52 protein-coding genes (2 of these 52 cut by a window edge) are annotated in these 57023 nt (G+C 64.4%); 38 read left to right on the top strand and 14 right to left on the bottom strand.

The annotated features are described in order from the left end of the window. The 11 genes from ASR47_RS19500 to ASR47_RS19450 all read left to right on the top strand — a co-directional run. Positions 1-3230 carry the 3' portion of a nitrate reductase subunit alpha gene (locus tag ASR47_RS19500; RefSeq protein WP_065309445.1) on the top strand. It extends 478 nt beyond the left edge of the window, so the window shows 3230 of its 3708 coding nt (coding positions 479-3708); its start codon lies off the left edge, out of view; it ends in the stop codon at positions 3228-3230. Continuing rightward, the gene (gene narH / locus ASR47_RS19495; protein WP_065309444.1) at positions 3227-4783 is read left to right on the top strand and encodes a nitrate reductase subunit beta; all 1557 of its coding nucleotides are present in this window, start codon (positions 3227-3229) and stop codon (positions 4781-4783) included. Before ASR47_RS19500 ends, narH begins: the two co-directional genes overlap by 4 nt. Continuing rightward, positions 4776-5465 carry a nitrate reductase molybdenum cofactor assembly chaperone gene (narJ, locus tag ASR47_RS19490; RefSeq protein WP_065309443.1) on the top strand — a complete coding sequence of 230 codons (690 nt, stop codon included), beginning with the start codon at positions 4776-4778 and terminating at the stop codon, positions 5463-5465. Before narH ends, narJ begins: the two co-directional genes overlap by 8 nt. An 11-nt stretch (positions 5466-5476) precedes the next feature. Then, a complete protein-coding gene (narI, locus tag ASR47_RS19485; protein WP_065309442.1) occupies positions 5477-6160 on the top strand; it encodes a respiratory nitrate reductase subunit gamma in 684 nt (227 codons plus the stop codon). A gap of 19 nt (positions 6161-6179) precedes the next feature. Next, positions 6180-6926: a peptidylprolyl isomerase gene (locus ASR47_RS19480; RefSeq protein ID WP_065309441.1), complete on the top strand. Its 747-nt coding sequence runs from the start codon at positions 6180-6182 to the stop codon at positions 6924-6926. A gap of 70 nt (positions 6927-6996) precedes the next feature. Beyond that, entirely contained in the window at positions 6997-8001 is a 1005-nt protein-coding gene (moaA, locus tag ASR47_RS19475; RefSeq protein ID WP_245714415.1) for a GTP 3',8-cyclase MoaA, read from the top strand. Positions 8002-8027: 26 nt separating this feature from the next. After that, positions 8028-9929, top strand: a complete 1902-nt coding sequence (locus ASR47_RS19470; protein WP_065309439.1) for a type IV pili methyl-accepting chemotaxis transducer N-terminal domain-containing protein — start codon at positions 8028-8030, stop codon at positions 9927-9929. A 19-nt stretch (positions 9930-9948) separates the two neighbouring features. Further along, a complete protein-coding gene (locus tag ASR47_RS19465) occupies positions 9949-10611 on the top strand; it encodes a response regulator (protein ID WP_065309438.1) in 663 nt (220 codons plus the stop codon). A 43-nt stretch (positions 10612-10654) separates the two neighbouring features. Continuing rightward, positions 10655-11053, top strand: coding sequence for a GFA family protein (locus ASR47_RS19460; RefSeq protein ID WP_065309437.1), 399 nt, complete (start codon positions 10655-10657; stop codon positions 11051-11053). 13 nt (positions 11054-11066) lie between these two features. Beyond that, positions 11067-11639 carry a hypothetical protein gene (locus ASR47_RS19455; RefSeq protein WP_150127877.1) on the top strand — a complete coding sequence of 191 codons (573 nt, stop codon included), beginning with the start codon at positions 11067-11069 and terminating at the stop codon, positions 11637-11639. Beyond that, positions 11636-11965: a carboxymuconolactone decarboxylase family protein gene (locus tag ASR47_RS19450; RefSeq protein ID WP_217270594.1), complete on the top strand. Its 330-nt coding sequence runs from the start codon at positions 11636-11638 to the stop codon at positions 11963-11965. Before ASR47_RS19455 ends, ASR47_RS19450 begins: the two co-directional genes overlap by 4 nt. Here ASR47_RS19450 and ASR47_RS19445 read toward each other — a convergent pair whose 3' ends face one another. Next, a complete protein-coding gene (locus ASR47_RS19445; protein ID WP_082989048.1) occupies positions 11966-12421 on the bottom strand; it encodes a GNAT family N-acetyltransferase in 456 nt (151 codons plus the stop codon). A 229-nt stretch (positions 12422-12650) separates the two neighbouring features. Between ASR47_RS19445 and ASR47_RS19440 the strand changes: the two genes are divergently transcribed. The 8 genes from ASR47_RS19440 (at position 12651) to ASR47_RS19405 (ending at position 24136) form a co-directional block, all read left to right on the top strand. Then, the gene (locus ASR47_RS19440) at positions 12651-13862 is read left to right on the top strand and encodes an NnrS family protein (RefSeq protein WP_065309434.1); all 1212 of its coding nucleotides are present in this window, start codon (positions 12651-12653) and stop codon (positions 13860-13862) included. A gap of 87 nt (positions 13863-13949) precedes the next feature. Beyond that, entirely contained in the window at positions 13950-16412 is a 2463-nt protein-coding gene (locus ASR47_RS19435) for a membrane-bound PQQ-dependent dehydrogenase, glucose/quinate/shikimate family (RefSeq protein WP_065309433.1), read from the top strand. A 325-nt stretch (positions 16413-16737) separates the two neighbouring features. Then, the gene (locus tag ASR47_RS19430) at positions 16738-18846 is read left to right on the top strand and encodes a TonB-dependent siderophore receptor (RefSeq protein ID WP_065309432.1); all 2109 of its coding nucleotides are present in this window, start codon (positions 16738-16740) and stop codon (positions 18844-18846) included. A gap of 62 nt (positions 18847-18908) precedes the next feature. Continuing rightward, positions 18909-19304, top strand: a complete 396-nt coding sequence (locus ASR47_RS19425; protein WP_065309431.1) for a DUF2946 domain-containing protein — start codon at positions 18909-18911, stop codon at positions 19302-19304. An 87-nt stretch (positions 19305-19391) separates the two neighbouring features. Beyond that, positions 19392-21479: a TonB-dependent receptor gene (locus ASR47_RS19420; RefSeq protein WP_065309430.1), complete on the top strand. Its 2088-nt coding sequence runs from the start codon at positions 19392-19394 to the stop codon at positions 21477-21479. A gap of 75 nt (positions 21480-21554) precedes the next feature. After that, positions 21555-22886, top strand: coding sequence for a D-serine ammonia-lyase (dsdA, locus tag ASR47_RS19415; RefSeq protein WP_065309429.1), 1332 nt, complete (start codon positions 21555-21557; stop codon positions 22884-22886). 41 nt (positions 22887-22927) lie between these two features. Beyond that, the gene (locus ASR47_RS19410) at positions 22928-23740 is read left to right on the top strand and encodes a ferritin-like domain-containing protein (RefSeq protein WP_065309428.1); all 813 of its coding nucleotides are present in this window, start codon (positions 22928-22930) and stop codon (positions 23738-23740) included. Positions 23741-23890: 150 nt separating this feature from the next. Next, positions 23891-24136, top strand: coding sequence for a hypothetical protein (locus tag ASR47_RS19405; protein ID WP_065309427.1), 246 nt, complete (start codon positions 23891-23893; stop codon positions 24134-24136). Here ASR47_RS19405 and ASR47_RS19400 read toward each other — a convergent pair. Continuing rightward, positions 24120-25250 carry a DNA topoisomerase IB gene (locus ASR47_RS19400; protein WP_245714414.1) on the bottom strand — a complete coding sequence of 377 codons (1131 nt, stop codon included), beginning with the start codon at positions 25248-25250 and terminating at the stop codon, positions 24120-24122. The two genes, ASR47_RS19405 and ASR47_RS19400, sit on opposite strands and share 17 nt — an antisense overlap. A gap of 86 nt (positions 25251-25336) precedes the next feature. On the opposite strand from ASR47_RS19400, the gene ASR47_RS19395 reads away from it, so the two are divergent. Next, positions 25337-25723 carry a YkvA family protein gene (locus ASR47_RS19395; RefSeq protein WP_065309581.1) on the top strand — a complete coding sequence of 129 codons (387 nt, stop codon included), beginning with the start codon at positions 25337-25339 and terminating at the stop codon, positions 25721-25723. A 2-nt stretch (positions 25724-25725) separates the two neighbouring features. On the opposite strand, the gene ASR47_RS27530 is transcribed toward ASR47_RS19395, so the two are convergent. The 4 genes from ASR47_RS27530 to ASR47_RS19380 form a co-directional block, all read right to left on the bottom strand. Further along, entirely contained in the window at positions 25726-25887 is a 162-nt protein-coding gene (locus ASR47_RS27530; RefSeq protein WP_171898995.1) for a hypothetical protein, read from the bottom strand. A gap of 97 nt (positions 25888-25984) precedes the next feature. Beyond that, a complete protein-coding gene (locus ASR47_RS19390) occupies positions 25985-27163 on the bottom strand; it encodes a serine hydrolase domain-containing protein (RefSeq protein ID WP_065309425.1) in 1179 nt (392 codons plus the stop codon). 129 nt (positions 27164-27292) lie between these two features. Further along, the gene (locus ASR47_RS19385) at positions 27293-28588 is read right to left on the bottom strand and encodes a cation:proton antiporter (protein ID WP_065309424.1); all 1296 of its coding nucleotides are present in this window, start codon (positions 28586-28588) and stop codon (positions 27293-27295) included. Between the two features lie 45 nt (positions 28589-28633). Then, on the bottom strand, positions 28634-29785 hold the full coding sequence (locus ASR47_RS19380) for a mechanosensitive ion channel family protein (protein WP_065309423.1): 1152 nt from the start codon (positions 29783-29785) through the stop codon (positions 28634-28636). Between the two features lie 260 nt (positions 29786-30045). Here ASR47_RS19380 and ASR47_RS19375 point away from each other — a divergent pair, with 260 nt between their 5' ends. Genes ASR47_RS19375 through ASR47_RS19365 form a run of 3 tightly spaced genes read left to right on the top strand, consistent with a single transcriptional unit; the run spans position 30046 to position 34965 of the window. Continuing rightward, the gene (locus tag ASR47_RS19375; RefSeq protein ID WP_150127876.1) at positions 30046-32322 is read left to right on the top strand and encodes an alpha,alpha-trehalose-phosphate synthase (UDP-forming); all 2277 of its coding nucleotides are present in this window, start codon (positions 30046-30048) and stop codon (positions 32320-32322) included. Further along, entirely contained in the window at positions 32322-33128 is an 807-nt protein-coding gene (otsB, locus tag ASR47_RS19370; RefSeq protein ID WP_082989047.1) for a trehalose-phosphatase, read from the top strand. Before ASR47_RS19375 ends, otsB begins: the two co-directional genes overlap by 1 nt. Next, positions 33112-34965, top strand: coding sequence for a glycoside hydrolase family 15 protein (locus tag ASR47_RS19365; RefSeq protein WP_065309421.1), 1854 nt, complete (start codon positions 33112-33114; stop codon positions 34963-34965). Before otsB ends, ASR47_RS19365 begins: the two co-directional genes overlap by 17 nt. A gap of 43 nt (positions 34966-35008) precedes the next feature. On the opposite strand, the gene ASR47_RS19360 is transcribed toward ASR47_RS19365, so the two are convergent. The 3 genes from ASR47_RS19360 to ASR47_RS19350 all read right to left on the bottom strand — a co-directional run bounded on the left by ASR47_RS19360 (position 35009) and on the right by ASR47_RS19350 (position 38485). Beyond that, a complete protein-coding gene (locus ASR47_RS19360; RefSeq protein WP_065309420.1) occupies positions 35009-35524 on the bottom strand; it encodes a hypothetical protein in 516 nt (171 codons plus the stop codon). A gap of 164 nt (positions 35525-35688) precedes the next feature. Beyond that, complete coding sequence (locus tag ASR47_RS28220) at positions 35689-37239, bottom strand: methyl-accepting chemotaxis protein (RefSeq protein WP_065309419.1); 1551 nt, start codon at positions 37237-37239, stop codon at positions 35689-35691. 322 nt (positions 37240-37561) lie between these two features. After that, a complete protein-coding gene (locus ASR47_RS19350) occupies positions 37562-38485 on the bottom strand; it encodes a LysR family transcriptional regulator (protein WP_065309418.1) in 924 nt (307 codons plus the stop codon). A gap of 120 nt (positions 38486-38605) precedes the next feature. On the opposite strand from ASR47_RS19350, the gene mdcA reads away from it, so the two are divergent. The 9 genes from mdcA to mdcH are packed head-to-tail and all read left to right on the top strand — an operon-like array spanning position 38606 to position 45884. Beyond that, complete coding sequence (gene mdcA / locus ASR47_RS19345; RefSeq protein WP_065309417.1) at positions 38606-40288, top strand: malonate decarboxylase subunit alpha; 1683 nt, start codon at positions 38606-38608, stop codon at positions 40286-40288. Between the two features lie 17 nt (positions 40289-40305). After that, entirely contained in the window at positions 40306-41154 is an 849-nt protein-coding gene (locus ASR47_RS19340; protein ID WP_245714413.1) for a triphosphoribosyl-dephospho-CoA synthase, read from the top strand. Further along, positions 41141-41449, top strand: a complete 309-nt coding sequence (locus tag ASR47_RS19335) for a malonate decarboxylase subunit delta (RefSeq protein ID WP_065309415.1) — start codon at positions 41141-41143, stop codon at positions 41447-41449. The genes ASR47_RS19340 and ASR47_RS19335 overlap by 14 nt, the downstream gene beginning before the upstream one ends. Beyond that, positions 41446-42309: a biotin-independent malonate decarboxylase subunit beta gene (locus tag ASR47_RS19330; RefSeq protein WP_065309414.1), complete on the top strand. Its 864-nt coding sequence runs from the start codon at positions 41446-41448 to the stop codon at positions 42307-42309. Before ASR47_RS19335 ends, ASR47_RS19330 begins: the two co-directional genes overlap by 4 nt. Beyond that, the gene (mdcE, locus tag ASR47_RS19325; protein WP_065309413.1) at positions 42306-43118 is read left to right on the top strand and encodes a biotin-independent malonate decarboxylase subunit gamma; all 813 of its coding nucleotides are present in this window, start codon (positions 42306-42308) and stop codon (positions 43116-43118) included. The genes ASR47_RS19330 and mdcE overlap by 4 nt, the downstream gene beginning before the upstream one ends. A 55-nt stretch (positions 43119-43173) precedes the next feature. Then, positions 43174-43587 (top strand): malonate transporter subunit MadL, encoded by a 414-nt coding sequence (gene madL, locus ASR47_RS19320; RefSeq protein WP_065309412.1) that lies wholly within the window; start codon positions 43174-43176, stop codon positions 43585-43587. Further along, positions 43580-44344, top strand: a complete 765-nt coding sequence (gene madM / locus ASR47_RS19315) for a malonate transporter subunit MadM (protein WP_065309411.1) — start codon at positions 43580-43582, stop codon at positions 44342-44344. The genes madL and madM overlap by 8 nt, the downstream gene beginning before the upstream one ends. Then, entirely contained in the window at positions 44344-44943 is a 600-nt protein-coding gene (locus ASR47_RS19310) for a malonate decarboxylase holo-ACP synthase (protein ID WP_065309410.1), read from the top strand. The genes madM and ASR47_RS19310 overlap by 1 nt, the downstream gene beginning before the upstream one ends. Continuing rightward, positions 44940-45884 carry a malonate decarboxylase subunit epsilon gene (mdcH, locus tag ASR47_RS19305; RefSeq protein ID WP_065309409.1) on the top strand — a complete coding sequence of 315 codons (945 nt, stop codon included), beginning with the start codon at positions 44940-44942 and terminating at the stop codon, positions 45882-45884. The genes ASR47_RS19310 and mdcH overlap by 4 nt, the downstream gene beginning before the upstream one ends. Here mdcH and ASR47_RS19300 read toward each other — a convergent pair. Both ASR47_RS19300 and ASR47_RS19295 read right to left on the bottom strand, forming a co-directional pair. Further along, positions 45881-48211, bottom strand: a complete 2331-nt coding sequence (locus ASR47_RS19300) for a TonB-dependent receptor (RefSeq protein WP_065309408.1) — start codon at positions 48209-48211, stop codon at positions 45881-45883. The genes mdcH and ASR47_RS19300 overlap by 4 nt on opposite strands. Before the next feature lie 173 nt (positions 48212-48384). Continuing rightward, the gene (locus ASR47_RS19295; protein ID WP_065309407.1) at positions 48385-49644 is read right to left on the bottom strand and encodes a PepSY-associated TM helix domain-containing protein; all 1260 of its coding nucleotides are present in this window, start codon (positions 49642-49644) and stop codon (positions 48385-48387) included. 201 nt (positions 49645-49845) lie between these two features. On the opposite strand from ASR47_RS19295, the gene ASR47_RS19290 reads away from it, so the two are divergent. Genes ASR47_RS19290 through ASR47_RS28270 form a run of 5 tightly spaced genes read left to right on the top strand, consistent with a single transcriptional unit; the run spans position 49846 to position 54207 of the window. Beyond that, the gene (locus ASR47_RS19290; protein ID WP_065309406.1) at positions 49846-50676 is read left to right on the top strand and encodes an alpha/beta fold hydrolase; all 831 of its coding nucleotides are present in this window, start codon (positions 49846-49848) and stop codon (positions 50674-50676) included. Between the two features lie 14 nt (positions 50677-50690). Continuing rightward, positions 50691-52235 (top strand): hybrid sensor histidine kinase/response regulator, encoded by a 1545-nt coding sequence (locus ASR47_RS19285; RefSeq protein WP_065309405.1) that lies wholly within the window; start codon positions 50691-50693, stop codon positions 52233-52235. Positions 52236-52250: 15 nt separating this feature from the next. Next, complete coding sequence (locus tag ASR47_RS19280; RefSeq protein WP_065309404.1) at positions 52251-53162, top strand: cupin-like domain-containing protein; 912 nt, start codon at positions 52251-52253, stop codon at positions 53160-53162. Positions 53163-53197: 35 nt separating this feature from the next. Then, entirely contained in the window at positions 53198-53776 is a 579-nt protein-coding gene (locus tag ASR47_RS28275; RefSeq protein WP_342670553.1) for an alpha/beta fold hydrolase, read from the top strand. Beyond that, positions 53734-54207: an alpha/beta fold hydrolase gene (locus ASR47_RS28270; RefSeq protein WP_342670552.1), complete on the top strand. Its 474-nt coding sequence runs from the start codon at positions 53734-53736 to the stop codon at positions 54205-54207. Before ASR47_RS28275 ends, ASR47_RS28270 begins: the two co-directional genes overlap by 43 nt. A 194-nt stretch (positions 54208-54401) precedes the next feature. On the opposite strand, the gene ASR47_RS19270 is transcribed toward ASR47_RS28270, so the two are convergent. Beyond that, positions 54402-55619: an MFS transporter gene (locus tag ASR47_RS19270; RefSeq protein ID WP_082989045.1), complete on the bottom strand. Its 1218-nt coding sequence runs from the start codon at positions 55617-55619 to the stop codon at positions 54402-54404. Positions 55620-55923: 304 nt separating this feature from the next. Between ASR47_RS19270 and ASR47_RS19265 the strand changes: the two genes are divergently transcribed. Continuing rightward, on the top strand, positions 55924-56382 hold the full coding sequence (locus ASR47_RS19265; protein ID WP_065309403.1) for a DUF421 domain-containing protein: 459 nt from the start codon (positions 55924-55926) through the stop codon (positions 56380-56382). Positions 56383-56416: 34 nt separating this feature from the next. Here the strand turns inward: ASR47_RS19265 and ASR47_RS19260 are convergent, their stop codons facing one another. Both ASR47_RS19260 and ASR47_RS19255 read right to left on the bottom strand, forming a co-directional pair. Beyond that, complete coding sequence (locus ASR47_RS19260) at positions 56417-56902, bottom strand: DUF6328 family protein (RefSeq protein ID WP_065309402.1); 486 nt, start codon at positions 56900-56902, stop codon at positions 56417-56419. A 74-nt stretch (positions 56903-56976) separates the two neighbouring features. Next, on the bottom strand, positions 56977-57023 hold the 3' portion of the coding sequence (locus ASR47_RS19255) for a hypothetical protein (RefSeq protein ID WP_065309401.1). Its footprint extends 685 nt past the window's final position; the window shows 47 of its 732 coding nt (coding positions 686-732); the start codon falls outside the window, past its right edge — the gene reads right to left on this strand; its stop codon occupies positions 56977-56979.

The raw sequence follows: 57023 nt of genomic DNA, 5'->3' as shown, positions 1-57023 counted from the left end.
CCACGTGGGACGAATCGAACGAGATGATCGCCGCCGCCAACGCGCTGACGATCAAGAAATACGGCCCGGACCGCATCGTGGGATTTTCGCCGATCCCCGCCATGTCGATGGTCAGCTACGCGGCCGGCACGCGCTACCTGTCCCTGATCGGCGGCGTGGCGCTGAGCTTTTACGACTGGTACTGCGACTTGCCGCCGGCCAGCCCGCAAGTGTGGGGCGAACAGACCGACGTGCCCGAATCGGCCGACTGGTACAACTCGACCTTTTTGATGGTATGGGGCTCGAACGTGCCGATGACGCGCACCCCCGACGCCCACTTCTATACGGAAGTGCGCTACAAGGGCACGAAAACCGTGGCTGTTTCTTCCGATTTCGGCGAAATGGCCAAGTTCGGCGATATCTGGCTGGCGCCCAAGCAGGGCACCGACGCCGCGCTGGCGATGGCCATGGGCCACGTGATTCTCAACGAATACCATAAAGTCCATCAATCGGCCTACTTCAAGGAGTACGCCAAGCAGTACACCGACTTCCCGATGCTGGTGCTGCTCAAAGAGCAGAACGGCACGCTGGCGCCCGAATACTTCCTGCGCGCCTCGCACCTGGCCAACAATCTGGACGAAGCCAACAACCCTGACTGGAAAACCCTGGTCATCGACGAAGCGTCCGGCCGCATCGTGGCGCCGGCCGGCTCGATCGGTTTTCGCTGGGGCGAAGCGGGCAAGTGGAACCTGGAGATGAAAGAGGGCGGCAATAACGCGCCGGTCGATCCGCAGCTGTCCCTGTTGGGCAAGAGCGACGAAGTGGTTGCCGTCGGTTTCCCTTACTTTGGCGGCAAAGACAGCTCCGACATGTTGATGCGCAATGTGCCGGCCAAGCGCCTGGTGCTGGCCGACGGCAGCAGCGTGCTGGTGGCCACCGTGTTCGACCTGACCCTGGCCAACTATGGCGTCGACCGTGGCTTAGGTGGCGGCAATGTCGCCACCAGCTATGACGACGACGTGCCATACACGCCGGCCTGGCAGGTCAAGCACACGGGCGTGAAAGCGGCGGACGTGATCACCGTGGCGCGCCAGTTCGCCGAAAACGCCGACCAGACGCGCGGCAAGAGCATGGTCATCGTCGGCGCGGCGCTGAACCACTGGTACCACATGGACATGACGTATCGCGGCATTATCAACATGCTGATGATGTGCGGCTGCGTGGGCCAGTCCGGTGGCGGCTGGGCCCATTACGTGGGCCAGGAAAAACTGCGTCCGCAAACCGGCTGGACGCCGCTGGCGTTCGCCCAGGACTGGAACCGCCCGATGCGCCAGATGAACGGCACCTCGTTCTTCTATGCGCACACCAGCCAGTGGCGCCATGAAAAGCTGCATACCGAGGAAATCGCCTCGCCATTGGCCGGCCCCGACGTGGCGCCGATGACCCTGCTGGACTACAACGCCAAGGCCGAACGCATGGGCTGGCTGCCGTCCGCGCCGCAGCTGCAGACCAATCCGCTGGAAGTGACGCGCGCCGCCAAAGCCGCCGGCGTCAATCCGGTCGATTATGCGGTTGCCCAGATCAAGGACAAGCAGCTGGAATTCTCGTGTGACGACCCGGACAATCCGGCCAACTTCCCGCGCAATATGTTTGTCTGGCGCTCCAATATCCTGGGCAGCTCGGGCAAGGGCCACGAGTACTTCCTGAAGTATTTGCTGGGCACGCAGAACGCCCTGATGAGCGACGAGAACAACTGCATCAAGCCGCGCGACGTGAAAGTGCGCCCCGCCGCCGAAGGCAAGCTCGATCTGCTGGTGGTGCTGGACTTCCGCATGTCGACCACCTGCCTGTACGGCGACATCGTGCTGCCGACCGCCACCTGGTATGAAAAGGACGACCTGAACACGTCCGACATGCACCCGTTCATCCACCCGCTGTCGGAAGCCGTGCAGCCGCTGTGGCAATCGAAGTCGGACTGGGATATCTACAAGGGCATCGCCAAAAAATTCGAGGAAATCGGCGGCGAATATCTCGGCACCCAGCAGGATATCGTGCTCACGCCCCTGATGCACGACACCCCCGGCGAGCTGGGCCAGCCGTTCGACCCGAAAGACTGGCGCGCCGGCGAGTGCGAGCCTGTCCCCGGCAAGACCATGCCCAACTTTACCGTCATCGAGCGCGATTACACCAAGATTTACCAGAAGTTCACCTCGATTGGCCCGCTGCTGGAAAATATCGGCAACGGCGGCAAGGGCATCAGCTGGCAGACCGGCCATGAAGTGGACGTGTTGCGCGGCATCAACCGCACCGTGCTGGCCGAAGGTGTGGCGCACGGCCAGCCGCGGCTGGACACGGCCATCGATGCGGCCGAAATGATCCTCTCGCTGGCGCCGGAAACCAACGGCCACGTGGCCGTGAAAGCCTGGGCCGCGCTGTCCAAAATCACGGGGCGCGACCATACCCATTTGGCGCTGCCGCGCGAACACGACACCATCCGCTTCCGTGATGTGCAGGCGCAGCCGCGCAAGATCATCTCGTCGCCGACGTGGTCGGGCCTGGAGTCGGAAGAAGTCAGCTACAACGCCTGCTATACCAATGTGCATGAACTGATCCCATGGCGCACGTTGACGGGCCGCCAGCAGTTTTACCAGGATCACCGCTGGATGCGTGATTTTGGCGAGGGCCTGTGCGTCTACAAGCCCGCCATCAACACCAAGACCACCACGCAGATGCTGGGCGCGAGCCCGAACGGCAACAAGGAACTGGCGCTGAACTTTATTACACCACACCAGAAATGGGGCATCCATTCGACCTATTCGGACAATCTGCGCATGCTGACCTTGTCGCGCGGCGGCCCGCACGTGTGGCTGTCCGAGATCGACGCCAGGAACGCCGGCATCGTCGACAACGACTGGATCGAAGTATTCAACGTCAATGGCACCCTGACGGCGCGCGCCGTCGTCAGCCAGCGCGTACCCGAAGGCATGACGATGATGTACCACGCACAGGAAAAGATCATCAATGTGCCGGGGTCGGAACAGTCTGGCAAGCGCGGCGGCATCCACAACTCGGTGACGCGCGCCGTAACCAAGCCGACCCACATGATCGGCGGCTACGCACAGCTGTCGTGGGGCTTCAACTACTACGGCACGGTGGGCTCGAACCGCGATGAATTCGTGTTGGTCCGCAAGATGAACAAGATCGACTGGCTCGAAGGCCCGTTGAAAGAAGAACAAGGGAGCATGGCATGAAAATCAGAGCGCAAATCGGCATGGTGCTGAACCTTGACAAGTGCATCGGCTGCCACACCTGCTCGGTCACTTGCAAGAACGTGTGGACCAGCCGCGATGGCGTGGAATACGCATGGTTCAACAACGTGGAAACCAAGCCCGGCATCGGCTATCCGAAACAGTGGGAAAACCAGGACAAGTGGAACGGCGGCTGGCGCCGCACGGACGCCGGCAAGATTGAGCCGCGCCAGGGCAGCCGCCTGAAAATCCTGGCCAATATCTTCGCCAACCCGAACCTGCCGCAGATCGACGAGTACTACGAGCCGTTCACGTATGACTACGAGCGGCTGCAGAACGCGCCGCTGTCCGAAACGCCACCGACGGCGCGGCCCATCTCGGTGTTGACCGGGAAAAAGATGGACAAGATCGAGTGGGGCCCGAACTGGGAGGATGACCTGGGCGGCGAGTTTGCCCAGCGCAGCCAGGATGCGCTGTTCGACAATATGCAAAAAGAGATGTACGGCACGTTCGAGAACACCTTCATGATGTACCTGCCGCGCCTGTGCGAGCATTGCCTGAACCCGACTTGCGTCGCGTCGTGCCCATCGGGCTCGGTCTACAAGCGCGAGGACGACGGCATCGTGCTGATCGACCAGGACAAGTGCCGTGGCTGGCGCATGTGCATCTCCGGTTGCCCGTACAAGAAGATTTACTACAATTGGTCGTCCGGCAAGGCTGAAAAATGCACCTTCTGCTTCCCGCGCATCGAAGCGGGCCAGCCTACCGTGTGCTCGGAAACCTGTGTCGGCCGCATCCGCTACCTGGGCGTGCTGCTGTACGACGCCGACAAGATCGAGGCCGCCGCCTCGGTGGCCGACCCGCGCGACCTGTATCCGTCGCAATTGGGCCTGTTCCTCGACCCGCATGACCCGGCCGTGATCGAAGAGGCGCGCCGCCAGGGCATTCCTGACTCGTGGCTGGAATCGGCCAAGCGCTCGCCCGTCTACAAGATGGCCGTCGAGTGGAAGGTGGCGTTCCCGCTGCATCCGGAATACCGTACCTTGCCGATGGTGTGGTACATCCCGCCGCTGTCGCCGATCCAGGCCGCCGCCGAATCGGGCAAGCTGGGCAAGAACGGCATCCTGCCGGACACCGCCAGCCTGCGCATTCCGGTGCAATACCTGGCCAACCTGCTGACGGCCGGCGACCAGCCACCGGTGATCCGCGCCCTCGACCGCATGCTGGCCATGCGCGCCTACATGCGCAGCAAGCATGTGGCGCCGGTGCCCGACCTGGAGGTATTGAAGCAGGTGGGCCTGGATGCGGCCACGGTGGAAGACATGTACCACATCATGGCGATCGCCAATTACGAAGACCGTTTCGTGATCCCGAGCAGCCACAAGGAAATGGCCGAAGACAGCTTCAACGAGAAGGGCAGCTGCGGCTTCAGCTTCGGCAACGGCTGCTCGGACGGCAGCAGCGACGCCAGCCTGTTCGGCAAGCGCAAGCACGGTTCGGAGATTTTCATGGCGATGCCGAAGTCAAGGAAAAAAAAGGAGAGCCTCGATGTCTGATTCTTTGAACACCATGCGCGGCTACCAGGTGCTGTCGGCCTTGCTGCTGTACCCGGAGCCGGAACTGCAGCAGGAGCTGCCGGCGATCGAGGGCCTGCTGATGGAGACCCTGCCGGCCTGGCATGCCGCCTTGCAGCCGCTGCTGGCGCACTTGCAGGCCACCGCGCTGATCGACCTGCAGCAGCAGTATGTGATGACGTTCGACCGCAATCCGTCGCAGTCGCTGCACCTGTTCGAGCATATTCATGGCGAATCGCGCGACCGCGGCCAGGCCATGGTCGACCTGCTGGCCGAATACAGCCGCCACGGCCTGCAGATGGTCGGCGACGACCTGCCCGATTACGTGCCGCTGTTCCTGGAGTTTTTGTCGCAGCAGGACCCAAGCGAGGCCGAGCGCCTGCTGGGCGACGCCATCCATGTGCTGGCCTATATCGGCCGCAAGCTGCGCGCCAATGGCAGCAGCTACGCCTGCGTGTTCGACCTGCTGCAGACCTTGACGCCGGTGCAGGCCGAGGAACTGAGCGAGCCGCCGGTACGCGACATGGACGAAGCGCTGGAAACCTTCGGCCCCGGCGCGGACGGCATCGAGCCGCTGCTCAAGCCTGGTGGCATGGCGGGTGCGGGTCTGGGTGGAACCCAGCCGGTCAATTTCTATCCCAAGGCGGCAGCACCGCATCATTGAAGGAGAAGGTCATGAACTACCTGCATCAATTTGTATTCGGGATTTATCCCTATATCGCGCTGGCCATCTTCCTGCTCGGCAGCCTGGTGCGCTTCGACCGCGAGCAGTACACCTGGAAGTCGGAGTCGAGCCAGGTCCTCAACACCGGCATGCTGCGCCTGGGCAGCCCGCTGTTCCACGTCGGCATACTGGGCCTGTTCTTCGGCCATGCGGCAGGCCTGCTGACGCCCGTCTGGGTGTGGGACGCGCTGGGCGTCACGCACGGCGTCAAGCAGACCGTGGCCATGGTGGCCGGCGGCGTGATGGGCACCCTGTGTCTGGTCGGCATCCTGATGCTGCTGGCGCGCCGCTTCGGCAATGACCGCGTGGCCGCCCGCACCACCTTCAAGGACAAGCTGGTGCTGCTGTGGATCCTGTTGACCCTGCTGCTGGGACTGTCGTCGATCTTTGTCTCGGCCTCGCACATGGACGGCCACATGATGGTGCTGTTGATGACCTGGGCCCAGCACGTGGTTACCTTCCGCGGCGACGCCGCCGGCTTTATCGCCGACGCGCCGTGGATCTTCAAGCTGCACCTGTTCATGGGCATGTCGCTGTTCGTCATCTTCCCGTTCACCCGCCTGGTGCATGTGTGGAGCGGCTTTGGCGCGGTCGGCTATCTTGGCCGCACCTGGCAGTTGGTACGCCGCCGTTAATCTTGAAAGGGGAAATATCATGGGTATCTCGGTCAATGGCGTCGATATCGACGACAAGGAAGTGGAACAGGAACTGGCGCATCACCAGGACGCCGGCAATCCCTTGAAACAGGCGGTGCACGAACTGGTGCTGCGCCGGCTGCTGGTCGACGAAGCGCAGCGCCTGGGCTTGTGCGCCGGCAGCGACGACGAACTGGTCGAAGCGCTGTTTGCGCAGGAGGTCAAGGTGCCGGTGGCCGACGATGCCGCCTGCCGCACTTTTTACGCGCAGCGCCCGCAGCTGTTCCGCAGCGGCGCGCTGGTGGAGGCGCGCCATATCCTGTTCCAGGTCACGCCGGAGGCGCCGCTGGACCTGCTGCGCACCACGGCGCAGGCGGTGTTGGATGCCTTGAAAGCGGCGCCCGAGCGTTTTGCCGAGCTGGCGGGCCAGTATTCGAACTGCCCGTCGGGCGCCCTGGGCGGCAGCCTGGGCCAGCTGTCGCCGGGCCAGAGCGTGCCGGAATTCGACGCACTGGTGTTCCGGCTGGACGAGGGCGAGCTGGCCGGGCGCTTGCTGGAAACGCGCTTTGGCTACCACATCGTGCAGGTGCTGCGCCGCATCGAAGGCCAGCCGATTGCCTACGAAGCGGTGCAGGCGCAGATCGCCGACCGGCTGTCGCGCGCGGCGTGGCAGCGCGCCGTGCACCAGTATCTGCACCTGCTGGTGGGGCGCGCCACCATCGCCGGCGTGGAGCTCGAAGGCACGGACACGCCACTGGTGCAATAGACCAGAGTAACTAGGCTGCCGGCCCGTCTGGTGTACAGCCAGGCGCGGCCCGAAGCCTTACAATCAGATCATGAAACAGGAGTACGCGATGGTCAGTTCCACCTTGCTTGACCGGTTTGGCCGGTCCATCGACTATCTACGCTTGTCGGTGACCGATCGCTGCGACTTGCGCTGCAGTTATTGCATGCCCAAGGGATTTCGCGGTTTCGAGGAACCGAAAGACTGGCTGACCTTCGACGAAATCGAGCGCCTGCTGGGCATTTTCGTGCGCCTGGGCACGCGCCGGGTGCGCCTGACGGGTGGCGAGCCGCTGTTGCGGCGCAACCTTCCTGAACTGGCGGGACGGTTGTCGTTGTTGCCGGGCCTGCAGGACCTGTCGCTGTCGACCAACGCCACGCAGCTGGGCCGCCATGCGGTGGCGCTGCGCGCGGCGGGAGTCTCGCGCATCAACGTCAGCCTCGATTCGCTCGACCGCGCCTGCATGCAGACCATCACCGGCCGCGACAGCCTGCAACCGATACTCGATGGCCTGATGGCCGGCAAGGCCGCCGGTTTTGATCCGATCAAGATCAATATGGTGGCCATGCGCGGCGTCAACGATGACCAGATCGAGGCCATGGCGGCGTTTTGCATCGAGCAGCATTTCATGCTGCGCCTGATCGAGGCGATGCCGATGGGCAGCACCGGTCGCAACGCGCAGTACATGCCCTTGAACGGCGTGCGCGATCGGTTGACTGAAAAATTCGGCCTGGTGCCGCAAGCCGCGGAACTGGGCGGCGGGCCGGCGCGCTACCTGTCGACGCCGGACGGGCAGGCCAGCATCGGCTTCATCACGCCGATGTCGCAGCATTTTTGCGCCACCTGCAACCGCGTGCGCCTGTCCGTCGACGGCACCCTGTATTTGTGCCTGGGCCAGGAAGAAAAATTCGCCTTCGGCCCCATGCTGCGCGGCGGGGCCAGCGACACGGAGCTGGAAGCGGCCATCCGCCAGGCCATCGAGCTGAAGCCGCAGCAGCATGATTTCAATACGCAGCCCGATAAAATCATCCGCTTCATGGCGCAAACGGGTGGGTGAATGGGGCGGCACAGACCAGGACCAGCATGAGCTTCAATCAAATGATCTCCTCGTGGCAAAAACTCTCGACCAAGATCGTTGGCGCCCTGCTGGGCATGCTGGCGCTGGCGCTGACGGCGATCGCTTGTACTTTATTCCTGTCCTGGCAGCTCGAAGGCAGTTCGGCCGCCATCAATGAAACGGGCCGGCTGCGCATGCAGACCTACCGCCTGACCCTGCTGGTCGGCAGCGAAAGCCGCTCCGGCGTGCTGCCGCAAGTGCTGCTGGTCGACGAGATGCTGGCCAAGATCGGCCGTGGCGATCCGCAGCGGCCCTTGTTCCTGCCGCCGTCGGCCGCCATCAAGACCGAATTCGAACGTATCGTGCAGGCGTGGCGGCGCGAGCTGCGCCCGGCCGCGCTGGGGGTCGCTTCCGCCGCGCAGGCGCGCGCCTTCGAGCAGGAGGCGCAGGGTTTTGCCGGCCAGGTCGATCAACTGGTGCGCCTGATCGAGCGTGACAGCGAGCAGCGCACCTTCTGGCTGCGCGGCTCGCAGCTGATCCTGGTCGGCATGGCCATTATCGGCACGGTCAGCATGATCTACCTGATGTTCATGCTGATCATCGAACCGGTCACGCGGCTGCGCCTTGGCATGCAGCGCATGAAGGAGCGCGACTTCAGCGTGCGCCTGGCGGTCGACAGCAATGACGAATTCGGCCAGCTGGCCAGTGGCTTCAACCAGATGGCCGACCGCTTGCAGGCGCTGTACGGCAACCTGGAGGAGGGCGTGCGCAGCAAGACCGCCACCCTTGAATACCGCAACCGCGAACTGGCCTTGCTGTACGAAAGCGCCGCCTTTCTGCAGCGCCCGCAGCCGCTGGAAGCTATCTGCGGCGGCTTCATGGAGCGCATCGTCGCCTATTTTGAAGCCGACGGCTCCACCGTGCGCGTGCTCGACGCCGAGCGCGGCAACCTGCACATGGTGGTGCATACGGGCTTGTCGGAAGAGCTGGTGGCGTCCGAGCACTGCCTGAAAGTGGGCGACTGCCTGTGCGGCACGGCGGTGCAGGAAAAGGTCGCCAAGGTGCACGACATGCGCCGCATCGACCGCGCGCATGAACTGAAATGCCATCGCGAGGGTTTTGCCACGGTTTCCGTGTTCCAGATCCACGCGCATGAACAGCACCTGGGCTTTTTCAACCTGCATTTCCGCCATGCGCGCGTGTTTTCCGCGCGCGAACTGGCGCTGCTCGAAACCCTGGGCCAGCTGCTGGGCATCGCGCTGGAAAACCTGCGCCTGGCCGCGCGCGAGCGCGAGATGGCCGTGTCGGAAGAGCGCAACCTGGTGGCGCAGGGCCTGCACGACAGCATCGCGCAAAGCCTCAATTTCCTGAACCTGCAGGTGCAGATGCTGGACGATTCGGTGCGCAAGGCACGCTACGACCAGGTACAGGACATCGTGCCGGCGCTGCAGGCCGGCATCAAGGAAAGCTACGATGACGTGCGCGAGCTGCTGCTGAACTTTCGCAGCCGGCTGATGGAGGACGACCTGATCGGCTCCCTGCGCGCGGCGCTCGACAAATTCCGCCGCCAGACCGGCATCGATGCCGAGCTGCTGGCCGACGTCGACGGCGCGCCGTTTCCGCGCGAACAGCAATTGCAGCTATTATTCATCGTGCAGGAAGCGCTGTCGAACATCCGCAAGCACGCCCAGGCCAGCCATGTCGAAGTACGGCTGGCCGACGACCAGGATTTCACGCTGACCGTCAGCGACAACGGCGTCGGTTTTGACGCCGCCGCCGTGCTGGAAAAAGGCGAAAGCCATGTTGGCCTGCACATTATGCGCGAACGCGCGCAGCGCATCGGCGCCAGCTTTGACGTCCATGCCTCGCCCGGGCGCGGCACTACGATAGAATTGCACCTGGCGCGCGAACAGCGCCGCGCCGCCTGAACACGGAAAGAATGACACCATGACTACTGCCGACAAACCGATTACCGTCATGCTGGTCGATGACCACGCCCTGTTCCGCAGCGGCATACGCTCGCTGCTGCAGCGCCACGACGATTTTTCCGTGGTGGGCGAGGCGGCCGACGGCGTCGAAGGCATCAAGCGCGCCATCCAGCTGCAGCCCGACGTGGTGCTGCTGGACCTGAACATGGCCGGCATGTCGGGCGTGGAGGCGCTGCAGCTGATGCAGCACGACTGTCCCGACACGGCCATCGTGATGCTGACGGTATCGGAAGACGCCGAGGACCTGGCCACCGCCCTGCGCGCCGGCGCCTGCGGCTACCTGATCAAGAATATCGACGCCGACTACCTGGTGCGCGCGATCCGCCGCGCCGCCGCCGGCGAAGTGGTGATCGCCGAGGCGATGACGGGCAAGCTGGTGGCCCAGCTGCAGGCCGGCACGCGGCGCGAGGAGCCGGCATCGGAACTGGACAAGCTGACCCCGCGCGAAAAGGAGATCATCGACTGCCTGTCTCGCGGCGAAAGCAACAAGGGTATCGCCCGCACCCTGGACCTGGCGGAAAGCACGGTCAAGATCCATGTGCAGAACGTGCTGAAAAAACTCAATCTGACCAGCCGCGTGCAGGCGGCCGTCTATGCCGTCGAGCATCGACAGGGGAAGTGATCCGCAACTACAGTGGCTTGATTGAACAATACACGGAGCGCGGATGAAGATTTTCCACGGCAGCTGCCATTGCGGCCAGGTGCGCTTTGCGGCGGACATCGACCTGGGTGCCGGGACCATCCGCTGCAATTGCAGCATTTGCGCCAAGCTGCGGCTATGGTCGGCCATCGTCAAGCCCGAGGCTTTCAAGCTGCTGGCGGGCGAATCGGAACTGAGCCAGTATCAGTTCCTGGGCAAGACCGAGCAGCATCTGTTTTGCCGGCACTGCGGCGTGCGGCCCTTTGGCATCGGCCACTCGCCGCGCTGGGGAAAATTTTACGCGGTCAACCTGGCTTGCCTCGATGACGTGACGCCTGAAGAACTGTCGGATGCGCCCATCACCTGGCTGGACGGAAAAAACGACAACTGGTACACGCCGCCAAGGCAAGTGCGTCAACTGTAAAGAGGAGCGGACGATGATAACGCTGGAGGAGCTGCAACGATCGCCGTCAGCAATGCACGATCTGGCCTTGCATTTTGACTTTGATGTGAGCCGTGCTGCCCGCGACAATGCCTGGGTCAAGCTGTCGCCGCCACAGCCGTTTACAGTTGTTGCCGGCGACAGCAGCGGTGGCGTTTTTCTCGCGTATGGCGACGGCACAATCGAACGACGCCCCATTCTTTACGCCAGCTCCGAAGGCCAGGCTGGCGGCCTTGCCTGCAGTCTGGCCGAACTGCTTGGCCTGATGACGGCATTGCCGCGCTGGCATGATCTGCTGAAATTCTCGGGCAACGGCGATTTGCAAGAAATGCGCAGGACTGCCGGGCTGATCGGGCAGGACGGCCCCGGTGACGAGGAGCAACCGGCAGCGGCGCGTCGGCTGATTGAAGCCCTTGTCCTTCCGGTCGTGGCCGACCCCGTCAAGCTGCTCCATGATGGCGTGCACGCCAGCGTGTGCAACGTCATTGGCGAAGACGGCTTGCCTTATGCATCGCTGTTTGGACATTTCAAGTCAAGCGACAATCCATTCTGGAAAAGGAGTACATGATGAGCGTTTCCACGGCATTTACCTGCTTCATGCAAGAAGCGCCGGCGCAGGCGGCGGCCTGGATGCAGTTGGCCAAGTCGCTCGACGCTGCCAGCGCCCTCGATAAAAAGACCGAAGAACTGGCTTATATCGCCGTGCTGGCCGCCACGGGCAATACGTCGGGCATGCCATTTCATGTGCTGTCGGCCAGGTCGCATGGCGCATCGCGGCAGGAAGTGCTGAGCGCCGTATTGATCGGCTTGCCTGCCGCCGGAGCGGTGGTGATTGGCGCCTTGCCTGTTGCTGTCGAAGCCTACGATGGGCAAGACCCATCAGTCGTGGCCTGACTACCCCAGCCGTTTTTGCATGAATACGCTGAGCGGATCGTCACGATAATCGCCAAACGGCCCGCAGCGCTCGAAGCCCTGGCGCTGGTACAAGGCGATTGCCTCGGGTTGCGAAGGGCCCGTTTCAAGCGTCATCACCGGGCAGGCCGCCTCGCGCGCCGCCTGTTCCAGCAGCGCCATCAGTTTCTTTGCCGCGCCCAGGCCGCGCACTGCCGGCTTCACATACATGCGCTTGACCTCGCCATATTCGGGGTACAGCACCACGGCGGCGCAGCCGACGATGGTGTTCTCCGCATCGCGCGCCACGGCGAATTTCACATGCGGCTGCAGCAGCGATGGCACATCGAGCGCATACACCGCTTCGGGCGGATACAGGGTCAGCTGGTAGGCGTCCAGGTCGGCGATCAGGGCGATGATCTCGGGCTGGTTGGGCGATTCGAAGGTGATCTGCAGCATGGCGTGTCGGTGAGAGTTCGGATACCTGATTATAGGCGCGTAGGTCGGGTTAGCTGGCCGGAGGCCAGCGTAATCCGACAATAGTGTTGGCGCTGGCCGCTGGTGGTGTCGGGTTACGCGCAAGCGCTAACCCGACCTACGTGGCCTACGCGGCCTACGCATTTTGGCCGATGACAGCACCACCAATTTAAAGTAGGATATAAAATATATCTTTAAGCGCGAGTCCATCATGGCCATTACTCCCATCAGCGAACCGGCACGGCCGGCACCTCCCCGCAGCGCCTTGCCCTGGCAGCCGGGCCACCCGGTCTGGCAGCTAGGTTTCCGTCCGTTCTACCTGCTCGCCGCGCTGTTCGCGGCCGTCAGCATTCCGCTGTGGCTGGCCAGCTACATGGGCGTGGCGACGGCGCCGCTGCAGGTCAGCATGGGCTGGCATATGCACGAGATGGTGTTCGGTTTTGCGGTGGCGGTGGTGGTCGGCTTCCTGTTTACTGCAGGGCGTAACTGGACCGGGCTGCCCACGCCGCAAGGCTGGCACCTGATGGCGCTGGCGGGACTCTGGCTGGCGGGCAGGGTGGCGATGCTGGCCGCACCGGCACCGGTGGCCGCCGCCATTGACCTGCTGTTCCTGCCGTTGTGCGCCTGGCCCTTGTTCCAGGTGCTGCGGCGCTCGGGCAATCACCGCAACCTGTTCCTGGTCGGCCTGCTGGCCTTGCTGACCATCGCCAACGGCCTGTATCACGCCTCGGCGATGGATCTGCTGGCGCTGTCGTATTTTGTGCCGGTACAGGCGGCGATTTTCATTATCGTGCTGATCGAGTCGGTGCTCGGTGCGCGCGTGATCCCGATGTTTACCCGCAATGGCGCGCCGGGCAGCACGCCGGTGTCCAGCCCGAAGCGTGCGCTGGTGGCCGTTGGCCTGATGGCCGCCGCCGGTGTCGCCTGGATCGCTGGCGCGCCGGGATTGCTGACCGCACCGCTGGCGCTGGCGGCCGGCGCCATGTCGCTGGCCAACCTGCTGGCCTGGCAGCCGCAGCGCACCTTGCGCGTGCCGCTGCTGTGGATACTGCATCTGTCTTACGCCTGGATCGGCATCGGCTTCCTGCTGCTCGCTGCGGCCAGCCTGGACTGGCTGCCGGCCAGTGTGGCGTTCCATGCGTTGACGGTGGGTTCGATGGCAGGGCTGATCATCGGCATGATGACACGCACCACACTGGGCCATACGGGCCGGCCGCTCAAGGCGGGCGCAAAGGAAGCGGCCATGTACTGGCTGGTGCAGCTGGGCGCCTTGGCGCGCTTGCTGGCCGCCGTCGGCCCCGCACCGCTGGCCATAGCGGCCCTGCTGGCGGCGGGCGTGTGCTGGTCGGCCGCTTTCATCCTGTATGCCGTGACATACGCGCCCTATCTGTGGCGCCCGCGTGTGGACGGGCGGGAAGGGTAGGCGCACGCCGTTTTGCAGCCGTCTGACGGCAAAATCATTATCGGGATAGTATGGATATTCCTTCCTCCATTCTTGACCAGGACCGTCATGAACGACTCTGCCTCCGCCTCCGCCTCCGCGCGGCCCGGACCACTGCTGCTGGTGACCGGCATTATCTTTGTGTTATTGGGGCTGGCGCTGGCAGGAGGCGGTATCTGGCTGCTGACCCTGAAGGGCTCCTGGTACTACATCCTGGCCGGTCTCGGCATGGTCGTCGCCGGTGCGCTGGTGTGCAAGGGCCGCCGCACGGCGCGCTCCTTCCTGGCCTTTCTGCTGGCCGCCACGCTGATCTGGTCGATTTTCGAAGTCAGGTTCGACTGGTGGCAGCTGCTGCCGCGCCTCGATATCTGGTTTGCCGCCGGCGTCTGGCTGCTGCTGCCGTTTGTTGGACGCCGCCTGGAGCGGTCCGACCACAGCATTGGCAGCACGGGCACCGGCAAGCGCGCCTTGCTGGCCGCCGTGGTGGCGACCCTGGCGGTGGGCATATTCGCGCTGTTCCAGGATTACCACAATCTGCATGGTGTAGTGCCGGACGAGAGCATGGCGGCCACGCCACAGGGCGACTTCGCGCCCGGCGTCGCCCCCAACGACTGGCCGGCCTATGGCCGTTCCGGCTATGGCGACCGTTATGCGCCAGCCGCGCAGATCACGCCGGCCAACGCGTCGCAGCTCAAGCAGGCCTGGGTATTTCATACGGGCGACTTCAAGGGACCGACCGATCCGGTGGAAATCGCCAACGAGGTCACGCCGCTGAAAGTGAACGGCATGCTGTACCTGTGCACGCCGCACAATATCGTCATCGCGCTCGACCCGGACACCGGCAAGGAAATCTGGCGCCACGACCCGAAAATCAACCGCGACGCGGCCCACTACCAGCACATGATCTGCCGCGGCGTGTCGTACTGGGATGTCAACGCGGGCCGCGCCAAGGATAATCCGGCACCGGAAGCGGCCGGCATGGAGTGCCCGCGCCGCATCTTCGCGCCCACCATGGACGCCACCCTGATCGCGGTCAACGCCGACACGGGCGAGGCATGTAAAAGCTTTGGCGAGAACGGCGTGATCGGCCTGTACCACGGCATGGCGGTCAAAAAGCGGGGCATGCTGATGCCGACCTCGCCGCCGGCGCTGTCGCAAAAAATGATCGTGATGGCCGCCAGCGTGACGGACAACGATTCGACCGAAGAGCCGTCGGGCGTGATTCGCGGCTACGACCCGGTTACGGGCAAATTGATGTGGAACTGGGATGCGTCGAAACCGGACGCCACCGAACCCATCGTGGCCGGCCAGACCTATACCAACAACTCGCCCAATTCCTGGGGCGTGTCCAGCGTCGATGAGAAGCTGGGCATGGTGTATATCCCGATGGGCAACGAAACGCCCGATACCTGGGGCGGCAACCGCAATCCGAACGGTGAAAAATACAATAGCGCCATTGTCGCGCTCGACCTGGCCACCGGCAAGGTGCGCTGGGTCTACCAGACCGTGCACCACGATATCTGGGACATGGATATCGGCGGCCAGCCGACCCTGGTCGATATCGACACGCCCAAGGGCAAGGTGCCGTCGGTGGTGGCCACCACCAAGCGCGGCGACATCTATGTGATCGACCGGCGCGACGGCAGCCTGGTGGTGCCCGCGCCGGAAAAACCTGTACCGACAGGTAACGTGGCCGCTGGCGACCGCGTCTCGCCGACCCAGCCGTTTTCGGCATTGACCTTCCTGCCCGAGAAGAACATCAGCGAAACCGATATGTGGGGCACCACGCCGTTCGACCAGCTGGCCTGCCGCATCATCTTCCGCCAGCACCGCTATGAAGGGCCGTTCACGCCGCAGACTGGCGCCTCGGGCAAGATCAAGGGCGCCATCATTTCGCCGGGTCCGCTGGGCATCTTCGAATGGGGCGGCGCGGCCGTCGATCCGGGCCGCCAGTTGCTGCTGCTGAACCCCGACTACATGGGTTTCCTGGAACGCCTGGTGCCGCGCGCGCAGGCCACCGCCAAGGGCGGCAGCGGCACCGAAATGGGCTTGCAGCCGCAGACCGGCACGCCGTTCGCCGTCGAAATCAAGCCGTTTTTGTCACCGCTGGGCTTCCCATGCCAGGCGCCGCCGTGGGGCTATGTGGCCGCGGTCGACCTGCGCACCATGAAAAAAGTCTGGATGCACAAGAACGGCACCACCATGGACAGCGCCCCGGTGCCGATCCCGCTGCCGCTGGGTGTGCCGAGCCTCGGCGGCATGAGCACCACCGGTGGCGGCGTGGCTTTCCTTAGCAGCACGCTCGACTACTATATCCGCGGCTACGATGTGCGCAACGGCAAGGTGGTGTGGAAGGCGCGCCTGCCGTTCGGCGGCCAGGCCACGCCGATGAGCTATATCTCCGACAAGACCGGCAAGCAGTATGTGGTGGTGATGGCCGGAGGTCATGGTTCGCTGGGGACCAAAATGGGCGATACCCTGATTGCGTATGCGTTGCCGGAAGGGGCAACAGCGGCTGGCAAAACCAAATAGGACTTGCTTGCGGCACCGTGCAATGCGGTGCCGCCTGTACGGGTTCAGGTTTTAAAGATCAAGAACAGCGGGCCGGAGTCGCGAACCTGAGAAAATGCCGATGGCGGCGTTGCAGCTTCCTTGCCGACCATGCGTACTGTCTGCGTCGCTGCGCCTTGCCCTCGACATTTTTCAGGCCCGCTTGGCCCGGGGAGGCTGGGCTGCTGGTACGGGCGATAAGTAATGTGCCATTTCAATGACATTTCTTGCGAATGATTCTCGTTACCGATATCATGTCGATCACTGCTAGTTTCGATTGACTGTCTTATTGAAGGTTTCACCGTCCATGCCCGCCGTATTGCATCCCCGATTGCTCCCCCTGGCCGCCGCCTTGTCGCTGGCTTTTATTCCCGCTGTTCACGCTCAAACCGCGGATGACGTGGTCATGCAAGCCGTGCAGGTCACAGGCAGCCGCGCCCAGGGCCTGGTGCCGCTCACCACCGAGGCCGGCAGTTTTCGTGGCTCGAACATCATGGACGTGCCGTCAACGGTGAACGTCATCACGCGCGAATTGCTGGACCTGCAGGGCGCCGCCGGCCTGTATGACGCCGTGCGCAATACGGCCGGCGTCACGCGCCAGCAAAATGGCGGCGAGACCTGGGACCAGCTGGTAATACGCGGCGTCGCCGTGGAAAACCGCACCAATTACCGCCTGAACGGCTCGATGCCGATCATGAATTTCTCGCAGGTGGCGCTGGAGAACAAGGAACGGGTGGAAGTGCTCAAGGGCGCGTCGGCCCTGTATTACGGCTTCACTTCGCCGGCCGGCGTGGTCAATTTCGTCACCAAACGCGCCGGCAGCACGCCTGTCACCAGCCTGGGCCTCTCGCTTGACGACCGTGGCAGCGCGGTCGCCAGTGTTGACCTGGGCCGGCGCTTCGGCGAGCAGCAGCAGTTCGGCATGCGCATCAATGCGGCCGGCGGCACCCTGGGCTCTTACCTTGACCATGTCGGCAATGGCAACCGCGGTTTTGTCTCGGCCGCGCTGGACTGGCGCGTGACGAACAAGCTGCTGCTGAAGGCCGACCTGGAATACGAGCGCCGCAAGGTCACCGAGCAGGCGGGCGTGAACCTGCCCACCGCCGTCAACGGCGTGATCACCTTGCCGCGCGCGGTCGACCCGTCAAAGCTGATCGGGCCGGACTGGGCCAAATTCGAAGCGCAGACCAAAAATGCGCAGCTGCGCGCCGACTATGCGCTGGGGAACAGCTGGGCGCTGACGGTGGAGGCGGGCCGCTCGGAAACGGCGCGCGACCGCCGCCTGCCCATTTTCCGCCTCAATAACGCGGCCGCGCTGGCCACGGGGGCCGGGCGCATCACGGGCAATATCCAGCATGGCGTGAATACCTCCGACCTGCTGCGCGCGGAACTGGCCGGCCAGTTCAACACGGGATTTATCGCGCACGAGCTGACCCTGGGCGCTTCGCGCACCGACAAGTCGCAAGACGCCATCTACCAGCGCAATTACACGATCGCCGCGCAAAACCTGTACAACCCCGTGCCGATAACGAACGTGGTGTTTGGCGCGGCACCGAGCTCGCCAACCACGGCGGCGCTGGAGACGCGCGACACGGGCCTGTACGCGCTCGATCGGATGACGTTCGGCCCGCAATGGCAAAGCGTGGTCGGCGTGCGCCGCAGCAGCTACCGCAGCGACCAGGGCGCCAGCCATTATGACGTCAGCAAGACCACGCCGATGGCCTCGTTGATCTACAAGCTGACGCCGGACGTGTCGTTCTACGCCTCGCTGGCGCGCGGCCTGGAAGAGGGCGAGACGGCGCCGACCGGCACCGCCAACCAGGGCGTCAAGACGGCGCCGGGCGTGAGCAAACAACAGGAACTGGGCGCGCGCTGGATGACGCCAGGCGGCACCTTGCTGTCGGCGGCGCTGTTCGACATCGAGCGCCCCGGCTATTACACCAACACCGGCAATCTGTTCACCTCGGATGGTCAGCAGCATTACCGTGGCCTGGAACTGTCCACCCAGGGCAAGCTGACGCGCCAGCTGTCGTGGCAAACCTCGGCGCAGTTCCTCGACCCGCGCTTCGAGCATATCAATGCGCTGTACAACGGCAAGGCGCCCGAGAACGCCTCGAAACGCACGGGCAGCGCGTTTGTCTCGTACGCCTTCGATGGCGCGCCCGGCCTGTCGCTCAATGGCGGCGCGTATTACTACAGCGCGCGGCCGGTCAATGATCTGAACCAGGCCTTCCTTGGCGGCGTGACCGTGTTCAGCGCCGGCGCCCGCTATGCGGGGCGCATGATGAACAAGGCCGTGGTATGGCAGCTCAATGTCGACAATGCCGCGGACAAGCGCTACTGGGCCGGCGCGGGCACGCGGCTGGCGTCCGGCGCGCCGCGCGCGGTCAAGTTGAGCATGAAGGTCGATCTGTAAAGAGGCCGGGGACTTGACCCTGGCGATGGTAAAACCACCATGGCGGCCACTATAATGTCGCCATGTTGACCAGCAAAGCCAGGGCAAGATGGGTATTGTGGATGGCGTGCTGCGCCATCCTGCTGGCCGCACTCGCGCCTACGCTGTCGCGCGCGCTGACCGTCGCCCGGGGTGGTTCCGTGCCCAGCCTGGAAATCTGCTCGGTGGCCGGCGGCATGAATATGGTGCCCTTCAAACTATCGATGGACGACGCGGCCCCCGCCAAAAACGCCATGCAGATGGGCGACTGCCCATGCTGCGGCATGCACGCCGCTACCCTGGACTTGCCACCCATGTCGCTGGCGCCCGCAACCGGCGCCGTGATCGCCGGCTTGCTGCCCGTGCTGTTCTACCAATCGGCCACGCCGCTGTTTGCCTGGACCGCGCTCCAGCCGCGCGGCCCGCCCGCCGCTTTCTGATTCCTCGCTCCATTTGAACCGTTGCCTGCCGCGCCCTGGGTGCGTGGGCGGTGGTTCGCCTCGACCATCGAACCGAAAGCAGCAATCATGAACCATTCATCTCTTTTGATTTCCATCGCGCTGGCGCTGCCGGCATGTGTCCACGCAGCCACGGGCGACATCGTCATGCCCGAACAGAAAGTCATCGTCAGCGCGCTGGCCAGCAGCTATCCGGCATCGAGCGACACCGCGCAAATGCTGAACAATCTCCCCGGCTACAGCGTCGCGGCCGGCGGTGGCGTGTCCGGCCTGCCGGTGGTCAACGGCTTTGCCGACGACCGCCTGAAAATCCGCATCGACGGCATGGAAATCACCTCGGCCTGCGCCAACCACATGAACGCGCCGCTGTCGTATATGGCGCCGGCCCAGGTGCAACGCATCAGGCTGATCGCCGGCGTGACGCCCGTCAGCGCGGGCGGCGACAGCATCGGCGGCACCATCGAGGTGCACTCGGACGCACCGGTGTTTGCCGCACCGGGCGCGGGGCTGCTGACGCAAGGCGGCGCCGGCCTGCTGGGGCGCAGCGTGAACAACAGCGTGGCGACCAATGTCAATGCCAGCGCCGCCAGCGAGACCCTGTCCATCGGCTACAGCGGCGCCTACGCGCGCAGCCGCAGCTATGAAGACGGCCATGGCGACAAGGTGCTGGGCAGCATGGTCGAGAGCATCAACCAGTCCATCGTGCTGGCGGCCAGGGGCGATGGCCAGCAGCTGACCCTGCGCGCCGGCATCCAGCATATTCCCTACCAGGGCTTCCCCAACCAGTACATGGACATGACGGACAACCACGGCCAGTTCGCCAACCTGGCTTACCAGGGCAGTTTCGGCTGGGGTATCCTTGACGCGCGCCTCTACTGGCAGCAGACCGACCATGAAATGGGCTTTTTCAGCAGCGAGCGTCCCGGCACCATGCCGATGATCACGCATGGCAAAAACACCGGCTATGTGCTTGCCGCCAGCGTGCCGACCGGCGTGGGCGAGCTGCGCCTGGGCCACGAATTCCACGCTTTTCGGCTCGACGATTACTGGCCGGCGGTACCCGGTTCGATGATGATGGGGCCGCGTACCTACCTCAATATCAACGGCGGCAAGCGCGACCGCGCGGTGCTGTTCGGCGAACTGGAAAGCAGGCTCGATGCGCTCTGGACCAGCGTGCTGGGGCTGCGCGGCGAATCGGTGCGCATGGATGCCGGACAGGTGCAGGCCTACGGCAGCGGCATGATGAATATGGCCGACGCCATGGCGGCCATGGCCTTCAACGCCCGCTCGCGCCGCCAGCGCGATACCAATATCGACGCCACCGCACTGGCCCGTTTTACGCCTGACGCGGCCAGCAGCTATGAATTCGCGCTGGCGCGCAAGGTGCGCTCGCCCAATCTGTACGAGCGCTATTCCTGGGGCCGCGGCACGATGGCCATGACCATGACCAACTGGTTCGGCGACGGCAACGGCTATGTCGGCAATATCGATTTGAAACCGGAAACGGCCTACACGGTGGCGTTCACGGCCCACTGGCATGGCCTCGGCGACGACGGCTGGTTTGTGCGCGTCAATCCGTATTTCAGCCGCGTCAGCGACTATATCGACGCCGACGCGCTTTCGACGTTCAATCCTTATATGCAGATGGGTGCGAAAGGCAACTTGCTGCGCTTTGCCAATCACGACGCGACACTGTACGGCCTGAACCTTTCGTGGCAGGCGCCGCTGGCGGCCAGCCCGCGCTGGGGCAAATTTACCGCGACCGGCAACGCGGCCTGGACGCGCGGCAAGCGCAGTGACAGTGACGGAGGCGACCTGTACCGCATGATGCCGTTCAATGCCTTGCTGGGTATCGAGCACGCGATCGGCGCCTGGAGCAACCGCCTCGAAGCGAAGCTTGTCGCCCGCAAGGACAAGACTGACACGCGCCGGCTGGAGCCGGAGACCGGAGGCCACGCCATCGTCAACCTGCGCAGCCAGGTAGCCTTGAACCGGCTGGCCAGCATGAGCTTCGGCATATCGAACGCCTTCAACCGGGCCTATGCCGATCCGCTCGGTGGCGTGTATCTGTCCGGCCTGCAGGCAAATGGGGGCGCGCTGCAGCCCTTGCCGGCCGAGGGCAGGTCGTTCGATCTCGGCCTGCAGCTGAAGTTTTGAACCGCCGCGCACGCGCCGCTTTGCCATGGCCGGCGCGATGCGGTCTAATCATGGATTGCTTATCAAGGAGGTCCCATGTTGCCATTCCCATCGATCGCCGCCCTGCGCGCCCGATATCCATTGATCGAGCGCTTGATCGCGCTGCAGCCGGTGAGCTGGTTCAATCCCGGTATCGCGCCGGCGGCCGAGGCGCTGGCCGACGTGGGCCTGGACGCGCACGACGTGGCCGCCGCCAGCGCGCGCCTGGCGCGCTTTGCGCCGTTCCTGGCGCGGGCGTTTCCCGAAACGCAGGCCGCCGGCGGCGTGATCGAGTCGCCGGTAGTGCCGCTGCGGGCCATGCAGGCGGCGCTGGCGGCGCGCCTGGGGCGCGAGATTCCCGGCAAGCTGTGGCTCAAGCAGGACAGCCATTTGCCGATTTCCGGTTCGATCAAGGCGCGCGGCGGCATCTACGAGGTGTTGAAACATGCGGAAACGCTGGCGCTGGATGCGGGCCTGATTACCGAGCAGGGCGACTATGCCATGCTGGCCAGCGACGCCGTGCGCGCCTTCTTTGGCCAATACGCTATCGCCGTGGGTTCGACTGGCAACCTGGGCCTGTCGATCGGCATCATGGGCGCGCGCCTGGGCTTTCGCACCACGGTCCATATGTCGGCGGACGCGCGCCAGTGGAAAAAGGACAAGCTGCGCGCGCATGGCGTGACCGTGATCGAATACGCGTCCGACTACAGCGTGGCGGTGGAGCAGGGCCGCCGCCAGGCCGAGGATGACCCGACCTGCCACTTTGTCGACGATGAAAACTCGCATGACCTGTTCCTGGGCTATGCGGTGGCGGCCGAGCGCCTGAAAAAACAGTTCGAGACGCAGGGCGTGCCGGTCGACGCCGGCCATCCGCTGTTCGTCTACCTGCCGTGCGGCGTGGGCGGCGGCCCCGGTGGCGTGGCCTTTGGCCTGAAGCTGGCCTTTGGCGACCATGTGCACTGCGTGTTCGCCGAACCGACGCACTCGCCGTGCATGCTGCTGGGCGTGCATACGGGCCTGCATGAGCTGATCAGCGTGCAGGATATCGGCATCGACAATATCACCGCCGCCGATGGCCTGGCTGTCGGCCGTCCTTCCGGCTTTGTCGGACGCGCCATGCAGCGGCTGGTCGATGGCTACGCCACCGTCAGCGACGATGAACTGTACCGGCTGCTGGCGCTGCTGGAGCAAACGGAAGGCTGGCGGCTGGAGCCGTCGGCCGTGGCTGGGTTTGCGGGGATCGTGCCGGCGCTGGAGCAGGCCCGATATGCGCCAACGCTGGCCAACGCCACGCATCTGGTGTGGGGCACGGGTGGCGGCATGGTGCCTGAGGTCGAGATGGATGGGTATGTGGCGCGGGGGCGCGATTTGCTGGGCCGGGAAGTTTGATACACTGCGCCCCTTGTTAAAAACGCGCATCAAGGCCAGCCATGCACACATCCCCTTCGACAGAACTCGCCCCGCAGGAACTGCGTGCGTATGCATTGGCCGGCCTGCTCGAACCGGACCCGGCGGTAAAGGTGGTGATGGTCGCCGCCATGGCCCAGGCACGCCCCGCGCCCGATCCCGCCGCAGCCCTGCAAGCACAGGGCGCCATCCCCGGCCGCCCCGGGCGCCCCGAACTGGTGCCGCCGCGCCTGGTCGGCCGCCGTTCGATGATCACGCAGGAAGGCCGCGCCATGCTGGTCCATGCGCTCGCGCATATCGAATTCAACGCCATGAACCTGGCGCTCGACGCGCTGTGGCGCTTTCCCGATATGCCGCCTGAATACTATACGGACTGGCTGCAGGTTGCCGCCGAGGAAGCCACGCATTATTCGCTGCTGGTGGCGCACCTGGACGTGCTGGGCCACGCCTATGGCGACTTTCCGGCCCACGACAGCCTGTGGGAAATGGTCGATAAAACACGCGGCGACGTGCTGGCACGCATGGCGCTGGTGCCGCGCACCCTGGAAGCACGCGGGCTGGACGCCATCCCGCCGCTGCGCGCCAAGCTGGCCCAGGCCGGCGACATGGCGGCCGCCGCCATTCTCGACATTATCCTGCGCGACGAAGTCGGCCATGTGGAAATCGGCAACCGCTGGTATGGCTACCTGTGCGAGCGGCGCGGCCTGGACCTGCGCGCCACCTATGCCGAACTGGCGGCGCGCTATGAGGCGCCGACCTTGCGCGGCCCGTTCAACCTGGAAGCGCGGCGCCGGGCCGGTTTCAGTGAGCTGGAATTGAGCGACTTGCCGGCCTGAACCCGCAGCCCATGCGGTCTGCAAGCCTTTACTGCCTACGGTTGAGCTTGTCAGCCTAGTCCTACCTCAGCTGCGGCAGCTGTCCGATTGTATGCATTGTGGAAACACGAGAAGATGATTCCACTCTGCAACCAATCAACGGGAACTGCCATGACCAAGCCAGCGATGCACAAAACCTCCGGCATGAACAAGCCTTTCGTGCTGATCTGCCTGTTCACGGTATCAACCCTGGCTGCCACCATATGGAATGGCGATGTGAACGCGGAAACCACGAGCGCGAAGACCACCATCGCCGCCCCGACCCAGATGGCCGGTGATCGTGGCCACGCGCTGCCGGCCTGCGGCATGCGCGAACTGAGCCTGTCGGCCCAGTGCCAGCCTAACGGCGACGCCTGACGTTTTTCCTGACACTGTCTTCGCTTTGCAGGCGCCGCTGCAGCAGTGCCAGCACGGCTGCTTCTTCGGGCGCCAGCGCATGCAGGTCTTCCTTCATCTGCTGCAGGGCGCGCGCCTTCATCCCTTCCAGCAAGCTGCCGTCCAGGTAGGAATCGAGCACCGCAGGGTGGACATAGCACTTGCGGCAGATCGACGGCGTATTGCCCAGCTTCCTGGCCACCGATTCGATCGCCTGTACGATGTTTTTCTTGGCCTGCGCCTCGGAATCGACTTTTTCAAATTCTTCCAGCGCCAGTGCCGCCAGCAAGGTGCCTGACCAGGTGCGGAAATCCTTGGCCGTGTAGTCCTCGCCCGTAATGTCGCGCAAATAATCATTGACGTCGCCCGAGTCCACGCCGTGGCGCTGGCCGTCTTCATCGAGATACTGGAACAATTCCTGGCCTGGCAAATCGCGGATGGTCTGCAGCACGCGCGCCAGGCGCCGGTCGCTGAGCTTGATGTCGTGATGCACGCCGCTCTTGCCCCTGAAATGGAACTCCACGCCGCTGCCGGTCACTTTGACGTGGCGTGTGCGCAGGGTGGTCAGGCCAAACGATTTGTTGGTGCGCGCGTATTCTTCGTTACCGATACGCATCATCGTCAGCTCCAGCAGGTGGACGATGGTGGCCAGCACTTTTTCACGCGGCATGCCGGGCAGCTTCATGCCGGCGTCGACGGCCTCGCGGATGGCGGGCAGGGCGCGGCCAAAGCTCAGCATGCGCTCGTACTTGGCTTCGTCGCGCACCTGACGCCAGCGCGCGTGGTAGCGGTATTGCTTGCGGCCCCTGGCGTCACGGCCGGTGGCCTGTACATGGCCATTGGCGCGGGTACAGATCCACACATCGGTCCAGGCCGGCGGTATCGCCAGCTTCCTGATGCGTTCGAGCGCGTCCTCGTCTTTCAGGCGCTGGCCGTCGGCGTCGACGTAGTGAAACTTGCCGGGCTTGCCACGGCGCTCGATGCCGGCCTGGTGGTCGCCCACATAGCGCAGGCCGGCCGCCCTGGCGATCAGCGGCGCCGGGTCGGCGGCGGGGGTAGCGAGGGCGGGTGTTTCCATGGGGGTGACGAGTTTCATGCACGATACTCCAGCCAATGCAATTGACGATTTATGATAATGTGCGCGTTCGACCGGTTTGGCCGCGCGGCAAAGAGGAGCAGCAGATGTTTGGCAAAAGAAAAACTCTCGAACAAGATCATTCTGCGCAGGCAAAGGCGTATGAAAAGAAATATACCGACGACAGCTTCTGGGACAAGGTGATCAAGTTCGCCAGGACGGCCGGGCGCGAAGTGATCGAAAAGGCGCTGTGGCTGTATTACGCCGCGCAGCAGCCGAGCACGCCTGTATGGGCGAAGACGGCCATCTATGGCGCGCTTGGCTACTTCATTTCGCCGATCGACGCGATACCCGACATCGCGCCCGTGGTTGGCTACGTCGACGACCTGGCCGTGCTGGCCGCCGCCGTGGCGACGGTGGCGACCTATATCACGGCCGACGTCAAGCTGCGCGCCGCGGACAAGCTGCAAGGCTGGTTCGGCGCCCGAGACTGAAATCAGTCTTGCGAAGCTGGCTGGCGCTTGACGGCATTGCGGTATTTTTCTTTCGCAATCGCCTTTTTCACCGCCTCATTGGCGATATTCGACGCCTTGACGCGGGCTTTTTCGCTTTTGCTGCGTTGCTGGGCGATGTCTTTGTTGCCGATACGGTTGGTCATGCTGGTCTCCCGGGAAGTTGGTCTATGTGACCGTTCCAGCATACTTGCCTGGCGCACCGCCACTGTGCGGCCGCCCACACAGTGGCGCCAGGCAAGCTTACTTTTTGACCGTCTCGTTGGCGCGCGCCAGCAGGCGCTGCACGACTTCCTTCTGGAAGCTGCGCAATTCGCGGTCCGCGCTGATGTTGGCAAACGCCAGCACGGCCGTCTTGCTGGCCGTGTCGACGCAGACGACGGATGCGGCGCCCGGGTCGCCGCCGCTGTGGGTGGCCAGCTGCATGCCGTCGAGGTCGCGCAGCACCCAGGCCAGCGCCTGGCGCGTCTGCTGGTCGGCAGCGGCCATGCTGACCGGCTGCGGTTCCAGGAAAGCCTTGACGGTCTCTTCCTTCAGGTAGCGCTGGCCCTTGACCATGCCGCCATTGCTGAAAATGGCCAGGAAACGCGCAAAATCATGGGCCGAGCTGCGCAACAGGCCGGCCGGCCAGTCCGGGTAGCCCACCGGCGGCAGTACCTGCAGGCCCGGGTCCTTGTCCTTGTAGGGCTGGGCCACCACCGTGCCGCGCGGCAGGCCGGCCAGTTTCCAGGCCGTGTCGTCCATGGCCAGCGGCTCGAACAGCTGCTCCCTGCTGAATGCATCGAGGCCTTCCGGATTCAACCGCCCCACCAGATAGCCGAGCAAGGCGATGCCGACATTGCTGTAGCGCCATTCGGTACCGGGCCGGCCAGCGAACGACAGGTCGGCGTCATACCAGCCGCCGCCGCGCGACAGATAGCCCTTCAAAAAGTCGCGCAGGGGCAGGCGCGGGTCGCCTTCGACGGAAAACGCCGCGGTTTTTTCGTACACCGCATCGGAAATGCCCGAGGTATGGGTCAGCAGATGGCGGAAGGTAATCGGCACATCGGGATACTTCGGATGGATCAGCGGGAAGTCGAGATGGGGCGCGACCTTGTCGTCGAGCTGGAACAGGCCCTGCTCGTGCAGCATCATGATGGCGGTGGCCGTGACGACCTTGCTGACGGAGGCGATATGGAAAGCCGTGTCGGCATCGGCCGCCTGGTCTTGTGCAATATTGGCCATGCCGTAGCCACGGGCAAAGATGGTCTTGTCGCCACGCACGATGGCCACGCTCATGGCCGGTGTTTCGGTGCGCGCCAGGCCATCGCGCATAAAGGCGTCAAAGGCGGTCTCCCAGGCCGTGTCGGCCGGGTTGGTGGCGCAACCGGTTTGCAACAGGGCCAGTGCGACACCCAATCCCAGTACGCTTCGTCGTTTCATATGTTCTTTTCCTGAGCTCAATTCGCGCCTGGTGCAGGCGTTTTAATTATCTTAACAATATTTTCTCAAAAAGCAGTGCCAATTGGCAAAACATTGCTGTGCAGCAATGACAATCGTCCATTTCGTCGCTCAGTCGCGCCAATAGCGGTTCAGCAGGGGCGTGACACTGATGCCGTGCGCGACGATGGAGACCATCACCACCACGATGGTGATATGGCTCAGTTCGAGCGCCAGTCCTGCCGGCAGGCCGTGATTGATGGCATAGCACAGGTAGTAGACGGAGCCGATGCCGCGCACGCCGAACCAGGCAGCCATGCAGCGCAGGCGCAGGCTGGTGTTGGAAGAAATCAGACCCAGCATGACGCTGGCCGGGCGCGCCACCAGCAGCAGGAACAGCGCCATGCCCAGCGAGCGCCAGTTCCAGGCCGCCTGGCTGACGGCGCCGCCGAGCAGCAGCACCAGGGTCAGTTCCGACAAATGTTCCAGGTGTTCCTTGAACACCAGCGACTCGGCGCTGACGGTCAGCGGCACTTGCGATTCCTGCGGCTTGACGGCCGAGCCCGCATGGACCTCCTCGGCCTGCAGCAGCCCTTGCTGGTCTGCCGGCGCGCCGGCCAGGCGCAACTCCGTCTGGCGCAGCGCCACGCCGGCAAAGAACACGGCCAGAAAGCCCCAGGCGTGCAGCCAGGTGGTCGCGCCATACACGACGGCGATCAGGCCCAGGCCGACCAGGTCGTCGAGCACTTCGTGTTTCGGGTCCTTGCCGCGCAACTGCCAGCCCAGCGTCGCCAGCAGCGCGCCGCCGGCCACGCCCAGGGCGACCGCCGCGGCGCTGGCCCACAATAAATCGTGCCACAGCCAGCTCCAGCCTGTGTTGCCTGCGTCCTGGTAGCCGAGCAGGCCCAGGCCCAGCATCACAAAGGGAAAGGCACTGCCGTCGTTCATGCCCGCTTCGCAGGTGAGGGTAAAGCGCAAATGATCGCTGTCGCCAGGGCGGCGCACCTGCACGTCGGTGGCCAGCACCGGATCGGTGGGGGCGAGGATGGCGCCGATCAAAATGCCGGCGCCCAGCGGCAGGCCGAGCACCAGGCAGGCAAAGGCGGTCACCAGCGCCACCGAGATGGCCATCGACAGCCAGGCCAGGCGCAGCGAAGGCAGCCAGCGCGCCAGGCTGAACGGTACAGGCATCTTGACGCCGGCCGAGAACAGGGAAATCAGCACGGCGATTTCGGTCAGGGTTTCCAGCAGCGGCGCCTGTTCCACCAGGTCCAGCGAAAACAGGCCCAGCACCATGGGGCCGAGCACCAGGCCGACGCCCAGGTAGGCCATCGAGGAAGTAAAAGGCAGGCGGGCGATGCTGGTGGCGGCCAGGCCGCGCGCCAGCATCAGGCAGCCGATCAGGATGAACCAGGCGGTGGTGCTCATGGCGGTTTTCCTTCAGGCTGGCAAGTATGGATGGCAGCTTACACCTTACACCCTGGCGCTCGGCGCACCGTCGATAATCGTATCGAACGCGTCGGGCCGGTTGATGATCTTGGCCGAGGTGGTGTCGTTGAGGTCAATCGGATCGATCGACGAGCGCAGGCGCGGCAGGCCGTGCGGATAGTGTTGTGCCACATAGCCGAGGATGCTTTCGCGGATGACGCAGCGCAGCTCGAACGCGTCGCCCGAATTGCTGGCGCTGATCAGGAAACGCAGCTGCATGGCGCGGTCGGTGGCGTCGGTGACCTGCACCTTGCACACGCGCTGGTCCCACAGCGGCGATTCCTGGCAGATACGGTCCAGTTCGGCGCGCAGCGGCTCGACCGGCACGCTGAAATCGAGCCACAGGAACACCGTGCCGAGGATGGTCGACGAGGTATGGGTCCAGTTCTCGAACGGGTTTTCGATAAACCAGGTCAGCGGCACGATCATGCGGCGCTCGTCCCAGATGCGCACCACCACGTAAGTGCCCTTGATTTCCTCGACCCGGCCCCACTCGCCGTTGACGATCAGTACGTCATCGATGCGGATCGGCTGCGAAAATGCGATTTGCAGGCCGGCGATAAAGTTGCCCAGCACGGGCCGGGCGGCAATACCGGCCACCAGGCCGGCCACGCCTGCGGACGCGAGCAAACTGGCGCCGATCTGGCGCGCACCGGGCAGTGTCAGCAGAATAAAGGACAGACCGAGGATGACGACGATGGCGTGCGCGCTGCGCGTGAGCACGCGCGCCTGCGTGATCAGCCGGCGCGCGCGCAGGTTGTCGGCCACGTCGACCGGGTTCAGCTGGGCAATCGTCAGGCTCAGCGCATCGATGCATCTCATGGCCAGCCAGGTCAGCGCCACGATCAGCAGCACGCTGGCCAGGTGGGACAGGCCGACCAGGCCCGGCGTATCGGCGGGGGCGCCGGCCAGCACGATGCGCAGGCCGAACAGGATCAGGCACAGCTGGCTGGCGCGAAACGCCACGCGCGTCGCATGGGTGGTAAATGGGCGGCCGTTGGCCAGGCGCCTGAGCACGCTGACGCCGGCGCGGTGCACGGCCATGGCGATCAGGGTGGCGACAATGGCGCTCAGTAAAACGGTGACTGCGGAAGCGAGCCGCCCTCCCATCAAGGAATGGTAGGTGGTGAGATCCATGGGCTAAAACTCCTGTAACTTGTAAATGAATGGCAGCAAATGTATATTTTAAAGCCTGACGCCAGCGCCGGGGCGTGCGTTGATTAACGGACAAGACGTTTCCCATGGGAGATACTAAAAGTACCTCATGATGCGCGTTTTCGGGAGAATTGAAGTTTCAATAAGGAAACCAACAGAACGACGCCATCTGGACAATATTGGCATACTTGCCATGCTTTTAGCTTTTGCAAAGGAAAATGATGATTTTAAGATCGCTCAGAATGTCCTTGCGTTTCATTCTGCCTCTCGCTCTTGTACTGGGGCTGTTCGCGTATATCGTGGTCCCCCTGCTCGACAACATTACCTTGCGCTGGTATGTGCGTGACCTCGACAGCCGCGCCGAATTGCTCGCCGGTACCTTACGCCCGTCGCTGACCGAATACCTGCCCGCCAAGGATACCGCCCGTATCGATGATTTGTTCCAGGGCGCCACGCGCGACGAACGGCTGATCGCGCTGGGTTTTTGCGACAATGCCGGCAAACTCGTCTACAAGACGGCGCAGTTCCCCGCCTCGATCGGCTGCTGGACCACGCCGACCTCGGGCGGCCTGTACAAGTCGCTGGCGCAACTGCCGCAAGGCCAGGTGCACCTGAGCGAAACGCCCGTCATGAGCGACGCCCAGCAGCTGGGCCGCCTGGTGCTGGTGCAGGACATGAGCTTTGTCGAGCGCCGCAATACCGATACCAAGCGCTTTATCTTTGCCTTCCTGGCCGTGCTGGCCGTGCTCATTTCCCTGATGACCGTGTTCGTCGCCCACCTGAGCTGGCGTGGCTGGCTGGCCGCGGTCAAGGATGTGCTGCGTGGCGAGTTGCTGTCCAAGAAAAATGTTGCCGCGCCAACCGACGCCACGCCCGTGCCCATCATCGCGCCCGCGCCGGCCGAAATGCAGCCCCTGATCGGCGACCTGCGCGAACTGCTGCAGGAATACCATCTGGAACGCCAGGGTGAAAACAATGGCTGGACCTCGGAATGGACGCCGGAAAAGCTGCGCGGCCTGCTCGAAGCCGACCTGGCCGGCGACCAGGTGCTGGTGGTGTCGAACCGCGAGCCCTACATCCATACCAAAACGGAAGAGGGCGGCATCAAGGTGCAGCGTCCGGCCAGTGGCCTGGTGACCGCCGTGGAAGCGGTGATGCGCGCCTGCTCGGGCACCTGGATCGCGCACGGCGCCGGCTCGGCCGACCGTGAAACGGTGGACAAGCTCGACCATGTGCCGGTGCCGCCGGACAATCCGAGCTACACCTTGCGCCGCGTCTGGCTGACGGAAGAGGAAGAGCAGGGTTATTACTACGGCTTCGCCAACGAAGGCATGTGGCCGCTGTGCCATATCGCCCACGTGCGCCCCGTGTTCCGCTCGTCGGACTGGGACCAGTATGTGAAAGTGAACCGCCGCTTTGCCGACGCCGTGATCGCCGAAGCGAAAACCGACAACCCGGTGGTGCTGGTGCAGGATTATCACTTTGCCCTGTTGCCGCGCATGGTGCGCGAGGCGCTGCCAAAAGCCACCATTATTACTTTCTGGCACATCCCCTGGCCGAACTCGGAGTCCTTCGGCATTTGCCCATGGCGCGAGGAAATTCTCGACGGCCTGCTGGGCAGCACGATTTTGGGCTTCCATACGCCGTTCCACCGCAAGAACTTCCTGGAAACCGTCGACCGCTATCTGGAAACCCGCATCGAACCGGAAGCGTCGACCATTTCCTATGGCGGCGAAATGACGCAGGTCGAGGATTATCCGATTTCCATCGCCTGGCCCGATGAAGATCCGAATTTGCCCGACGTGGCCACCTGCCGCGCCGAGATCCGCGCCGCCATCGGCGTGCCGGCCGACCATTTGCTGGGCATCGGCGTCGACCGCCTCGATTACACCAAGGGTATCGTCGAGCGCTTCCAGGCTGTCGAACGGATGCTCGAACAGCAGCCGGGCATGGTGGGGCACTTCACCTTTATTCAGATCGCCGCGCCGAGCCGCGCCTCGCTCGATGAGTACCAGAGCTTCGACACCCGCGTGCGCAAGATGGTCGAGCGCATCAACCGCCGCTTCGGCAGCGGCGACTATGTGCCGATCCTGCTGAAGGCCGAGCACCATGGCCAGGATGCGCTGCAGCGTTTCTTCCGCGCCTCCGAGGTGTGCATGGTGACCAGCCTGCACGACGGCATGAACCTGGTGGCCAAGGAATTCATCGCCGCGCGCGAAGACGAAATGGGCGTGCTGGTGCTGTCGCAATTCACGGGCGCCGCGCGCGAACTGCACGAAGCGCTGATCATCAATCCCTACCATATCGAGCAGGGCGCCGAAGCCCTGTACCGCGGCCTGGTAATGCCGCCGGTGGAACAGCGCGAACGCATGAAGAGCATGCGCGCGCGCGTCAAACACTTCAATGTGTATCGCTGGGCCGGCCGCATGCTGCTCGACGCCTCGCGCCTGCGCCAGCGCGACAAGGTGATGACCAAGATCGACGCTCACCGCCGCCTGAGCCGGCGCAAGGGGGTTTGATGGCGGTAACGACAGAGGCATTGAATGACGACAGCGCGCTGCTGGCGGGCTTGTTTGATACCCCCGGCTGCGCGATTTTCCTCGATTTTGACGGTACCCTGGTCGACCTGGCCGCCACGCCAGACGGCGTGCGCCTGGAGGCCGGCGTGGCCGAAGCGCTGGCGCTGCTGTCGCGGCGCCATGGCGGCGCGCTGGCCATCATCTCCGGCCGCCCCGTGGCGCAGATCGATGCCATGCTGGCGCCGCTGGTGCTGCCGGTGGCGGGGGTGCACGGCGTGGAGCGGCGCGGCGCCGATGGTCGGCTGCGCCTGGCGCCCACGCCGGACGTGACGCCGGTGCTGGCCCGCGCCCAGGCGCTGGCCGCACTGCATCCGGGCCTGCTGGTGGAACAGAAGCGCGGCGCGGTGGCGCTGCATTACCGGCTGGCGCCGGAATTGCAGGCACTGTGCGTGGAGGAAATGACAGCGGCGGTTCAAGCGTGTCCCGGTATTTTGCTGTTGCATGGCAAAATGGTGCTCGAAGCCAAGCCGGCCGCCACCGACAAGGGCGGCGCGATTGCCGCCTTCATGACGGAGGCGCCATTCGCAGGCAGGCGCGCCGTGTTCGCCGGCGACGACACCACCGACGAAGCCGGTTTTGCCTTTGTGGAACAGACCGGCGGTCAGGGTGTCAAGGTCGGCAGCGGCGCCAGCGCCGCCTCGCTGCGCTTGGCCAGCCCGGCCGCACTGCGCGTGGTGCTGCTGCACGCGGCCGTGCTGGCCGCATCCACCCAAACACAAGGAGTAGCCGATGACGACAGCCTATGACACACCGAGCGGCGCGCCTGCGTCCGCATTCTCGCCCACCTCCAGCAAACCATCTGTCCAGGCCAGCCTCAATTGCGGCGTGGTCGGCAACTGCGCCTTCAGCGCCCTGATCGACCAGGCCGGCCAGGTCGTCTGGTCCTGCCTGCCGCGTTTCGACGGCGACCCGGTATTCAATACCTTGCTCGACGATACCGAAAACGGCAGCGTGTGGGGCATCGATATTGAAAACTACGCCCGTACCGAACAGTTTTATGAACCGAACACGGCCGTGCTGCGCACGCGCTTGTACGACACCGACGGCCGTGGCGTGGAGATCACCGATTTCGCCCCGCGCTTCCTCCGCCGCGACCGCATGTTCCGCCCGCTGATGCTGATCCGCCGCGTGCGTCCGCTGGACCGCGCCGTGCGCATCCGCGTGCGCCTGCGTCCCCGTTTCGACTGGGGCAAACTGGCGCCGCAGATCACCCAGGGCAGCCACCATATCCGCTATGTGGGTCCGGAACAGACCTTGCGCCTGAACACCGATGTGTCGCTCAACTATGTGCTGAGCGAATCGTACTTCGTGCTCGACAAGACCGCCAACTTCCTGCTGGGCCCGGATGAAACCTTGGCCGGCGGCATCGACGAGACGGCGCGCATCTTTGAAAAAGAGACCATCAACTACTGGCGCACCTACACGCGCCGCCTGGCCGTGCCGCTGGAATGGCAGGACGTGGTCATCCGCGCCGCCATCACCTTGAAGCTCTCCTTGTACGAAGACACCGGCGCGATTATCGCCGCCATGACCACCAGCATTCCCGAAGCGCCCGGCAGCAGCCGCAACTGGGACTACCGCTATTGCTGGCTGCGCGACGCCTTTTTTGTCGTGCGCGCGCTAAACAGCTTGTCGGAAGTGGGGACGATGGAGGAATACCTGCGCTGGCTGACCAATATCGTCGCCCGCTCGAAAGGCGGCCATATCCAGCCCTTGTACGGCATCGGCCTGGAAGAATTGCTGCCCGAATCGCTGGTCGAACACTTGCCAGGCTACCGCGGCAATGGCCCCGTGCGCGTCGGCAACCAGGCACAGGAACACTTCCAGCACGACGTCTACGGCAATATCGTGCTGGGCGCGGCGCAAGCTTTTCTGGACCACCGCCTGTTCCACCGCGCCGGCAAGGCCGAATTCACGGCCCTCGAAGCGGTCGGCGAGCAGGCCTTCAAGCTGCACGCGGAACCGGACGCCGGCATGTGGGAGCTGCGCACGCGCGCCCGCGTCCATACCTCGTCGATGCTGATGAGCTGGGCGGCCTGCGACCGCTTGTCGAAAGTTGCCCACAAGCTGGAACTGCCCGAGCGCGCCGAACACTGGCAAAGCCGCGCCACCCTGATCCGCGAACGGCTGCTGCGCGAAGCGTGGAGCGAAGAGCGCCAGGCCTTCGCCGAAAGCCTGGGCGGGCGCGACCTCGACGCGTCGGTGTTGCTGATGGCGGAAGTCAATTTCATCGACCCGATGGACCCGCGCTTTATCGCCACCGTCGACGCGCTGGAAGCGTCCTTGTGCGACGGCCCCTATATGCGCCGCTACGAGGCGCCGGACGACTTCGGCAAGCCGGAAACGGCGTTCAATATCTGCACCTTCTGGCGCATCGATGCCCTGGCGCGTATCGGGCGGAAAGAAGAAGCCCGCCAGATCTTCGAGACCATGCTGATGGCGCGCAACCACCTGGGCTTGCTGTCGGAAGACACGCATCCGGTAACGGGCGAAATGTGGGGCAACTTCCCGCAGACGTACTCGATGGTGGGGCTGATCAATTGCGCGGTGCGCTTGTCGGCGCCGTGGGATAGTGCGATTTGATCAATCCATCGCGGGCGCTGCGCAGGGTCGCAGCGCCTGGCCACTATTTCAATTTCATGGCGGCCTTCAAGGCCCTGGCGTCCATCGCACCCGCGATGATCTCGACCTGTCCGCTTGAAGACCGGTAGTACATCAAGGGCACGGACGGTGGCCGCGCGGCAGGGTCCACGGTGATCATCAGCTCGGTGTTGAGGGCCACCTTGGCCAACGACGCTTCCGACGGCTCCGCCGTCAAGGTCATCGCCGTGCCGGCATGGCGCATGGCCTCCTCGTTGGCCCACATGAGGCTTGCCGGCTGCGCCGCATCGAGCATCGCCGCCCCCAGCGCGGCGCTGTCGTCTCCCAGCAGCGCCACCGGTATCCAGACGAAGGCGACCTGATTCTTCAACAGGCTCGTCTCGCGCCACAAATCGCTGCAGTAGGAGCAATACGGGTCAAAAAACACCCAGGCCTGGTTGGCCGAGCGCGTGCCCGAGGCGAAACCGATGGCGTCTTTTTCCACGCGCGCCAGCATGGCGGCACGTTGCGGCTGCGAGAGCGTTTTGACGTGCGCTTGCATGATGCCTTCCGGCCGTGCCTTGATGACAGGCGCACAGGCGGACAGCGACAGTAGTAGCGGGAAAGCAAGGGCAAGTAATCGCATGGCAGTTGGCGGCAGGCTGAAGATGAGGCAAGCTTATCATCTTGTTCGGCTATTGCCCGGCACGCCTGCATACAGCCGGCTTAGCTGGCCGGCAGGGTAAACACGCTGACCAGCTGCATCAGCTGCACCGTCTGCTGCTCCAGCGAGCCGGCCGCCGCTGCGGCTTCCTCGACCAGCGCGGCATTTTGTTGTGTGACGCCATCCATATCGGAAATGGCCGCGTTGATCTGGCCGATACCGGCGTCCTGCTCGCCTGCCGCGGCGCTGATTTCGCCCATCAGTTCGGTCATGCGCGCGATGCTGGCGACCACTTCGTCTATCGTCACGCCGGCCTGGCCGACGATCCTGCTGCCGGCCTCGACCTGCGCCACCGAGTTGCCGATCAACGCCTTGATTTCCCTGGCGGCGCTGGCCGAACGCTGTGCCAGAGTGCGCACTTCGGTCGCCACCACCGCGAAGCCGCGCCCTTGTTCGCCCGCGCGCGCCGCTTCCACGGCCGCGTTCAGGGCCAGGATATTGGTCTGGAAGGCGATGCCGTCGATCACGCTGATGATGTCGACGATCTTTTTGGATGACTGGTTGATCTCGTTCATGGTGCCGACCACCAGCGCGACTTCCTGGCCGCCTTTGCGGGCCACGGCGGACGCGGACTGCGCCAGTTGATTGGCGTGCAGGGAATTGTCGCGGTTGTGCCGGACGGTGGCGGTCAGTTCCTCCATCGAGGAAGCGGTTTCTTCCAGCGAGCCGGCCTGGCTTTCCGTGCGCGCCGACAGGTCGGCATTGCCGGCGGCGATCTGGCCCGAGGCGGTGGCGATGGTCTCGGTGGACTGGCGGATCTCGCCAACCGTGCTGACGAGATTGGCGCGCATCCTGCTCATCGCCGCCAGCACGCTGCCGGTGTCACCGGCGCGCAGCGCTACCTCGCCACCGAGATCGCCGCCAGCGATGCGCTGGACGATCTGCACGGCATACGCCGGTTCGCCACCGAGCTGGCCATACACCTGGCGTATCAGACTGTAGCCCATCAGAGCGGATACCAGCAGGCCGCCGGCGATCAGGGCGATGGCGAGCAGCTTGACCTGCCGGTAGGTGGCGGCGGCCTTGTCATATTCCTGCTTGGCCACATCGACCTGCAACTGGCGCAGGCTGGCGATGGTGTCCCTGATCTGCACGCTGCGCGCCAGCGACATGGCGAACAGCGGCCGCAGGCCTTCGATATCGTTCGCCGCCAGCCGGGCGGCTATCGGCATGTCGATGTCGTTCTTGTACTTCTGGTAATCAGCGACGAAGGTGGCGGCCAGTTGGGTTTCCGCCGGCGTCAGGTAAGTAGCGGCATACAGCTGCCAGACGCGCTCGACCTCGTCGCTGTCCTTCCTCAGGCGGTCGGCGGCAGGCTTGATGTCCTGCTCGCGCGGCGCCGCCAGCAGTTCGGCGACCGTGTAGCGGTTTCTCAGCAGCAGGCGGTCGATCCTGGACACTTGTTCCAGGGCGACGGTGCGGTCTTCGTACACCGTTTTCAATCCCTGATTCGATGCGTTCATGCCGTACAGGCCGATAAAGCCGATGATGAACGTGATGATGGAGATAACGCCGATAATGGCGGCGATGCGGAACTTGAGGGTGGTCTTCATCTGTAAGCTGGTTCAATTATTTTTCTTGTGCGTGCGACGGCTGCGCGACGATCAGAATCGTTCGCGCTGGCGCGTCATCGGCAAATGAGCGGAAATGCGATGCGGTCGGTCATGCGAGCCGGCGCACGGTAGCCGCGCAGGGTCAGGAAAACAGCATCCGGGAATGGGTAAAGCGGCGCGAGGTTGGGGCGCTGGAGTGCTTTTCAGCTATACAGCCAGACAACTTGATTGACTAACAGGCATGACTGGAGGAGGCGATTATACACAGAATAAATATTTCCTACTGGAACGCATTATTACTGTGCGTTAATGTTCGATTGCATTAATTGCTGGCAAAACTGCCGCGTTTGCCGTATAAGCGGCACTCCGCCGCCAGCGCCAATAAATTCGCATCGCGCTCCCGGCTGCTCAGCATCAGCAAGGTAATCTGCTGGTGCGAGCCATAGCGCGCGTCGAGTGGAATCAATTCGATGCGCGAGCTGAAGGCGCGTACGCGTCCCGGCAGCAGGCTGTAGCCGATGCCGCCGCTGACCAGATTGATCAGCGAAAAAATATCGCCGACGCGCATCGCCGTGTCCGGCACGAAGCCGGCCAGCTCGAACGCGTGGCTGAAGCTTTGCGAGGTGACGAAGCCTTCGTTGAGGGTGACGAATTTCTCGTCGCGCAGCGCCTGCAGGTCGAGCGCCGTTTGTCCCGCATACGGTGAATGCAAGGGCGCGGCCAGATACACGTCATCCTGGAACAGCGGCACCGACACCAGTCCCGCATGGTGTTCGGCTTCCTGCACGCCGATAATGATGGTGTCCAGCCTGCCGGCGGCCAGGCTTTGCAGCAGTTCGCGGTTCGAACCCAGGGTCAGGTCGATATCGAGGCCGGGGCGGCGCAGTTTCAGGGCGATTACCAGTTGCGGGATGCAGTGCAGGGTCAGGGAATACAGCGAGCCGATCTTCAGGCGTACCGGGTTGATGCCCGACATTTCGCGCACCTTGCGCACGCCTTCCTCGCATTCGGCCAGTGCGCGCCGCGCCGATTCGGCAAAGGTATAGGCCGCATGCAGCGGGATCAGGCTGCGGCCCTCGCGCTTGAACAGGGGGCAGCGCAAACCATCTTCCAGGCTGTGCAGGGCGCGGTGCACGCTGACGGTGCTCTGGCCCAGCGCGTCTGCCACCCGGGCCAGGTTGTTCAGTTCCATAAAGCTCAGGAACACTTCGAGTTTTTTCAGCGTGATTTCTTCGTTGATGGCCATGGATCACCGCGATAACGTTTAGTTCATTAACCTGAGAGTAATGAACATGGTAGCAGCTTGATTGTAGCGGTGCTGTCTTTTCACTATTGTTGCAGCTCGATAGCTGAAAAGGGAGGCAATATGTCCACCGCCACACAGGCGCCGCCGCCGCGCGAACAGGGGCGCAAGCGCTGGGATACCCGCCGCACCGAGAAGCGGCGCCGCCTGGACGCCGTGCGCCAGTATGCGAACGGTCCGGTGCTGCAACAGGGCGATATGGTGGCCGTGCTCGAAGCGCTGCTGGCGCCCGGCGACCGCGTCGTTTTGGAAGGCAATAACCAGAAGCAGGCCGACTTTTTGGCGCGCATGCTGACCAGGGTGAACCCGGACAAGATCAACCATCTGCATCTGATCATGCCCAGCGTCAGCCTGCCGGAGCACCTGGACCTGTTCGAACGGGGCATCGCCAGGAAACTCGATTTCTCGTTCGCCGGCACGCAAAGCCTGCGCATCGCCCAGTTCCTGCAGGACGGCCTGCTGGAAGTGGGCGCCATCCACACTTATATTGAACTGTATGCGCGCCTGTTCGTCGATCTGACGCCGAACGTCGTGATGGTGGCCGGCTACATGGCCGACCGCCAGGGCAATCTGTACACGGGTCCCAGCACGGAAGACACGCCGACGCTGGTCGAATCGGCCGCCTTCCGCGACGGCATCGTGATCGCGCAGGTCAACCAGATCGTCGACGATGTCAGCGATTTGCCGCGGGTCGACGTGCCCGGCTCGTGGATCGACTTCGTGGTCGAAGCGGACAAGCCGTTTTTTATCGAACCCTTGTTTACCCGCGACCCGCGCGTGATCAAGCCGGTACACGTGCTGATGGCGATGATGGCGATCCGTGGCGTCTATGAAAAACACCAGGTGCAGTCGCTCAATCATGGCATCGGCTTCAATACCGCCGCCATCGAACTCATTTTGCCGACCTATGGCGAGAAGCTGGGATTGAAGGGCAAGATCTGCCGCAACTGGGTGCTCAATCCGCATCCGACCCTGATTCCCGCCATCGAGACGGGCTGGGTCGAGAGCGTGCACTGCTTCGGCGCCGAACTGGGCATGGAAGGCTATGCGGCGGCGCGGTCCGATGTGTTCTTTACGGGCCGCGACGGCTCGATGCGCTCGAACCGCGCGCTATGCCAGCTGGCCGGCCAGTATGCGGTCGACCTGTTTATCGGCGCCACCCTGCAGATGGATGGCGTTGGCAACTCGTCCACCGTCACCAATGGCCGTCTGGCCGGCTTTGGCGGCGCACCGAACATGGGCCACGACCCGCACGGGCGGCGCCATCCGACCCCCGCCTGGCTGGACCTGATCGAGACCGACGATCCGCTGGCGCGCGGCAAGAAGCTGGTGGTGCAGATGGTCGAAACCTTCCAGGACGGCGGCCAGCCCACCATCGTCGAATCGCTCGATGCGGTCGCCGTCGGCAAGGCCAGTGGCATGCCGCTCGCGCCGGTGATGATCTACGGCGACGACGTGTCCCACGTGCTGACCGAGGAGGGCATCGCCTACCTGTACAAGGCGCGCTCGCTTGATGAACGCAAGGCCATGCTGGCGGCGGTGGCTGGTGTCACGCCGATCGGCCTGCGCCATGACCCGAAAACCACGACGAAGTTGCGTGCCGATGGCCTGATCGCGCTGCCCGAGGATATCGGCGTGCAGCGCGGCGAGGCTGGCCGCTCGCTGCTGGCGGCGAAAAGCATCGCCGACCTGGTCGAATGGTCCGACGGCCTGTATCAACCGCCCGCCAAATTCAGGAGCTGGTAATGAACACGATGATGATAATGAAGCAAACCACGTCGCTGGCGCGCCAGGTGCTGCAGGCGCTGCTCGACGAAGTGACCCTGAGCCCGAAACCGGGCCTGGTCGACCTGCGCAGCCGTGGCGCGCACACGGACTTGAACTGGGCCCTGATGTGCCATTCGGCCTGCGCGCTGCAGCCGGTATTCCAGGCCATGGCCGATGCGGGCGCGGCAATCGGTGATGACGACGCGCTGCGCCAGCGCATTGGCGCCATCGGCCGCGAAGGCGAGGCGGTGATGATGGCCGCCACCGGCGGCGTCAATACCCACCGCGGCGCGATCTGGGCGCTGGGCCTGCTGGTGACGGCGGCGGCGCAATTGCAGGAGCGCGGCGACTCGCTGGCGCCAACAGCGGTGGCGGCGCGTGCCGGCGCCCTGGCGCGGCTGACGGACCGCAGCGCGCCTGGCGAGACCGGCAACAAGGGCCAGCTGGCCTGCCGCCAGTATCAGGTGGGCGGCGCGCGCGGCCAGGCGCTGGCCGGTTTTCCGCATGTGATCGAGGTTGGCCTGCCGGCCTTGCGTGCCGCGCGTGCGCGTGGCGACAACCCCACCACGGCGCGGCTGAACGCCTTGCTGGCCATTATCGCCAGCCTGGACGACACCTGCGTGCTGTCGCGCGGCGGCGTGGCCGCCTTGCTGGCGGTGCAGGCTGGTGCGGCGCGGGTGCTGGCGGCTGGCGGCGCCGGCACGCTGGCCGGTACCGAGGCGCTGCTGGCGCTGGAAACCAAGATGCTGGAATTGCATGTCTCGCCGGGCGGCGCGGCCGACCTGCTGGCGGCGACCTTGTTCCTCGATAGCTTGGCAATGGGAGAACAGCATGGAAAAGCGTGACTATACCTTCCCCGCCGGGCAACCGGCGGCCGGGCGGGCCCTGGCCGGCGTCGTCGGTTCGGGCGACCTGGAAGTGCTGCTGCAGCCGGGAGACGATGGCGTGACGCGCATCGTGGTGAACACCTCGGTCGACGGCAAGGGCGCCGTGTGGGACGCGCTGCTTGCGCGCGTGTTTACGGGCGAACTGCTGCCGGCGGCCAGCATCGTGATCAACGACTGCGGCGCCACGCCGGGCGTGGTGCGCATGCGCATCGAGCAGGCCTATGAAGACATTCAAGCGGAGGGCCAGCCATGAGCACTGTCCAGGAACTTTTGCAGCGTGACAGTTTTATCGAACGCGGTGCGCGCAGCCGGGCCAGGGCCTTGCTGGACACGGGCAGCATGCGCGAACTGCTCGACCCGTTCTGCGGCCTCGGTTCGCCATGGCTGCCGCAGCAGGGCGTGACCGCCCAGGCGGACGATGGCGTGGTGGTGGCCAAGGGCCTGTTCGACGGCCAGCCGGCGGTGGTGCTGGCGATTGAGGGCGGCTACCAGGGCGGCAGCATGGGCGAAGTCGGTGGCGCGAAGATCGCCGGCGCGCTGGAACTGGCGGCGCGCGATAACCGCCATGGCGTGCCGACGCGCGCCATCATCCTGTTCGAAACGGGCGGCGTGCGCCTGCAGGAGGCCAACCTGGGCCTGGCCGCGATCGCCGAGATCCAGGCGGCCATCGTCGACTTGCGCCGCTACCAGCCGGTGATCGGCATTACGGCCGGCACGGTGGGCTGCTATGGCGGCATGTCGATCGCGGCGGGCCTGTGCAGCTATCTGGTGGTGACGCGCGAAGCGCGACTGGGCCTGAATGGCCCGGCGGTGATCGAGCAGGAAGCGGGTATCGAGGAATTCGACTCGCGCAACAGGCCATTCATCTGGAGCCTGACGGGCGGCGAACAGCGTTTTCATACCGGCCTGGCCGATGCCTATGTCGAAGACGACACGGCGCAGATCCGCGCCACGGTGGCCGAACTGTTCGTACGCGGCGTGCCGCGCCAGCACCGCAGCGACCAGGCCGGGCATTTCCTGGCGCGCCTGCTTGAAGTCGACGCCGAGGTGCAAGCCACGCCCGGCGCCGTGCGCACCATTTACAGCAAAGACAGCAAAGGAGATGCATCATGAGCCAGGCGACAGAGAACAGCCGCGGCGCCATCTGGCTGGCCGCCTTGACCGGCCACGCCCCGGCGCTGCCCGACTATCCGCCGTCGGTGCAGGTGGTCGACGCGCCCCTGGCGGGCGAGACGGCGCGCTATCTGGCCGTGCTGCCCGACCCCCACAACCGTTTTCCACGCGCGCGTACCGGAGAGATAGGCCTGGTCGAAGGCTGGCAGCTGGCGCGCGCGCTGCAACAGGTGGTGGCGGAGGACCGCACGCTACCGGTCAAGCGGCCGATCGTGGCCGTGATCGACGTCGCCAGCCAGGCCTATGGCCGGCGTGAAGAGGCCTATGGCATCCACCAGGCGCTGGCCGGCGCGGCAGGGGCGTACGCCGAAGCGCGGCTGGCCGGCCATCCGGTGATCGGCCTGATCGTCGGCAAGGCCATGTCGGGTGCATTCCTCGCGCACGGCTACCAGGCCAACCGTTTGATCGCGTTGGACGATCCGCAGGTGATGGTGCACGCGATGGGCAAGGCATCTGCCGCGCGCATCACCTTGCGCACGGTCGAAGCGCTCGAAGCGCTGGCGGCGACGATACCACCGATGGCGTACGACATCGGCAATTACGCAAGCCTGGGCCTGTTGTGGCGGACCTTGACGGTGGTGCAGCCCGATGCGCCGTCCAGCGAAGACGTGGCGCAGGTGGAAGCGATTTTGCAGGCGGCGCTGGCCGATATTCGCCTGGATCCCGAACGGGGCCTGGCCAGCCGGCTCGGCGCGCCGCAGCGCCAGGCCTCGGCCAGAGTCAGGGAGGTACTGGCGCAGCAGTGGTAGGTGCAGCACAAGAGAAGACGCATAAGTCATTCCAATCCCATAGCGGAGACACACCATGATCATTTACGGAACCGCATTACTGGCCTTGTGCCATTTGCTCGGCATCTTCCTGGGCGACCTGCTCGGGCAGCTGATGGGCGTGAAAACCAATGTCGGCGGGGTCGGCATTGCCATGCTGCTGCTGATCTGCGCGCGGCTGTACATGCAGCGGCGCGAGTGGATGCCGCAGATGACCGAGCGCGGCGTGGAATACTGGGGCGCCATGTATATTCCGGTGGTGGTCGCCATGGCGGCCCAGCAGGATGTGGTGGCGGCGCTGCGTGGTGGACCGGTCGCGCTGCTGGCGGCGATCGGTTCCGTGATCGTGTGTGGCGGCGTGATCTCCCTGATCAACCGCATGGAAAGCCCGGCCGCGATTGCCGCCGCCGAAGCAGAAGCAATGCTGCCAAAGGAGCCACGTCATGCTTGAGATCTTTGAAAAAGCCGCCATCCATAACGGCCTGGTGACCGCTTTCGCTTTCGTCGGCCTGATCATGCTGCTGTCGGTGGCGCTGTCCAGATACCTGACCATGGGCCGCGTGCATGGCTCGGCGATCGCCATCGTGATCGGCCTGGGGCTGGCCTACTGGGGCGGCATTCACAGCGGCGGCCACAAGGGCCTGGCCGATTTGTCGCTGTTCGGCGGCATCGGCCTGATGGGCGGCGCCATGCTGCGCGACTTCGCCATCGTCGCCACGGCTTTCGAAGTGCAGGCCACCGAGGCGCGCAAGGCCGGCCTGATCGGGGTGGTGGCGCTGATGCTGGGCGTGGTGCTGCCGTTCCTGGTCGGCGCCGGCGTGGCCTATGTCTTCGGTTACTCGGACGCCGTCAGCATGACCACCATCGGCGCCGGCGCCGTCACCTATATCGTCGGCCCCGTCACCGGTGCGGCCATTGGCGCGACTTCCGACGTGATGGCGCTCAGCATCGCTGCCGGCCTGATCAAGGCCATCCTGGTGATGGTGGGCACGCCGGCCGCCGCGCGCTTTTTGCGCTTGAAAACGCCGCGTTCGGCGATGGTGTTCGGCGGCCTGGCCGGCACGGTTTCCGGCGTCTCGGCCGGCCTCGCCGCCACCGACCGCCGCCTGGTGCCGTATGGCGCCCTGGTGGCGACGTTTCACACGGGCCTGGGCTGCCTGCTGGGGCCGTCGCTGCTGTTCTTTGCCGTCAAGGCGGTAGTGGCCTGATGCACGGCTACCAGGCGCATGATCTGTTGTGGGCCGATGCGTCGACGGCCGCGCCGCCATGGGCCAGCGACCAATGGCTGCGGCAGGCGCCGCTGGTGGTGCGCCGCGCCGTGACCGCGCCAGGGCGCATCGCGGTCGGCCTGCGTGGCCTGCTGCGCAGCGAGCGTCACGCCGGCGAGATCGAGGCGGCGAGCGTGCTGCGCTGCATGACGCCCGAGATGCTGGCGGGTGCTCCGTTCGACGGCGAGGCTTGCGCCGCGCTGGCGGCCCTGCACACTGTGGCGCCGCTGCTGGACGCCACCGGCTGGGCCTGGGGACCGACCGGCGGCGTCGGTTTTGCGCTGGCCAGCGGCCTGCCGGTGCTGCGCGCCGACAGTGACCTGGACCTGGTGCTGCGCTTGCCGGCGCCACCCGATGCGGTGCAGATGGATGCATTGCGTGACATCGCCGCCGCCGTGGCGGGTTGCCGGCTCGACCTGCAGATCGACACCGGCCACGGCGGCTTTGCCTGGGCCGAATGGGCGGCCGGACGCCCGAAAATCCTGTTGAAGACGAACGGCGGGCCGCTGCTGACGGCCACGCCCTGGGAGAGCGCATGAGCGTGCTGTTTACCTTTCCGGGGCAGGGCGCCCAGCGCCCCGGCATGCTGCATGCGTTGCCGGCCGATGCGGCCGTAGCCGGCACCCTTGCGGAAGCGGCCGACGTGCTGGGTAGCGACCCCCTGCTGCTCGATACGGCAGAAGCGCTGGCCTCGACGCGCGCCGTGCAACTGTGCCTGCTGATCGCCGGCGTGGCGGTGGCGCGCTCGCTGGCCGAACGCGGGGCCGTGCCGGACATGGTGGCCGGCTTTTCCATCGGCGAGTATGCGGCGGCGGTGGTGGCCGGCGCCCTTGATTTTGCCGACGCCGTGCAGCTGGTGGCGCTGCGTGGCCAGTTGATGGAGGAAGCCTACCCCAGCGGCTATGGCATGGCGGCGATCATCGGCCTCGACAGCGCGCAGCTCGCACCGCTGGTCAACCAGGTGCATACGGCGGCCACGCCCGTGTACATCGCCAACCTGAACGCGCGCCGCCAGATCGCGATCGCCGGCAGCGACGCCGGGTTGCAGGCCGTGATGGCGCTGGCGTTAACACACGGCGCCAGCAAGGCCGAACGGCTGGCCGTCAGCGTGCCCTCGCATAGTCCGCTGTTCGACAACGCCGCGCAGCAGCTGCAGGCGGCCTTCGAGAGCGTCACCGTACGCCGGCCGCAGCTGGTCTATTTGAGCAGCAGCGCGGCGCGCACCCTGTTCGACCCGGCCCGCATCGGCGACAGCCTGGCCTCGAACATGGCACGCCGCGTGCATTGGGCCGATACGCTACGCCTGGCTTGGGAGCGCGGCGCAAGGCTGGCCGTCGAAATGCCGCCCGGCAGCGTCCTGACGCGTTTGACGGCGCCCGAATTCGGCGAGGGGGTGGCGGTGAGCTGCGATGGCAACCGCGCCGAGAGCTTGCTGGCGCTGATCGGCAAGCAGCACGGCGCCTGCGGCATCAACAGTTAAATCTTGCCCGTCAACCCCAGCTGGAAAGCCCTGCCCGGCAAGGGCGCAATATATTTCAGCGGCGAATTGTGCGGCCGGGCCTCCGCATCGAGCAGGTTGGAGGCGCTGACAAACACGTCGATCTGCTTGATGCTGGAGTTGTGCAGCTCGAAGGCGCGGCTGATCTGCAGGTTCACCAGCGTATAGCCACCGAGCGGCACTTCTTCGCTGACGCTCTTGCCCAGGTACTTCTGCTGGTCGTAGCGTGTGCCGGACGCGCTGGCTTTCCAGTCCTGGTTTTCCCACTGCAGCGTGGCGCCGTAGCGATTGGTCGGCATATTGGGCAGGTATTCGCCGTCGTTATGGGCGCGCAGCGCGTCGGGCTTGTCGGCCTTGTTCTTGACCAGGTCGGCAAAGGCGGAGAGGTTCAGCTTGCCGTAGGCGCCAAGTTCCAGCGCCTGCGACACATCGAGTTCGACGCCCCTGAGCGTGGTATCGGTCTGTTTCCAGTATTTTAACGGCAGGCGATTGGCCGTTTGCAGTCCAGAGGTGCCAAGGTAGAGGTAGTTGGCGTATTTCATCACATAAGCCGTCGCCGACGCCTTGAAGCCGTGATAGTCGAACAGCCCGGTCAGTTCGGTATTCCTGGCGCGTTCCGCCTGCAGGTTCTGGTTTCCTTCTTCCTGGGTCATGATGGAATAGTGGCGATTGCTGGCGTACAGCTCGTTGACCTCGGGCGCGCGCTGCGAGGACGAGTAGCGCAGCTTCGCGCCAAACAAACGGCCCAGTTCCGTCGAGGCGCCCACGTGATAGCTGTTCAGGCTGAAGTCGCGGCCTGCCAGTGTCGCATTTTTCGCATTGCGCGAGGTCTTGAAGGCACTGTTCCTGACAGCGTTGTCCACTTTTTCATGGCGAAAGCCGGCATCGAACGAAGCCCAGTCGAAGTCCAGGTTCTGGATGACGAACAGGGCGCGGTTGGTGGTATCCACATCGGGCAGGTAGCGCTGCGTGCCGCTGCCGGCGATCTCCCTGGCGCGGTAAGACAGGCCCAACAGGCCACTCAAGGGACCGGCGCGCCGCTGCGCCAGCAGCAGTTCGGCCTGGCTGGTGTCGAACTGGTAATCGTTCGCTGTCGCCGAACCGAGGCGCTCTCCCGACGTATTGTTCAGCCGCGAGACGCGCAGCTGCGCGCTTTCCAGCAAGGCCACCGGATCGAGCAGCCTGGCCTCGAGCGCATATTTGTCCTGCCTGATCACCACGTCGACCGGTTGCGCCTGCTCAGGATTGGCGCCGAAGGACTTGTTCTCCATCGAAAAGCCGGGCACGCCGTATTTGCTTTCCTTGGCATCGACGCTGACGGCAACATAGCCCTGGTCAAAAAAATAGGTCGAACCGATGGCAACATGGTTGTTGCTGGACTGGCTGTTGCCCAAGCTGCCGCGGTAGTCGGGCGTGACGTCATTGCTGATCTTGTTCTGCACGGTTTTCGGCGTGCCCGGCACGTAAGCGGGGTTGGCGGGATTCACATAGGTCTTGCCCTGCCACACCGTGGTCGGCTGGTTGGTATAAAAGGAAAAATCGCCATCGGCCCAGTTCGGGTTTTGCTTGATGAACTGTTCGATATAGGGTTGCGAGCTTTTATTGTAGACCTGCTGTATGCGTGCCTCTTTCTGACAACTGTCGGCAAGGAAGGTGTTTACGCCGCCGCTGGCAGGGAACAGCGCGCTGTTGCATGCGGACGCCTTGCTGTTGCCGGGAATATCGTACTGGCCGATCTTCTGGAAAGACAGTTGCACATTGGTCGAGAAATGCCGCTGGTCGTTGAAATTGAGGCGCAGGCCCTGGGCGTTGGCGTCGTTGAACCCCTTGCGCAGCACCAGTTCCACTTCCTTTTCGCGCGCTTCCATCTTCCTCGACACGAGCCCTGAATCGACGTCGACGCTGCCGCCGATGGCATTGCCGCCCAGGCGCACGCTGTCGGACGATTTGTTGACGGTGGCGCTGCGCACGAACAGCGGATCGAAAGGGATATTGATATCGCCGCTGAGCGCATTCATGCCGAGGATGGACTGGCCGTCTTCAAGGATTTGCACGCGGCTGCCGGACAGGCTGCGGATCACCGGCGCGCCGGAGTTCGGCCCGAAGGCGCTGTTTTGCACGCCCGAGACTTGTTCCAGCATGGCGCCCAGCGTGTTGTTCCGGGCCTGCGTGTTCTCGACCACGGCGACGCTGTCGATGTTTGAAGCCCGCTCCGCCTTGATATTAATGGTTTGCAGGGTGGTCTCATCTGCTGCGTAAGCGTGTGAAAAAGTCGACAGGATGGCGGCTGCAAGGGCGTGATGGCGCATGGATGGCTCTGAAAGTGGGGGGAAGGAAAGGACTTAAATGCAATTCAGTTGCAATTTTGTCGCAATAGTAGGCGATATGCAATATTATTGCAAGGCAATTGCATTTGATGGGCGCAGGGTGGGAGGAGGTGGCAAGCCGTGAACGCGACCTGCCGACAGGGCGGTGTGTTCGCTTACGCTGGTGTCAACAGCTTTTTCGCCTGCAGCCGTCGCGCGCGCCGCTTGCGTTCCCAGATGACGATGCCGGTCACCGACAGCATGGCCACCATCACGCCCATGAAGGACATCAGGATGCGGCCCGGCATGCCGAGGATGCGGCCCGAGTGCAGCGGGAATTGCAGCTGCACGAAGACGTCGGCGGCCGTGCCTTCCCAAGGCTTGTGCTGGCCGATGATGGCGCCGTTCATGCCGTCGACGTAGAGGTTGGACAGGCCCATGCCGGCCGTGCCGAATTCGTCGGCCGGGTCAAAAAAAGACACGTTGTAGAAGGAATAATCGCCGCCATAATAGATGCCGCCGATGGGCGCGGTGATGCCGCGCTGCACGGCTTCTTTTTTCGCAATCGCGACCGCCTGCTCGAAGCCGATCACTGGCTTGACGTAGGTGCCGAACGGCGCCGGCGTCTGCGTTTCATAGGGGCCAGGCGTGGTTTTCGAGACCAGCGACATGACCGGATAGAACACTTCGCGGTACAGGTTCAGCGAGAACGAGGTGAATGCGACGACGATGATGATGGCCCAGACCCACAGGCCACCGGCGCGGTGCAGGTCGAAATTGAGCTTGTAGCCGCCCGCCTTCCAGCGCAGCAGCCACGATGGTTTCCAGCGCTGCCACCAGGTGGCGGGGCTGCGGTGCGGCGCCGCTTCGTCGGGCGCGCGCGCGCGCAGGCGGCGCGGCGTGGTGAGATAAAACGCCACCAGGCTGTCGAGCAGCCAGACCAGCGCCACCGTGCCCATCAGCCAGTAACCCCAGCGGTCCGTGCCCCAAAAAGCCGGCACGTGCAGGCTGTAGTGCAAGTGGCGCAGGAAAGGCATCAGGCTGCGGCGCGACAGGGAAATCGCGGTCGAGTCGCGCGTGCCGGTGATCTGCGCCGTGACGGGGTCCACGTACACCGTGTTGTAGCCGAGCACATGGGGCTTGCCGGTGGCCGGGTCGGTCAATGGGCGCACGAGAAACTGCGCCGCATGGCCTTCTTCGAGGCCCAGGGTGAGGTAATTGACTTCCACGCGCGGGTCGGCCTGCGCCACTTTGTCTGCCAGCTCGAACGGCGGCCGCAGCGGGCCGCGGCCCGGCGTTTCCATGATGTCGGCGTTGAGCCATTCATCGAGCTCATGGTCCCAGGAGGTCACGGCGCCCGTCAGGCCGGCAACGATCAGGAACAGGGCGACGGCCAGGCCGGCCCAGCGGTGTACAACGGTCCAGAAAGCGCGCATGCGGTAGCAGTCTTCAGTAACACGGCGTGTCGGTGCCAGCGCACACACGCATGTGAATTTATTAATGGGAATCGTTCTCATTATCCGCTGCGTGCCTCTGTTTGGCAAGCTGCATGGCCTTGCCCCATGTTAAGATGCCACCGGGAGCACAGGGCTCTCCTGGCAGTGATGTCAGTTCCATATAAACAAGGCGAGACCGGCATGCGTATCGAACAGCGCAACAATATCCGCATCAACGAACCCGCAACGCCAGCAGATGGGGCCGGTACTGCGACCATCGTGTTTGCACACGGCTTCGGCTGCGACCAGACCATGTGGCGCTACCTGGAGCCGATGTTCCGCGACCGCTACCGCACCGTGCTGTTCGACCTGGTCGGCAGCGGCGGCTCGGATTTGTCCGCCTACGACTTCGACAGCTATACCAGCCTGCACGCGCACGCCGGCGATCTGCTGCAAGTGATCAAGGCCGTGGGCGATGGCCCCGTGATCTGCATCGGCCACTCGGTCAGTTCGATGACGGCCTTGCTGGCCTCGATCGCCGAACCGCAGCGTTTTGCCGCGCAGATCATGCTGGCGCCGTCGCCATGCTATGTCGACGATCCCGAGGATGGCTACCACGGCGGCTTTTCGCGCGAAGACATCGACGACCTGCTGGGTGCCATGGACAGCAATTACCTGGGCTGGGCCAGCACCATGGCGCCGGTCATCATGGGCGCACCCGGGCAGCCCGCGCTGGGCCAGGAGCTGGCGCACAGCTTTTGCCGCACCGATCCGACCATCGCCCTGCATTTTGCGCGCACCACGTTTTTGTCCGACCACCGTGCCGACCTGCCGCGCAACACCACGCCGGCGCTGATCGTGCAGTGCGATGACGACTTTATCGCACCGATGCCGGTCGGCGACTACCTGCGCGCCCATATGCCGCACAGCACCTTGCAGGTGATCGAGAACATGGGCCATTGCCCGCACATGAGCGCGCCGCAAGCCTGCCATGCGCCGATTCGCGCCTTTCTCGACGGCCTGCATCTCTGAGGCGACGCCGTACCGTGAGCTTCCTGCCTGATGTCGAAACCCTGTTCCAGCATGCCGCCTGCGGCCTGCTGCTGTGCGCCGTCGACGGCACCATCCTCAAGGCCAATGCGACCTTTTGCGGCTGGCTCGCCTATGCCGAGCATGAACTGGTCGGCAAGAAAAAGCTGGAGGACCTGCTGACCATCGGTGGTCGCGTGTTCCACCAGACGCACTGGCGTCCGCTGATGCAGGTGCAGGGTAGCGTGGCCGAAGTGCTGCTCGATGTGCGCCAGCGCCAGGGCGAAAAACTGCCGATGCTGTTCAACGCCGTGCGGCGCAAGCATGGCGAGGTGCAGTACGACGAGATCGCCGTGTTTGTCGCCACCGACCGCCGCAAGTACGAGCAGCATCTGCAGCTGGCGCGCAGCGACGCCAGTGCCCTCAATGCGCAGCTGGCGCAAGCCGACCGGCGCAAGGACGAATTCCTGGCCACCCTTGCGCACGAGCTGCGCAATCCGCTCGCGCCGATGCGCAATGTGCTCGAAGTATTGAATCTGGTGCAGCTCGATGACCCGCAGCTGAACCGCGCGCGCGAGGTGCTGGGACGGCAGGTCAGTCACATGACGCATCTGGTCGACGATTTGACGGAAGTATCGCGCATCACCCAGGGCCGGCTGGAACTGCGGCGCCAGAATATGGAGCTGGCGCCGGTGCTGGAGATGGCCGTGCACAGCGTGGCGACGCTGGCCACCCAGGCCGGCCATACGCTGCTGGTGGAGCAGCCCGACGAGCCCATCTGGCTCGACGCCGACGCCACGCGGCTGTCGCAGATGATCGCCAACCTGCTCACCAATGCCGTCAAATACACGCCGCACCAGGGCCAGGTCTGGCTCACTGTCGCGCGCGCCGACGGCGAAGTGGTGATCACCGTGCGCGATAGCGGCATCGGCATCGCGCACGAGCACCTGGGCACGGTGTTCGACATGTTTTCGCAGCTGGAGCCGGCCCTGTCGCGCGCCCAGGGCGGACTGGGCATCGGCCTGTCGCTGGTACGCGGCCTGGCGCAGCTGCATGGCGGCAGCGTCTGCGCGCGCAGCGCCGGCGTGGGGCAGGGCAGCACATTCGAATTGCGCCTGCCTGTGCTGCCCGCGCCGCCAGCCGCCGCGCAAGCGCCGGCCAGGGACCAGCTGCGGCCGGGTCAGAGTGCCGGCAAAGTACTGGTGATCGACGACAATGCCGACGCCGCCGACACCCTGGCGATGGCGCTCGAACTGCTCGGCTATGAAGTGGGCACGGTCTACGATGGACCGTCCGGTCTCACCTTTGCCGCCGCGTTCGGACCCGACGTGGTGCTGCTCGATATCGGCTTGCCGCACATGAATGGCTACGATGTGGCGCGCCGCCTGCGCGGCCAGCCCGGCGGGCGCGACACGATCCTGGTGGCGGTGACCGGCTGGGGCCAGGACAAGGACCGCAAGCTGGCCTCGGACGCGGGTTTCGATCTGCACCTGACCAAGCCGGTCGACTTTGCCGAGCTCGACACGGTATTGCAAAAGATGCTGGCCGCCAGGCCGGCCTGAATCATCTTCCAGATTATGCCGATAGAAAAAACCGCATTGCAGCAACGGCTGCCGCCGCGCATGGCCATTGCCCTGGCTCCCGAAGAAGCGCGCGCCAGGAAACAGGCGCGCGAACAGAAAGACGCGCAGGTGCGCGGCGTCGCGTCCATCGACACCATGCGCGAGGCCATCAAGCGCGTCGCGCGCACCTTGCCGGCCATTACCGGGGTACCGCACACGGGGCCGCTGGATGCCGCCCGTTTCCGCGCGCTGGCCGCGCAGGGCCTGCCGTTCCTGATGACGGGCGTGGTCAAGCGCTGGCCCCTGTGCCAGCTGACGCCGCAGGCCCTGCGCGAGCGCTACAGCCATCTGCCGGTGCGCGCGCGCGTGGGCGACTATATCAATACCGCCTTCGCGCCCGACCGCGCAATGCAGGACATGTCGATGGCCGAGTACCTGGACCTGGTGGCGCAGGGCGTGCACGATTTGCCGCCGTATCTGGGCAACCTGGAACTGCGCGAACTGAACCGCCTGTGCCACTGGCCCGCGTATTTCGACAAGATCGGCCCGCCGCGCTACTGGCTGGGGCCGGCCGGCACCGTCACGCCGCTGCACTGCGACTACGACGACAATCTGTTCGCGCAGATCTGGGGCAGCAAGCGCATCATCCTGGCGCCACCGCATCATGATGAATTTTTGTATCCGCGCGAAGCGAACGCCATTCTGTTCGGCTCGCCGTTTGACCCGGAAGCACCCGACTACGAGCGATTTCCGCTGGCGCGCCAGGCCACCATGATCGAATGCGTGGTGGCGGCGGGCGACATGCTGTATGTGCCGGCGGGCTGGTACCACCAGGTGCGCTCGCTGACGTTCTCGCTGTCGTCGAACCGCTGGGCCAGGGCCGTGCCGTTTGCCCTGCGCGGCGACGCCGCGTTCGACATCGGTTAGACTGGCAGCTCGCCATTTTCCGCGAGCAGTCAACGATGACGCGTCGTCTTTCCATCCTGGCCAGCCTGCTGCTGGCCACCGCCTTTTCGCCAGCGCATGCCGCCACCTATGGACCGGAGCTGCAGGGCTTCAGCTATCCGCATCCGGTCCGGCATTACAAGTTTGCCTCGCAGGGCCAGCAGTTGCAGATGGCGTATATGGACGTGGCGCCGACCGCCAAGGCCAATGGGAAGACAGCCGTGCTGATGCACGGGAAGAGTTTTTGCGGCGCTACCCGGGACAGCCAGATCACGGCCTTGCGCGGCGCCGGCTGCCGCGTGATCGCGCCGGACCAGATCGGTTTTGCGCCTCCAGCAAACCGCCCGTTACCAATACACCTTCAGCAGCTGGCCGCCAATACGGCTGGGCTGCTGAAACAGGCGGGCGTGGAGCGCGCCGTGCTGGTGGCCCATTCGACCGGCGGCATGCTGGCCACGCGCCACGCGCTGATGTACATGTACCCGCAGGCCGTGTCGCAGCTCGTGATGGTCAACCCGATCGGGCTGGAAGACTGGAAGGCGCTGGGCGTGCCGTGCCGCAGGTGGATCAATGGAACGAGCGCGCACTCAAACTGACGGCCGACAGCGTGCGCAGCGATGAAAAAGCGACCTATTACGGCGGACGATGGAAACCGGAATATGAACGCGGGGTCGACATGCTGGCCGGCCTGAACGCGGGGCCGGGCAAAAAAGTGGTGGCGTGGAATTCGGCGCTGATCTGCGACATGATCTTTACCCAGCCGGTGATCCACGAATTCCCGAAGCTGACGGTACCCACCGTGCTGATGATCGGCGACGCCGACACCACCGCAATTGGCAGTGATATCGCGCCACCGGAGTCCAAGGCCAAACTGGGCAACTATGCGGTACCGGGCAAGCAGGCCGCCGCCCTGATACCGGGCAGCAGCCTGATCGTGTTCCCGGGCATGGGCCATGCGCCGCAGATGGAGGAGCCGGAAGAGTTCAACCGGCAGCTGGTGGAGGCGATGGAGAGTGTCGCGCCGTAAATGATGCGTAGGTGAGCCCCGGCTGAAGGTCGCAAGCCAACAACATTGTTGCCGCCATGGGTGGTGTCGGATTACGCGCAAGCGCTAATTCGACCTACGCCAAACCGTTGAGACGCGTAGGTCGGATTAGCAGGGCCGCAGGCCCAGCGTAATCCGACAACATTGTTGACGCCACATGTTGTGCCTGAAACTGTTCAAGCCGGCTGCACGTCCGCCAGATTGCGGCTGCGGTTTTCCACCATCACCGAAATGCCCAACACCACGATGCCGCCGCAGGCCAGCAGGGCGCCGACCCAGCCGGTCGACTGCAGGCCGGCGCCCATGGCGATGGCGATGCCGCCGGCGTAGGCGCCCAGGGCGTTGGCGATATTGAAAGCCGAGTGGTTCAGGGCGGCGGCCACGGTCTGGGCGTCGCCGGCCACGTCCATCAGGCGGGTCTGTACTGCTGGCGCTACCGCAATGCCGGCGCCGATGGCGAACAGGTTGATCGCCGTCAGCCAGACATTGGTGGTGGTGTAGCTGAAGGCGATCAGGGCCACCACGTTCCACACCAGCACGCCAAAGATGGTCCACAGGCGCGAGCGGTCGGCCAGCCAGCCGCCGATCATGTTACCGACCGTCATGCCGACACCGATCACGGCCAGCAGGATCGAGATCACCAGCGGCGACACCTTGGTGATTTCCGTCAGGGTCGGCGTAATAAACGTATAGACGGCAAACATGCCGCCAAAGCCGATCGCCACCATCAGCAGGGTCAGCCACACTTGCAGGCGGCGGAACACGCCCAGCTCACGGCGCGGGCTCGAGTCGCCAGCGGCCACTTTCGGCACGAAAATACGCATCATCAGCATGGTCAGCAGGCCCAGTGCGGCGACCAGCAAAAAGGCCGGGCGCCAGCCCATGGTCTGGCCGATATAGGTGGCCAGCGGCACGCCGAAGATATTGGCTACCGTCAGCCCCATCAGCACACGCGCCACGGCCTGGCCGCGCCGGTCCGGTTCGGCCATGGCCGCCGCCACCAGCGCGGCGACGCCAAAGAAGGCGCCGTGCGGGATGCCGGCGATAAAGCGGGCCACCACCAGCAAGCCGTAGTTCGGCGCGATCGCACTTAACAGGTTGCCGCCGGCGAACATCAGCATCAGGCAGATCAGCATCAACCGGCGCGGCATGCGCGCCAGGAAGATGGTGATCAATGGCGCACCGACCACCACGCCCAGCGCATAGGCGCTGATCATGTGACTCATTTCCGGCAAGGTCGTGCCCAGGTCGTTGGCCACCACGGGCAGGATGCTCATGGAGGCGAATTCGCCGGTGCCGATCGCCAGGCCGCCGATGGCCAGCGCCAGGTCGGCATAGCCAGCGCCAAAAGGCGCGTTTACGCGCGGTATGAATGAGTCTGCGGAAGCGTGCATGTTCTAGGATTCGGTAAGAGGGTGGAGACGGGGTGGGAAAGCGTGCCCGGATGCGGGCTGCCACAGCCGTTATTGTATTGGATACCGGCCGGCTCTGCAGGTGGCACTGCAAAAATGCTGCGCCGCACACCACAGCTGGCGGCAATCAAACCGGCGCGCGCCTGACGCGGCCAGGCGCCAGATTGATTAATTTGACAAGTTTGTTGTCATAAAGCCTGCTGCAGTGCACGCCGGTGTCAACGGTGCGCCGGACCTGGCCTGAACCGGCGTATAAATATGGCAAGCTTATCCCGGGAGGCTGGCCATGTTCGAACTCGATGTGCCGTGGTGGGAACTGATGTCGCGCGCCGCGCTCGTGTATATCGCGTTGCTGCTGATGATGCGCATGACGGGCAAGCGGACGGTCGGCCAATTTACGCCGTTCGACCTGCTGGTGGTAATGCTGCTGAGCGAGGCGGTATCGAATTCGCTGTCGGGCGGCGACGATTCAATCCCGGGCGGCCTGCTGCTGGCCTTGACGCTGCTGGGCCTGAACATGCTGATCGCCTTGCTGACCTCGCGCAGCCGCAAGATGGCCGAACTGATCGACGGCACGCCGGTGCTGCTGGGGCGGGACGGCAAGATCTTTGACGAGGTGGTGCGGAAATCGCGCGTGGCGGCAGGCGATGTCGAGCAGGCCCTGCGCGAAGCGGACTGTCCGCTGGCCGACATGAAATGCGCGTTCCTGGAAGCCGATGGCAAGATCACCATCCTGCAAAAGTAAATCACCGCGCCGGTTTTGCCGACGCAGTCCTCGGTCAGATAGTGGTGCTGCGCCGCAAGTACAGTGGCATCCACCACCACATGGCCATGATCAGCACGGCAATCATGGCGCAGGCGATGATGCCGGCCATGTGCCCGAAGACTTCGGAAATGACCAGGTTGGTGCCGAGGGTAAAGGCGAACGCCAGGGCCAGCGCACCGGCCATCATGATGCGGTCGGCCACGCGTTTGAAGCGCTCGCGGTCGTTCAGCGGGCGCATGATGCGGTGCTGGATGGCGGGCGCGCTCAGCAGCACCAGGCTGGTCATGGACAGAAAGAAAGTCGCGAGGAAGACGATCTTTTCCGCCTGCACGATTTTCGCAAAGCCGCCGTTGAAGGGCAGGATGATCAGGAACGCCGTCAGCATTTGCGCGCCGGGCAGCAAGATGCGCAGTTCGCTCAGCAGATCGGACAGGTCGCCGCTGTCGCTGGCGTCCTGCTGTTCTTTCTGGTCCCGCGCGGGATCGATATCGTTGACCATATTGCAATCATTCAATTCTGTAAAAACGCCAGTCTAGCCCGGATCGGCGGGCCCGACTGTTTGCGGGCGCACCTTCAGAACCATTGCTGCCATCGCTGCGGCGTGCGCAAGGCAAATTCGC

Source organism: Janthinobacterium psychrotolerans (assembly GCF_001677885.1).
GTDB lineage: Bacteria > Pseudomonadota > Gammaproteobacteria > Burkholderiales > Burkholderiaceae_D > Janthinobacterium > Janthinobacterium psychrotolerans.
The sequence above is the reverse complement of the archived record's forward strand: the minus strand, read 5'-3'. Positions and strand labels throughout refer to the sequence as shown.

Bases quoted from the DNA above. Each gene is read 5' to 3' on its own strand.
- narH (WP_065309444.1), top strand. From the start codon at position 3,227: ATGAAAATCAGAGCGCAAATCGGCATGGTGCTGAACCTTGACAAGTGC.
- narJ (WP_065309443.1), top strand. From the start codon at position 4,776: ATGTCTGATTCTTTGAACACCATGCGCGGCTACCAGGTGCTGTCGGCC.
- narI (WP_065309442.1), top strand. From the start codon at position 5,477: ATGAACTACCTGCATCAATTTGTATTCGGGATTTATCCCTATATCGCG.
- ASR47_RS19480 (WP_065309441.1), top strand. From the start codon at position 6,180: ATGGGTATCTCGGTCAATGGCGTCGATATCGACGACAAGGAAGTGGAA.
- moaA (WP_245714415.1), top strand. From the start codon at position 6,997: ATGAAACAGGAGTACGCGATGGTCAGTTCCACCTTGCTTGACCGGTTT.
- ASR47_RS19470 (WP_065309439.1), top strand. From the start codon at position 8,028: ATGAGCTTCAATCAAATGATCTCCTCGTGGCAAAAACTCTCGACCAAG.
- ASR47_RS19465 (WP_065309438.1), top strand. From the start codon at position 9,949: ATGACTACTGCCGACAAACCGATTACCGTCATGCTGGTCGATGACCAC.
- ASR47_RS19460 (WP_065309437.1), top strand. From the start codon at position 10,655: ATGAAGATTTTCCACGGCAGCTGCCATTGCGGCCAGGTGCGCTTTGCG.
- ASR47_RS19455 (WP_150127877.1), top strand. From the start codon at position 11,067: ATGATAACGCTGGAGGAGCTGCAACGATCGCCGTCAGCAATGCACGAT.
- ASR47_RS19450 (WP_217270594.1), top strand. From the start codon at position 11,636: ATGATGAGCGTTTCCACGGCATTTACCTGCTTCATGCAAGAAGCGCCG.
- ASR47_RS19445 (WP_082989048.1), bottom strand. From the start codon at position 12,421: ATGCTGCAGATCACCTTCGAATCGCCCAACCAGCCCGAGATCATCGCC.
- ASR47_RS19440 (WP_065309434.1), top strand. From the start codon at position 12,651: ATGGCCATTACTCCCATCAGCGAACCGGCACGGCCGGCACCTCCCCGC.
- ASR47_RS19435 (WP_065309433.1), top strand. From the start codon at position 13,950: ATGAACGACTCTGCCTCCGCCTCCGCCTCCGCGCGGCCCGGACCACTG.
- ASR47_RS19430 (WP_065309432.1), top strand. From the start codon at position 16,738: ATGCCCGCCGTATTGCATCCCCGATTGCTCCCCCTGGCCGCCGCCTTG.
- ASR47_RS19425 (WP_065309431.1), top strand. From the start codon at position 18,909: ATGTTGACCAGCAAAGCCAGGGCAAGATGGGTATTGTGGATGGCGTGC.
- ASR47_RS19420 (WP_065309430.1), top strand. From the start codon at position 19,392: ATGAACCATTCATCTCTTTTGATTTCCATCGCGCTGGCGCTGCCGGCA.
- dsdA (WP_065309429.1), top strand. From the start codon at position 21,555: ATGTTGCCATTCCCATCGATCGCCGCCCTGCGCGCCCGATATCCATTG.
- ASR47_RS19410 (WP_065309428.1), top strand. From the start codon at position 22,928: ATGCACACATCCCCTTCGACAGAACTCGCCCCGCAGGAACTGCGTGCG.
- ASR47_RS19405 (WP_065309427.1), top strand. From the start codon at position 23,891: ATGACCAAGCCAGCGATGCACAAAACCTCCGGCATGAACAAGCCTTTC.
- ASR47_RS19400 (WP_245714414.1), bottom strand. From the start codon at position 25,250: ATGAAACTCGTCACCCCCATGGAAACACCCGCCCTCGCTACCCCCGCC.
- ASR47_RS19395 (WP_065309581.1), top strand. From the start codon at position 25,337: ATGTTTGGCAAAAGAAAAACTCTCGAACAAGATCATTCTGCGCAGGCA.
- ASR47_RS27530 (WP_171898995.1), bottom strand. From the start codon at position 25,887: ATGACCAACCGTATCGGCAACAAAGACATCGCCCAGCAACGCAGCAAA.
- ASR47_RS19390 (WP_065309425.1), bottom strand. From the start codon at position 27,163: ATGAAACGACGAAGCGTACTGGGATTGGGTGTCGCACTGGCCCTGTTG.
- ASR47_RS19385 (WP_065309424.1), bottom strand. From the start codon at position 28,588: ATGAGCACCACCGCCTGGTTCATCCTGATCGGCTGCCTGATGCTGGCG.
- ASR47_RS19380 (WP_065309423.1), bottom strand. From the start codon at position 29,785: ATGGATCTCACCACCTACCATTCCTTGATGGGAGGGCGGCTCGCTTCC.
- ASR47_RS19375 (WP_150127876.1), top strand. From the start codon at position 30,046: ATGTCCTTGCGTTTCATTCTGCCTCTCGCTCTTGTACTGGGGCTGTTC.
- otsB (WP_082989047.1), top strand. From the start codon at position 32,322: ATGGCGGTAACGACAGAGGCATTGAATGACGACAGCGCGCTGCTGGCG.
- ASR47_RS19365 (WP_065309421.1), top strand. From the start codon at position 33,112: ATGACGACAGCCTATGACACACCGAGCGGCGCGCCTGCGTCCGCATTC.
- ASR47_RS19360 (WP_065309420.1), bottom strand. From the start codon at position 35,524: ATGCAAGCGCACGTCAAAACGCTCTCGCAGCCGCAACGTGCCGCCATG.
- ASR47_RS28220 (WP_065309419.1), bottom strand. From the start codon at position 37,239: ATGAAGACCACCCTCAAGTTCCGCATCGCCGCCATTATCGGCGTTATC.
- ASR47_RS19350 (WP_065309418.1), bottom strand. From the start codon at position 38,485: ATGGCCATCAACGAAGAAATCACGCTGAAAAAACTCGAAGTGTTCCTG.
- mdcA (WP_065309417.1), top strand. From the start codon at position 38,606: ATGTCCACCGCCACACAGGCGCCGCCGCCGCGCGAACAGGGGCGCAAG.
- ASR47_RS19340 (WP_245714413.1), top strand. From the start codon at position 40,306: ATGAAGCAAACCACGTCGCTGGCGCGCCAGGTGCTGCAGGCGCTGCTC.
- ASR47_RS19335 (WP_065309415.1), top strand. From the start codon at position 41,141: ATGGAAAAGCGTGACTATACCTTCCCCGCCGGGCAACCGGCGGCCGGG.
- ASR47_RS19330 (WP_065309414.1), top strand. From the start codon at position 41,446: ATGAGCACTGTCCAGGAACTTTTGCAGCGTGACAGTTTTATCGAACGC.
- mdcE (WP_065309413.1), top strand. From the start codon at position 42,306: ATGAGCCAGGCGACAGAGAACAGCCGCGGCGCCATCTGGCTGGCCGCC.
- madL (WP_065309412.1), top strand. From the start codon at position 43,174: ATGATCATTTACGGAACCGCATTACTGGCCTTGTGCCATTTGCTCGGC.
- madM (WP_065309411.1), top strand. From the start codon at position 43,580: ATGCTTGAGATCTTTGAAAAAGCCGCCATCCATAACGGCCTGGTGACC.
- ASR47_RS19310 (WP_065309410.1), top strand. From the start codon at position 44,344: ATGCACGGCTACCAGGCGCATGATCTGTTGTGGGCCGATGCGTCGACG.
- mdcH (WP_065309409.1), top strand. From the start codon at position 44,940: ATGAGCGTGCTGTTTACCTTTCCGGGGCAGGGCGCCCAGCGCCCCGGC.
- ASR47_RS19300 (WP_065309408.1), bottom strand. From the start codon at position 48,211: ATGCGCCATCACGCCCTTGCAGCCGCCATCCTGTCGACTTTTTCACAC.
- ASR47_RS19295 (WP_065309407.1), bottom strand. From the start codon at position 49,644: ATGCGCGCTTTCTGGACCGTTGTACACCGCTGGGCCGGCCTGGCCGTC.
- ASR47_RS19290 (WP_065309406.1), top strand. From the start codon at position 49,846: ATGCGTATCGAACAGCGCAACAATATCCGCATCAACGAACCCGCAACG.
- ASR47_RS19280 (WP_065309404.1), top strand. From the start codon at position 52,251: ATGCCGATAGAAAAAACCGCATTGCAGCAACGGCTGCCGCCGCGCATG.
- ASR47_RS28275 (WP_342670553.1), top strand. From the start codon at position 53,198: ATGACGCGTCGTCTTTCCATCCTGGCCAGCCTGCTGCTGGCCACCGCC.
- ASR47_RS19270 (WP_082989045.1), bottom strand. From the start codon at position 55,619: ATGCACGCTTCCGCAGACTCATTCATACCGCGCGTAAACGCGCCTTTT.
- ASR47_RS19265 (WP_065309403.1), top strand. From the start codon at position 55,924: ATGTTCGAACTCGATGTGCCGTGGTGGGAACTGATGTCGCGCGCCGCG.
- ASR47_RS19260 (WP_065309402.1), bottom strand. From the start codon at position 56,902: ATGGTCAACGATATCGATCCCGCGCGGGACCAGAAAGAACAGCAGGAC.